This is a genomic window from Cupriavidus sp. 30B13 (assembly GCF_049059565.2).
GTDB lineage: Bacteria > Pseudomonadota > Gammaproteobacteria > Burkholderiales > Burkholderiaceae > Cupriavidus.
Genome location: NZ_CP188224.1, coordinates 3,399,910 through 3,457,580, shown reverse-complemented (window position 1 = coordinate 3,457,580; position 57,671 = coordinate 3,399,910). Strand labels below are relative to the sequence as shown.

Here is a 57,671-nt window from a genome sequence, read left to right as displayed (position 1 = left end):
ACTTCGTGGCGACGGCGGATTTCGGCAACATGACGCGCGCCGCGCAGTCCGTATTCGTGGCGCAGTCTGCTTTCAGCCAACAGATTGCCAATCTGGAGGACGAGATCGGCGTCAGGCTGTTCGACCGCGGAAAGAACGGCATGCAACTCACCTCCGCCGGCGCGTCCCTGTACAGCTATGCCAAGTCCATCCTGAAGCAGCTCCACGACGCCAAGCAGGCCGTATCCCAGGAAGTCCAGCAGCCCCATGGCCGGGTCGCCATCGGCCTGCCCGGCAGCGCGGGAAAGATCCTGGCGGCTCCGCTATTGCGGCAACTGAAGGCGTATCCCGGCATCAGGCCGCTGCTGCTGGAGCGGGTCAGCGCGGACCTCGTGAGCCTGATCGGCTCGGGGATCATCGACATCGCGCTTGCCGTGGATGCCGACCCCCAGCAGGGCGTGAAGCTGATTCCGCTTCTGGAAGAGGATCTGTACGTCATCTCCCACAAGAACGGGCCGTGGCGGAATCGCAGCGCGCTGGAGGTCGGGGAGCTTGCCCGCGCGCCGCTGATCCTGCCGGTCCCGCCAAGCACGATACGGCAGCGGATCGATTCCCTGTTCCTGGATGCGGGGATGAGATACACGCTGGTCGGCGAGGTGAGCGGCACCGACATGACCATTCACCTGGTGGAGCAGGGCCTGGGCTGGAGCGTGCTGCCGTGGTCGGCGGTCGGCGCGATCGTCGAATGCGACGGGATCTGCGCGATCCCGCTGGCGGAGCAGACCAGCAAGCGCCGCCTCGCGCTGGCGTATTCGGAGAGCATCCCGCTATCCATTGCCGCCGAGAAGGCGCTCGAGCTGTTGCTGCACACCATCGGCGATCTCGTCGGCGCCGGCCAATGGCATGGCGTGCGCAAGATCGGGCCGGACGGCGCGGGGCTGGCGGAGACACCGCAGTGAGCGGGATGAAATCCGGCCGGAAAGGACGGGCCTGAGCGGACGGGCCTGAGCGGGTCCGGCCAGATGCGGCCGTGCCCGCCATCACCAGAAGAAGAACCATCGGCGACGCGCAACGCGCCGCCCGGGACCAGGTCCCGGGCGGCGAGCCGGTGCACGCCCGTCGCGGGGCGAGCAGACAAAGGGAAGGTCAATCATGAAGCGGATAGGTACCAATGGCGCGCTTTCCAGATTTCGCGTCCTCGATCTGAGCCAGGTACGGGCCGGTCCGACCTGCGTCAAGCAACTGGCCGATTTCGGCGCCGACGTCATCAAGGTCGAACCGCCGGACAGCGTCGATCGCCAGGAGCTGTACGTCGGGGAGCGGGACGGCGCCGACATGATCAATCTGCACCGCAACAAGCGGTCGATCACGCTGGACCTGAAGTCCCCGGCGTGCCATGCCATCCTGATGGATCTCGTGGCGCAGGCCGACGTCGTCGTGGAGAACTTCCGCCCGGAAGTGAAAGCACGGCTCGGACTGGACTACGACAGCCTGTCCCGGCGCAATCCGCGCATCATCCTGGTCAGCATCTCGGGCTTCGGCCAGGACGGTCCCTATATGAAGCGGCCCGGATTCGACCAGATACTGCAGGGAATGTGCGGCCTGATGAGCGCCACCGGGTTTGCCGACGGGCAACCTGTGCGCGCCGGGGCCGCCGTCATCGACATGGTGACCGGCCTTTATGCCGCGTTGGGCGCCATGACGGCGCTGCTCGAACGCCAGACCAGCGGCCGCGGCCAATGGGTGCAATGCTCGCTGCTGCATTCCGGGATTGCGCTGATGGATTTTCAGGCAGCGCGCTGCGCGCTCGAAGGGGAGATCCCAGAACGCGTCGGCAACGACCACCCTACCAGCATGCCGACCTCGGCCTATCCGACCTCGAATGGCCATATCAACGTCGGCGCCGGCGGCGACAAGCAATGGCAGGCGTTGTGCCGCGCCATAGGGCAGGCCGGCCTGGCTCACGACGCGCGCTTCCGCAGCAATGCGGACCGCATTGCGAATCGGGCCGAACTGAACGCGATCCTGCTGGAGGCCTTCTCCGGCGAAACCACCGAGACGTGGATGGACCGGCTGCTGCAGGCCGATGTCCCCGCGGGGCCGATCTATCGCATGGACCAGACCCTGCGCGATCCGCAGGTCGTCCATCAGCAGATCATCAAGACGGTGCCGCACCCCCGGCGGACGGTCGTCAGCCTGATCGACCAGGCAATACGCCTGTCGCGGACCCCCGCGCAATTGCACGGCACGCTCGAGGACAAGGGCGGCAGCAATGAGGACGTCCTGCGCGAACTGGGATATCGCCACGACGCCGTGCATGACGGCCTGAATGCCATGCGCGGTCATCCATGACGCCCGTGCCGCGCGGAGGCTGAGCGCTTCGCCACGGCCGGGCGCCCCTGCGTTCCGGGCATCCGCTTACTCACCGTTGCGCCGGCAGGTCTTCGAAGGCCTGCCCGGCTGCGCGCGCGCTCACGAAAGACAGGCGAGGCATGGCCGCGGGGCCGCAAGAAAACAAGGAGACAAACCATGAACCGGCCGACGCCGCAACCGGGGGCAAGGAATATCAATGGAAATCTATGACTACATCATCGTGGGCGGCGGTACGGCGGGCTGCGTTCTCGCCAACCGCCTGACCGCATGCGGGCAGTACGACGTGCTGGTGCTGGAGGCAGGCGGCGAGCCCCGCAGCATGTGGATCGACATGCCGGCGGGCTTCAGCAAGCTCCTGACCAACGAACGCTACAACTGGCGCTTCCATACCGAACCCGAGGCCAACACCCTCAACCGCGTCATTTCGGTGCCGCGGGGCAAGGGGCTTGGCGGCTCCACGCTGATCAACGGCATGATCTTCGTCCGTGGCCAGCCGGGCGACTACGACGCCTGGGCCGATGCCGGCGCGGCAGGATGGAATTATGCGCAGGTCGAACCGTACTTCCGCAGGATGGAAACCTTCGCCGGCGCGGGCGAAGGGCGCGGCCGGACCGGCCCCATGAGCGTCGTGCCGGTGCGAGAGCGGTATCCCATCACCCAGGCGTTCATCGAAGCGGGCCGCAACTGGGGACTGCCATACAACGAGGACTACAACGGCGGCACCCAGGAAGGCGTGGGTTATTACCAGGCGACCCAGCGCGCCGGCCGGCGCTGGAGCGCCTATGACGCGTACCTGAAGCCGGCCCGGCGCCGCAAGAACCTCGACATCCTGACGGGCACGCACGTGCTGGGTCTCGACATCGAAGGGCGCGAATGCCGGGGCGTCCGCTTCCAGGCCGGCGGCCAGGCACGCAAGGTCCGCGCGCGGCGCTCCGTCGTTCTCAGCGCGGGCGCGCTGCAGTCGCCGCAATTGCTGGAGCTTTCCGGCATCGGCCGCCCCGAGGTCCTGCGCGGGGCGGGCATCGAGATCCGGCATGTGCTGAACGGCGTCGGCGAAAACTACATCGATCATTTCTGCACCCGGATGAACTGGCGCCTGAAGGGCATCTCCACGCTCAACGAGATGAGCCGGGACTGGCGCCTGGGCGCGGCGCTGCTGCATTACCTCACGCGGGGAAGAGGGTTCCTGACGCTCGGAACAGGCCTGGTCAACGGCTTCGTGCGGACCCGGCCGGAACTGGCCACGCCGGACGTCCAGTATTTCTTCATGCACGCCAGCTACGCGAATGCCGCCGAGCGCATGCTCGACCGCAAGCCCGGCATGACCCTTGGCGTCAGCCAGATGCGCCCGCAATCGGTCGGGAGTATCCATGTGCGCTCTCCGGACGCCAGGGACGCCCCCGTTATCCGGCCCAATTTCCTTGCCAGCGCCGTCGACCAGGAGACCCTGGTGGCGGGCATGAGGATCGGGCGCCAGATCGTGGAGACGGAGCCCGTCCGCCAATACGTCGTCGAGGAAGCGAGCCCCGGCGGCAAGGTCCAGACGGATGCGCAATGGCTGGAATTCGCCCGCGAGAACGGCCAGACCATCTATCACCCCATTGGCACCTGCCGCATGGGCGAAGACGAAGGCGCCGTCGTGGACAGCCGCCTGCGCGTGCGCGGCATCGGCGGCCTGCGCGTCGTCGACGCGTCCGTCATGCCGTCCATGATCTCCGGCAACGTCCAGGCCGCCGTGATGATGCTGGCGGAACGCGGGGCCGATCTCATTTTGCAGGACGCGGCGCAGCCGGCTTGAGAGGCGGCCTGCGGGGCGGACGGCGAATCCGGAAACGGGCCATGTTTTTTTTGACGGAGGAACGATGACGAACCAATATTCCTACCCCGATACGCGCCTGCTGATAGACGGCGCATGGGTGGACGGCAGCAGCGGGGAGCGGCTGGACGTGACGGACCCCGGCACGGGGCTGCGCATCGGCACGGTCGCGAAGGCCACCCGCGACGATCTCGACCGCGCGCTGCAGGCCGCTCTGCGCGGCTTTCGCGCGTGGCGCGCGCACACTCCTTTCGAGCGGTCGCAACTGATGCGGCGCGCCGCCGCCATATTGCGCGAGCGCAGCGAGACGATCGCCCCCGTGCTGACGCTGGAACAGGGCAAGCCCCTGGCCGAGGCGCTCATCGAGGTCCGCGCGGCGGCCGACATCATCGAGTGGTTTGCCGAGGAAGGTACCCGCGTGCAAGGGCGCATCCTGCCGCAGCGCCGCGCCCAAGCCCTCACCGAGGTGTTCCGCGAGCCGGTCGGGCCTGTCACGGCCTTCACGCCCTGGAATTTCCCCATCACCCAGGTGGTTCGCAAGGCCTCGGCCGCGCTGGCCAGTGGCTGCAGCATGATCGTCAAGGCGCCCGAGGAAACGCCGGCCGCGCCGGCTGCCCTGATGCAGGCTTTCCTCGACGCCGGGCTGCCGCCTGGCGTCCTGCAGATGGTCTGCGGCGATCCGGCCGACATATCCGAGCATCTCATCGCCAGCCCGGTCATACGCAAGATCACCTTCACCGGCTCCACGGCGGTCGGCAAGCGGCTGGCCGCGCTGGCAGGCGCGCATATGAAGCGATGCACGATGGAACTCGGCGGACACGCGCCGGTCATCGTCGCCCGGGATGCCGATGTCGCCCTGGCCGCCAGCATCACGGCTGCCGCGAAGTTCCGCAACGCGGGCCAGGTCTGCATCTCGCCGACGCGCTTCCTGGTCCACCGCGACGTCGCGGCGGCATTCGCCGAGGCCTTCGTCGCCCACGGCGAGTCGCTGGTCGTGGGCCACGGCCTGGCGGCGGGGACCAGCCTCGGCCCGCTGGCCAACCCGCGCCGCCTCGCCGCCATGGAAGCGCTGGTGGGCAATGCCACGCAAGCCGGCGCCAGGCTTGCCTGCGGAGGCAGCCGCCTGGCCGGCGAAGGCAACTTCTTCGCGCCCACGGTCCTACTCGACGTGCCGCAGCATGCCGCCGTGTTCAACGAGGAGCCATTCGGCCCGCTGGCCGCCATGCGCAGCTTCGACACGCTGGAGGAAGCCATCGCCGAAGCGAACCGGCTGCCATTCGGCCTCTCGGCCTATGCCTTCACGGACTCGGCCCGCGCCGTGCGCGCGCTGAGCACGGGCCTCGAGGCGGGCATGCTCTGGGTGAACCAGGCCGCCACGCCCACGGCGGAGATTCCTTTCGGCGGTGTCAAGGATTCGGGATACGGATCGGAGGGCGGTGCCGAAGCGCTGGAAGCCTATCTCAATACCAAGTCGGTGACCGTCACCACCGCCGCCTAGCCTTTCCCAAGAAAACTCGCGAAGACGAAGACCATTCCCGCCATCTGCACATGGCCACGATGAATGACACCAGGAGACAAACGTGCGATTCCCATCTTATTTCCCGCTGTTCGCCCAGACGCTGCTGCAACGGCTGCGGCGCCTGATACCCGCGGTGCCGAAATGCGCCGGCACGGCGGTGGCGTGGGCCGCGGCGACCTCCGCTTTCGCCGCGCCGCCGAATTTTCCCAATCGCCCGGTGGAGGTCGTGGTGCCGTATTCCGCGGGCGGCGGCTACGACAATTTCGGCCGGGCGCTGGCGGCGGAGCTGCAGCGGGCATGGAACCAGCCCGTCGTCGTGCAGAACCGCCCCGGCGCTTCGGAGATCATCGGGGCGGAGTACGTCAAGAAGGCCAAACCGGATGGCTACACCCTGTTCCTGGGTTCCGAGGTGGCCCTCGTCACCAACCCCATGATCTTCAGGACGCTGCGCTATGACCCGACGACGGATTTCACGCCCGTCACATGCATGCTCGAAGGCCAGCTGGTCTACGCCACGCGAAACGGGCTGGGGCCGACGAACCTGAAGGAGTTCATCGCGCTGGCGAGGAATTCCAAGGACACCGTGACCTACGGCTCGGCCGGCGTGGGCGCCGTGGCCCACGTGGCGATGGGCTGGATGGCCCTGCAGACCGGCATCAAGCTGTCGCACGTTCCCTACAAGGGGGCCGCTCCCATCCTGCAGGACATGCTGGGCAAGATCGTCGACTCCACCGTCGTGCCGATGGGCGCGATATTCCCCTACCTGGAAACGCACAAGCTGCAGGCCATCGGCGTGACGGGCCCGTCACGGATGGCTGCGCTGCCGGACGTTCCCACGGTGACCGAGCAGGGCTATCCGTCGTTCGACCAGACGTTCTTCCTGGGCATCGTCGCGCCGGCCGGAACGCCGCTGGATATCCGCAGGAAGATCGCCACCGACATCCACGCCGTGATCTCCCGCCCCGAGTTCCAGGCGAAATACATGACGCAGTACGGCTACCTGCCTGTCGCCGGCACTCCCGAAGCCTTCGAGACGTTCCTTGCGCGAGACCGCGACAACCGCCGCAAGCGCATCGAGCCGCTGGGGATCAAGCTCGACTGAAGCGAGGGGACGGAAGCAAGGGAGCCGAAGCAAGGAGTCCGTGCCGCAGTCCGGCCCACGGACTGCGCTGCACGGCCGGCGCGTCGGGATGCCGACGACCGATAACCGATAGACCGATAAACCGATGACCGGGATAACCGGAGGAGACCGATCATGCCTTATGCGGATTCGGACGGAACCAAGATTTACTACGAGGAAACAGGGGAGGGCTACCCCATCATCTTCGTGCATGAATTCGGCGCGGACCTCCGCGCCTGGGAATACCAGGTGCGCAGCCTCTCGCGTGAATATCGCTGCATCAGGTACAACGCGCGCGGCTATCCGCCCTCCGATGTGCCGCGGGACGACGCGGCCTATGGCTACCGGCATGCGACCGACGACATCCTCGCGGTGCTGCGCGCCCTGGGCATCGCGCGCGCGCACGTGGTCGGCCTGAGCATGGGCGGCTATGCCACGCTGCACTTCGGCCTGCGGTATCCCGAGCACGCCAGTGCGCTGGTGGTGGCCGGCTGCGGGTCCGGCGCGCCCTATGCCCATCGCGAGGCGTTCAAGCACGAGTCGATCCAGTTCGCGGCCGAGCTGCTGGCCCACGGGACCGCCGGGCTGGCGAAGCAGGTCGGCAGCAGCCCCACGCGGATCCAGTTGAAGGGCAAGAGCCCGCTGGCCTGGCACGAGTTCGTCCGGCAATTCTCGGAGCATTCATCCGAGGGATCGGCCTACACGCTCCGCAACTTTCAGGCGCTGCGCCCCTCGGTCTTCGACTTCGAGCGCGAGCTGGCCGCATGCCGGATTCCGACCCTGCTGGTCGTCGGCGACGAGGACGAGCCGGCTATCGACACCAACCTGTTCCTCAAGCGCACCATGGCATCTTCCAGCCTGTGGATGGTTCCGTCGACCGGCCATGCGGTGAACCTGGAGGAACCGGAGCGCTTCAACGCCGTGGTGCACGAGTTTCTTTCCCGCGTCGACCGGGGCGTCTGGCGCGAGCGGGACCCGCGCACCCGCAGCGACGCACGCCTGGGCCTGTCGGCAGACAATGATTCTCTCTAGACGTCGCTTCGCGAAGATGCGCGCGCCGCGGCGCCGTTTCGCCCTGGCGGCGGCGCCACTGCCGCGCGGGGCCGTGGCGGGATCTGCCGGCCGGCCCGGACGGGCCACGGCCCCTAGCCCGCCATCACCTCCCCATACCGCTGCACATGGAAGTCGCTGTCCCCCAGCAGCGGGTCGATCATCGTCAGCCGCTTGAAGTAATCCCCCACCTCGAGCTCGTCCGTCATCCCCATCCCGCCATGCAGCTGTACCGCCTGCTGGCCGACGAAGCGGCCGGCTTTGGCCACCACCACCTTGGCGCCGCTGAGCATGCGGCGGCGCTGCGCGGGATCGGTTTCGTCCAGCGCCTGGGCGGCGACGTAGGCCATCGACAGCGCCAGCTCCTTCTGCACCAGCATGTCGGCCATGCGGTGCTGCAGGGCCTGGAACGCGGCGAGCGGCTTGCCGAACTGCTGGCGCGTGCGCAGGTATTCGCCGGTGATCTCGATCAGCCGTTCCATCGCGCCGGCGGCTTCGGCGCACAGCGCGGCGATGCCGTGGTCGATGCCGTGCGTGAGCGCCGCCAGGCCGTTGCCTTCGCCGCCCACCAGCGCGCCGGCGTCGACCGTGGCGTTGTGCAGCGTGAGGTCGGCGGCGCGCAGGCCGTCCATGGTGGGGTAGCCGTGCACGCTCAGTCCCGGCGTGCCCTTGGGCACCAGGAACAGCGACAGATCGTTGCTGCCGGCGATGCGCGCGCTGACCAGGAAGGCGTCGGCGGCTTCGCCGTGCCAGGCGAGGGTCTTGGTGCCGTTGAGCTGGTAGCCGTCGCCCTTGCGCTCGGCCGCCGCGCGCGCGCTTTCGGGCCGGTAGCGCGTGGTGGGTTCGAGGTAGGCGAGGGTGACGATGCGCTCGCCGCCGGCGATGGCGGGCAGCCATTCTTCCTTCTGCGCCGCGCTGCCGTAGGCGCTCAGTACGGCGGTGGAGATGACCGCGGCCGGCGTGACCGGTTCGAGCACGAGGCCGCGGCCGAGTTCGCGCTGCACTACCAGCTGGCTGGCGGCGCTTTCGCCGAAGCCGCCGTATTCGGCGGGCACGGTCAGGCCGAGCACGCCCATCTCGGCGAGCTGCGCCCACGCGGCGCGGTCCAGGCTGTTGCCGCCGCGCGCGCTGGCCCGGCGCCGCGCGAAGGTGTATTCGGTATCGATGAAGCGGCGCAGGCTGTCGGCCAGCATCTGCTGTTCTTCGCTGTAGTTGAAGTCCATGGCTGTGCTTGTTCCTTCTGTCCCGGGGCTCAGAAGCCCAGGATCATCTTGGAGATGATGTTCTTCTGCACTTCGGTGGCGCCGCCGTAGATGGAGGTCTTGCGCATGTCGAAGTAGGTGGAGGCGGCGGGCGCGGCCCAGGCCGGCGCGTGCGTCGGCAGGTCCGCCGGGGTCGCGCCGGCTTCGAGCCAGCGCGGCGAGTACGGCCACGCGCCGGGGCCGGCCACTTCCATCTGCAGCATGGCCAGGTCCTGCTGGATCTCGGAGCCGCGGATCTTGACGATGGAGGCCTCGGGGCCGGGCTGGCCGGCGGACTGCGTGGCCACGCGCAGCAGCAGCATCTCCAGCGCCATGATGTCCATCTCGATGCGGGCGATCTTGTCGCGCATGCGCACGTCGTCGATCAGCGGGCGGCCGGCGCCGTCGGTGGCCTGCGTGGCGTAGTGCTTGAGCTGGCGCAGTTCGCGGTTGCAGTGGCCGATGCCGGCAATGCCGGTGCGCTCGTGGCCGAGCAGGTACTTGGCGTAGGTCCAGCCGCGGTTCTCCTCGCCCAGCAGGTTGGCGGCCGGGACTTCCACGTCTTCGAACCAGACCTCGTTGACGTCGTGGCCGCCGTCGAGCGTGACGATCGGGCGCACCGTCACGCCGGGCGTCTTCATGTCGATCAGCAGCATGGAAATGCCTTCCTGCGCCTTGGCCTCGGTGTCGGTGCGCACCAGGCAGAAGATCCAGTCGGCGAAATGCGCCATCGTGGTCCAGGTCTTCTGGCCGTTGACGATGTAGCGGTCGCCCTGGCGCACCGCGCGCGTCTTGAGCGAGGCCAGGTCGGAGCCGGAGCCCGGCTCCGAGTAGCCCTGGCACCAGAAATCCTCCACCGTGGGGATGCGCGGCAGGAAGCGTTCCTGGTGCTCGGGGCTGGCGTACTTCATCAGCACCGGGCCGATCATGGTCAGGCCGAACGGCAGCAGGCGCGGCGCGCCGGCGCGGAAGGTCTCGATCTCGAAGATCAGGCGCTGCAGCGGGGTCCAGCCCGTGCCGCCCCATTGCCTGGGCCACGTCGGCGCGCCCCAGCCATGGGCGTGCAGCACGCGGTGCCAGCGCACGTAGTCGTCTTTTTCGATGCGCTGGTGGGCCAGCACCTTGTCGCGGATGTCCGCCGGCAGGCTGGCCTGCACGAAGGCCCTGACTTCTTCGCGGAACGACTGCTCCGCGGCGTTGAAACGCAAATCCATCTGCTTGTCCCCTCGGTTGGGAAGGCTGGCCTGCGTCGCGGCGGCGGCATGCCGGCGCCACGCGGCTGTCTCCACGGTACGGTGAAGCGATTCTATGTGCGGCGGGCGGTTCGGAGTTTCCGTAATGGCAAAGCCGCACTTTGGCTGGCATGAAGCATGGCGCGGCGCCTCCGCGTTTCCGCGCCTCCGCGCCTTCGTCAAGGGTTTCCCCTAGGGGAGCAGACGGCGCGCGCACCGTTCCCGCCATCCCGAACACGGCCTTAAACAAATCCAAATGGCGCCCCTGCGGCGCCTGACTCACACTGGCGTCATTCCATAAGAAAGATCCACGCCGAGGAGACGGGCGCATGTCACGCTGGACCCAACGATGCACGAAGCTGCTCGCGCTATGCGGCTGGCTGGTAGCCGCCGCGAGCGCGTTCGCGGCTTATCCCGACAAGCCGGTGCGGCTGGTCGTGCCCTTCCCGCCGGGCGGCGCCACCGACCTGCTGGCGCGCGAGATCAGCCACGCGCTGTCGGTGCGGCTGGGGCAGCCGGTGGTGATCGAGAACCGGCCCGGCGCGGGCGGCAATATCGCCGCGGTGTCGGTGGCGCGCGCGCCGGCCGACGGCTATACGCTGTTCTTCGGCACCTTCGGCTCGCTGGCCGTCAACAAGAGCCTGTACGACAAGCCGGGCTACGACCCGCTCAAGGATTTCGCCCCGGTGGCCTCGGTGGCTTACCTGCCCAACGTGCTGGTGGTGCATCCGTCGGTGCCCGCGCGCAACGTGGCCGAGTTGATCGCGCTGGCTAAGCGCGAGCCCGGCAAGCTGAGCTACGGCTCGTTCGGCAACGGCTCGTCCTCGCACCTCGCGGGCGAGCTGTTTACCCACATGGCGGGCGTGCGCATCGACCACGTGCCGTACAAGGGCAGCGCACCGGCCATGACCGACCTGATCGGCGGGCGCCTGACCATGATGTTCGACAGCATCTCCACCGCGCTGCCTTATGTGCGCGACGGCCGCGTGCGCGCGCTCGGCGTGACCACCGCGAAACCTTCGGACCAGTTGCCGGGCGTGCCGACGCTGGCCGCCGCGGGCGTGCCGGGCTACGAGCTGACCGCCTGGTTCGGCGTGGCCGCGCCGGCCAATACGCCGCCGGCCGTGGTCGACCGCCTCAACGCCGAGATCGTGGCCGCGCTGGCGCAGCCCGAGCTGGCCGCGCGGCTGGCGGCGCAGGGCACGGTGCCGTTTCCGTCCACGCCGGCGCAGTTCGGCGCCTATATGCGCAGCCAGTACCAGAAGTGGGACGGGCTGATCAAGTCGGCCGGCATCCACCTGGACCAGTAGGTTTCTCCGTCGCCGGCGCCTGGCGCCGGCTTCCTTTCGTCAGCGTCATCCGCATTACATCGCCCGCATCATGTCCTCCTTCCGCCCTGAGTTCATCCACGACATCCCCAAGCACTGGGCCGAGCGCTCGCCCGACGCACCGTGCCTGCACGAGAGCGGCGGCATCGTGAGCTACGGCGCGCTGTGGCGGCGCATTACCGCCGCGCGCGACTGGCTGGCGGCGCAGGGCGTGGGCCAGGGCGACCGCGTGATGGTGGTGGGCGAGAACTGCACCGAGATGGTGGCGATGCTGTTTGCCTGCAGCGCGCTGCACGCATGGCCGATCCAGGTCAACGCGCGGCTCTCGCCGCGCGAGATCGACGGCATCCGTGCGCATGCGGAACCGCTGCTGACGTTCTTCACCAGCCATGTGTCCGACGTGGCCGCCGCGCATGCGGCCCGCCTCGGCGCGCAGCCGTCGGACTGCGCCGCGCTCGACCCGAACTTCGCGGTGCTGCGCGCGGCGCACGCGCCACCGCGCGTGGATGCCGCCGAGGCGCGCGACGTCGCCACGCTGATCTATACCTCCGGCACCACCGGCGCGCCCAAGGGCGTGATGGTGCCGCATGCCGGCCTGGCGGTGTTCGCGCGCATCTCCGCCACCTCGCGCGACCTCGGCCCGGACGACATCGCCTACGGCGCGCTGCCGCTGTCGCACATCTTCGGCATCGCCACCGTGCTGATGGCCACGCTCTATGCCGGCGCCAGCCTGGTGATGCGCCCGCGCTTCGACGCGGCCGACGTGTTCGCCGCGCTGCGCGCGCCCGGCCTCACCATGCTGCAGGGCGTGCCGACCATGTTCACGCGCATCATGGCGCTGGCGCGCGAGATGACCGCGCAGACCGGCCAGGACGGCGCCGCCGCGTTCCCGCGCCTGCGCTACCTGTACACCGGCGGCGCGCCGCTGGACCCCACGCTCAAGCGCGACACCGAAGCGTGGTTCGGCCAGCCGCTGCACCACGGCTACGGCATCACCGAATACGCCGGCTCGCTGTTCATCACGCGCAAGGACGCGCCGCGCGCGGACTGCTCGGCCGGCTACATCGTCGAAGGCGTGGAGATCGCCATCACCGGCGAGCAGGGCCAGCCGATGCCGCCCGGCGAGCGCGGCCAGATCCGTGTGCGCGGCCCCGGCGTGATGCGCGGCTACTTCCGCAATGCCGGGCAGACCGCCGAGGCGCTGCTGCCCGGCGGCTGGCTCAACACCGGCGACCTGGGCTATCTCGACGCCGACGGCGCGCTGTTCATCGTCGGCCGCTCGAAGGACCTGATCATCCGTTCTGGCTTCAACGTCTATCCGATCGAAGTGGAATCCGTCATCAACGCCTTCCCCGGCGTGCGCCAGTCCGCCGTGGTGGGCCGCGCGGCCGCGGACGGCAACGAGGAAGTGGTGGCCTTCGTCGAGACGCAGCCCGGCGCCACGCTCGACGTGCCCGCGCTGCAGGCCTACCTGCGCGAAAGCCTGGCGCCGTACAAGCGTCCCGCGCAGGTGCGCGTGATCGAGACCATTCCCACCACCGCCAGCGGCAAGCTGCTCAAGCAGCCGCTGCGCGCCCTGGTGGACGGCAATGCGGTGGCGGCCTGAGCGCGCCCCGGCACAAACACGACAAGGAGGAGACACGATGAAACGATGGATGATGGCCGGCCTGCTGCTGGCCGCGGCGCACGGCGCCGCCTGGGCCGACGCTTACCCGTCGCGCCCGGTCAAGCTGATGGTGGGCTACGCGCCCGGCGGTCCGGTCGACACTGCCGCGCGCATCTATGCCGATTACCTCGGCCGCGTGCTCAGGCAGCCCGTGGTGGTGGACAACCGCGCCGGCGCCAGCGGCGCCATCGCCGCCGACCTGACCTCGAAGTCCGCGCCGGACGGCTACACGCTGTATTTCGTGGCCAGCCCGACCATGACCATGACGCCGCTGATCCAGAAGTCGGTGAACTTCAACCCGACCAAGGACTTCAGCTACATCGGCCTGATCACCGACTACACCAACGTCCTGCTCATCAACAAGGAATTCCCCGCCAAGGACGTGGGCGAACTGGTGGACTACGCCCGCAAGCATCCCGAAGGCGTCAGCTTCGGCTCGGCCGGCGTGGGCGCCTCCAACCACCTGTCGGCGGAGCTGCTGGCGCAGATGGGCGGCGTGAAGATGCTGCACGTGCCGTACAAGGGCAACTCGCCGGCGATGGCGGACGTGGTCGGCGGCAAGGTGACCTTCATGTTCGACATCACCGGCACCGCCATCGGCCACATCCAGGGCGGCAAGGTGCGCGCGCTGGCGGTCACCTCGAAGAGCCGCAACGCCGCGCTGCCGAATGTGCCGACCATGATCGAGTCCGGCCTGAAGAACTACGACGTCACCGGCTGGTACGCGCTGGTGGGCCCGCCCAGGCTGCCCGCCGAGGTGGTGGACAAGCTGGTGAAGGCGCAGAAGGCGATCGGCGACGATCCCGCCTTCCGGCAACGGATGACGCAGGGCGGCTACGACCTCAACATCACGGGGCCGAAGCCGCTGTCGGACCGCATCCAGAAGGAGCTGGCCTTGTGGGGCGGGGTGGTGAAGACGGCCAACATCCAGGTGGAGTGAGGATGCGCCGAACGTGCATCTTGCTTGAAAACAACGGCCCCGAGGGGCCGTTGTTTTCTTGGCCGCCGCAGTTTGCCATGCGGCGGTCACCCGTTGCAGCGCATCGTCAAGCCGCCGGCATGCGCTTGCGCAACAGGTAGCGCTGCACGCCGTCCAGCACCAGCACGCCGTGCTGGTTGTGCACGGTGGACTGCAGCGTGAGCACGCCCGTGGTGCGGCCGGGCGCCAGTCCGGTGACCTCCAGCGCGCAGTACAAGGTGTCCCCGGCGAACACCGGATGCAGGAAGCGGCTGCTCTGGTCGAGGAAGCCCTTGAGCGATTCTTCCACCATATGCGGGAACAGCCCGGCGCCGGCCGCGGTCTGGATCAGCACCTGGTAGCCGTGCGCCAGCATGTGCGGCATGCCATGCGCGCGGCAGTACTCGGCGTCGTAGTGCACCGGGTGGTTGTCGCCGCTGGCGAGCTGAAAGGCGGCGAACAGGGCTTCGGTCATGGTGCGCGAAGGCAGCACGAAGCGTTCGCCCACGGCGAAGTCCTCGAAATAACGCTGCTCGCACATGCGGTGGCTGCGCGGGTCGAAGGCGGCGCCGGTGGCGGCGGAGCTGGTCGATGGCTGGATGGTCATGGTTTGCGTCTGAAGTGAAAGGGATGGCGGGGAGATGCCGGTGGGCGGCGGGACCCGGCGCGGCTCAGTCCGCCTTGATGCCCAGCCGCCGCACCAGCGTCTTCTCCCGTGCGATCTGTTGCATGGCATAGCGGGTGTAGCCGGCACTGTCCAGGTACATCAGGTCCTGGTCATGCAGCTTGAGCGCGGCGAGGTGCTGCGGGTCTTCGGCGGCGCGCCTGAGCGCGGCTTCCAGGATGCGCACCACATGCGGCTCCATGTTCTTCGGCCCGGCCACGCCGTACGGCGAATTGGAGACGATGTCGTAGCCGAGTTCGCGCAGCGTGGGCGCATCGGGCCAGCGCGGCGAGCGCTGCGCGGTCCACAGGTTGAGCCAGCGCAGCTTGCCGGCGTCCACCAGCGTGCCGGCCGAACTGCCTGCCGCGCACAGTTGCACGTGGTTGCCCATCAGCGAGTTGAGGCAGTCGGCGTCGCCTTTGAACGGCACGTGGTTGACGGTCAGGTTCTCCTTGCCGGCCAGTTCCATCATGGTGAGGTGCGGCGAAGTGAACTGGCCCGGCGAGCCGTAGCTGACCATGCCGGGGCGGGCGCGCGCGGCGGCGAGGAAGTCATGCCAGCCCTGCCACGGCGAATCGGCGCGCACCACCGCGCCGAAGGTGTAGCCGGTGATGCGCGCGAGATAGGTGAAATCGGTGGCAGGATCGAACGGCGTCTTCTGGATGAAGGGCTGGCGAAATACCGAGATCGGCATGACGGCGAGCGTGTAGCCGTCGGGCCGCGCGCGCGTCAGGGCCGTCGCGCCCATGGTGCCCGCCACGCCGGGCTTGTTCTCCACCACCACACTCTGGCCCAGCGCCCGCTGCAGCGCCACGGCGAACTGGCGCGCCACCACGTCGGTGGTGCCGCCCGCCGCGTAGGGCACGATCAGCGTGAGCGGCCGCGCGGGATAGGGCGGTTCGGCCTGCGCGGACGTGGCGCAGAGCAGGGCGATGGCGCCGCGGGCGGCGAGGTGCCGGACGAACCGTCCGGCCTTTCGGGATGCATGCATAGGAAGTCTCCATTGGTTGTGGTTCCCCGCTGATCCCGATGTCGTATTGGTATGCCGTCCTGCTTCGTTTGACCGCCCGCCTGCCGCGGGTTCCCGTCAGCCCTCCACCTCGGCCCATGCCTCCATCGACTGGCCGCCGGCATCGTCGCCGGTCCACAGCACGAGCTTGCCTGGCGTGGCGGCATCGGGCGCGCCGCCCACCGTCACGGTGTCGTGGTGGAACAGCGGCGCCAGCCCGCGGAAGCCGAAGCGGCGCACGCTGGCGGCCGGCATCTCGCGCGCCAGCAGGTCGAGCGTGAGCACGGCCTGCAGCGGGCCGTGCACCACCAGCCCGGGATAGCCTTCCACGTCGCGCACGTAGTCGTGGTCGTAGTGAATGCGGTGGCCGTTGAAGGTCAGCGCCGAGAAGCGGAACAGCATGACCGGGTCGGCGCGCAGCTGGCGCCGCCAGGTTGCCTCATGCGCCAGGCGCGGGCGCGGCGGCAGCGCCTGGCCGGGCTCGGGCATGGCGCGGTAGACCAGGTCGTGCCGTTCGTTCAGCGCGGTCTCGCCGCCCACGGTCAGCACGTGTTCCACGGTGACGAACCACAGCTCGCCGCTGCGGCCGGTCTTGTACTCGACGTTGCGCACGGTGGAGGTGCGCGTGACGGTATCGCCCACGCGCAGCGGGCGCCGGAATTCCAGTTCGCCGCCGGCCCACATGCGGCGCGGCAGCGGCACCGGCGGCATGAAGCCGCCCAGCGCGGGATGGCCGTCCTGGCCGAGTTCGCGCTGCGGCGCGCGCGGCAGGAAGTAGAGCCAGTGCCACAGCGGCGGCAGCGGGCCGCGCACGAGCGCGTCGCCATCGAGGTCGAGCGTGGCGGCCAGGCCGATCACGGGTTCGGGTGAAAGGGTCTCGGTGCGGCTTTCGCTGCGGCCGATCCAGGTGCGCAGGTGTTCGAGCTGGGTCATGACGGATTCGCTGGCTGGGCTGCGGGGTGGCCGGCGAGCGCGAGCAGGCGCCGGGCTTGTTCGATGACGGGGCGGTCGACCATCTTGCCGTCGACCTGCACCGCGTGGCTGCCGCTGGCGGTGGCGGCCAGCACGCGCCGCGCCCAGTCGAGCTGCTGCGCGGTGGGCAGGAAGCCCGCGCGCACCGCGGCGAGCTGGGCAGGGTGGATGCACAGCTTGGCGGCGAAGCCGAGCGCGCGCGCGTGGGCCACGTCGTCGGCCAGCACCGCTTCGTCCTTGAGCGCGGTGGTGACGCCGTCCACGGGCGGCGGCAGGTTGCCCACGCGCGAGGCCAGCACGATGCGCGAGCGCGCCATCAGCAGCGCCTCGCGGGTGTGCGCGCAGCCCAGGTCCACGGCGAAGTCGAGCGAGCCGAAGGCCAGGCGCGACACGCCCGGCGCGGCGGCCACCGCATCGATATCGTGCAGGCCGCGCGCGCTTTCGACGATGGCCACCATGCGGCCCTGCGGGTTGACCTGGGCCAGCGCCTGGGCGATCTCGCCGAGCGCGACCGGGTCTTCCGCCTTGGGTACCAGCAGGCCGGCCAGCGGCGCGTCGGGCGGCAGCGAGCGCAGCCAGTCCATGTCGGCCGCGAAGGCGGGCGAGCTGGTGTCGTTGATGCGCACGTAGGCTTGCGCGTGCGCGCCGCGCTCGCGCAGCCACGCGGCGATGGCGCCGCGGGCGGCCGGCTTGGCGTCCGGATGCACGGCATCCTCGAGATCGAGGATCAGGGCATCGGGCGCGGCCGCGGCGGCCTTGTCGAAGCGCTCGGGCCGGTCGCCCGGCACGAACAGGTAGGTGATGGCGGTGGAAGCCGCGCAGACTGAGGACATTGGCATTTCTCGCAAAGACGGGGAATCAGCGCGCCAGGGGCAGCCAGCCGTCGACGTCCGGCTGCTTTTCCAGCGCCCACACGCGCGCGATGATGGCGCGCATCTCGGCCTCGCTGCCGCCGCGGCGGAAGGCGCCGAGCTGCACGGCCTTGGCTTCGAGCTCCGGGCGCGACAGCGTGTTGCCGGGATCGCCCTTGGGGACATCCACGCGCGCGCCCAGCGTGCGGCCGTCGGTGGTGCGGACCGTGACGCGGCCGATCCACTGGCGCGGATAGGCCGCGTTGATCTCGTCGTCGAGTTCCATCTCCACCTTGTCGCGGAAGGCCGCCACCTGCGCGTCCTGCAATGCGTGGTCCTCGAACTCGCCGAGGCCGGCATGCGCATGCAGCGCCACCAGGCCGAGCACGGTGCCCATCGAGAACTTCGCCTGATGAATGGTCTTGGGATCGGTCACCGGGCCGAGCACGTCGATCGCGCCCTGGTGCACGTGCGCGGTCACCGCGGCGATCTGGTCCGCGCGGATCTGCTCGCGCAGCATCAGCGCCTTGAGCGCGTCGGCCGCTGGGTGCGTGTGGCGGCACGAGGCGAAGAACTTGAACGAGGTTTCGGCTGTGGCCCAGCGCGTGCCCAGGCCGTCGGTCAGCGCGGCCGGGCTGGCGTCGCTCGACATGCCCGCGGCCATGCCCTGCGCGCCTTCCAGGATGCGCTTCGCGCCGGTAAAGCCCGCGCGCGCGATCCACGCCGACATCAGGCCGTCCGCCGCCGCCTTGGCCGTGTGCAGCTGCTTGGAATCCGCCGCGTCGCGCAGGAATTCCCACAGGCCGGCGGCCTGCGTGCCGGCCGAGCCCAGCGCCTGGTTGATGCCCTCCGCGTCCATGCCGTACAGCTTGGCCACCGCGGCCGCGGCGGCCAGCGTGCCGACCGTGCCGGTGGTATGGAACACGCGGTAGTGCGAGCGGCCCATGAACTCGCCGATGCGGATGCCGGCCTCGTAGCCGGCGATGGAGGCCAGCAGCACCTCGGCGCCGCTCTTGCCCTCGGCCTGCGCGGCGGCGATCACCGCGGGAAACACCACGGCGGCGGGGTGCAGCACCGAGCCGTTATGGACGTCGTCCTGTTCCACCACGTGGGAGGAGGCGCCGTTGATCAGCGCGGCGAAATAAGGCGAGGTGCGGCGGCGGTCGACCAGGACTTCGGACGGGCCCTGCTGCGGGCCCATCGCCGCGACGAATTCCTGCAGCTTGCGTACCGCGGGGGCATCCTTGCCGGCGATGGCGGAGGCGATCCAGTCCAGGAAGAGGTCTTTGGTTTTTTCTATGACTTCCTGGGGGATGTCTTCGAGTTTGAGTTTGGCGAGGAAGTCGCAGAGTTGGCGGGTAGGGTAGGTTTGGGTGTTGGGTTGTTGGGTCATTTTTCTTGCTCTGGGTTGTTTGGGCTGTTCGTTCTTGGATGGTTTTTTTGCTTCAAGGTCAGGAGTTCTTTAGGCTTAGGGTCAAAGGCCACTTCAAAGTCAACGGCTGAACGTCAACTTCAAAGTCAAAGGCTTTCGCTCCCCCGGAGCGACCTACTTTCTTTTTTCCGAAAAGAAAGTAGGCAAAGAAAGCGGACTGCCTGGCCGGCAGGGGCAGAAACGTTGGGGTTTCTGGTTGTTGGTGGTTTCGTGGTGGGGCCTGTGGTTCTGCTGGCATCCTGCCGTTACCGGTGCGATCCGCCACGATCTTGCTGACGGCAGTGGTCTCGGGGTGAGACCTATGATGGCGAGCGCACTGCTTGTTCTGCCATCTGCTGTTACCGGTTTTGGCGGTCAAGGCGTAGCATCGGCACTGGTTTCGTGGTGGGCGTAGTGGACCCAGCGCGAGTGGCAGGGGTTTCGGTGAGCGCTGAGCGCTCTCGTGTCCGGCACTGCGCTCAAACAGTGGCCACCGCGCCCACCACGAAACCAATACCGCCCCTACGACGCGCCCATCCGACCCGGTCGCGGCAGCAGCCCGAAGGGCCTGGGCCTACGCCATCATGCAGCGCCACCACGAATCGAACACCACCCGAGAGAGAGTGGCCACCAAAACCGGTACCGGCAGAAACCCAGCAGAACCACCGCCCCCACCACGAAACCACCGACAATCAGCAACCCTGTTCGGCTCTGCCCCTGCCGGCCAGGCAGCCCGCTTTCTTTGCCTACTTTCTTTTCGGGGAAAAGAAAGCAGGTCGCTCCGGGGGAGCGAAAGCCTTTGACTTTGAAGTTGACTTTGACGTTCAGCCGTTGACTGTGAAGTTAAAGCCTTTAAAACATTTAAAGCCTTTAAAGCCATTGACTTTGAAGCCAAACAGTGCAAATGACCCACTCACAAAGCCCAAGCCGCCAGGCCCACAGCCACAAGCGCACCTCCAAAACCCCAAAACTAAACCACCTTCCCTTCCCTCAACTCCCCAATCCTCCCCTCCGAATACCCCAATTCAGCAAGAATAGCCCCACTATGCGCGCCCAGCGCCGGCACATCCCCCATCACCGGCTCGACGCCGGAGAGATTGGCCGGCGGCAGCAGCGCCCCGATCATGCCGCCGGGGCTGTTCACTTCCCGCCAGCGGCCGCGCGCGGCAAGCTGCGGATGGTTCCAGACCGCCTCGATGTCGTTCATCGGCGCGTTGGCGATCTGTGCCGCGTCGAGCAGTGCTTCCACCTCGGCCACCGTCATCGGCGCGAAGCGTGCCTCGATCAGCGCGGTCAGCTCGGCGCGGTTCTTCACGCGGCCGGAGTTGGAAGAGAAGCGCTCGTCCTTGAGCAGGCCGGGCTGGTCCAGTACCTTCTCGCAGAAGGCCTGCCATTCGCGTTCGTTCTGCAGGCCGAAGATCACGCTGCCGCCGTCGCCGGTGCGGTGCACGCCGTAGGGCGCGATGGCCGGGTGCGAGGCGCCGAAGCGCGCCGGCGCCTTGCCGCCGTAGTGGCCGAAGTACAGCGCGTAGTTCATCCACTCGGTGAGCGCCTCCAGCATGGTCACCTCCACGCGCAGGCCGGCGCCCGTGCGACCGCGCTGCAGCAGCGCGGAGAGGATGCCGGTGTAGGCGTACATGCCGGCGGCGATGTCGGCGATGGAGATGCCGGCGCGCGAGGGTTCGTCGGCGCTGCCGGTGATGCCGATCAGGCCGGCGGCGGCCTGGATCAGCAGGTCGTAGGCCTTCTTGTCGCGGTAGGGGCCGGCATCGCCGTAGCCGGAGATGTCGCAGACGATCAGCTTGCCATAGCGCTGGTGCAGGGTGTCGAAGTCCAGCCCCATGCGCGCGGCGGCGCCGGGGGCGAGGTTCTGCACCAGCACGTCGGCGTCGGCCAGCAGGCGGTGCAGCACGGCCTGCGCTTCTTCGTGCTTGAGGTCGAGCGTGAGGCTTTCCTTGCCGCGGTTGAGCCAGACGAAGTGCGAGGCCTGGCCGTTGACGGTTTCGTCGTAGCCGCGCGCGAAGTCGCCCACGCCGGGGCGCTCCACCTTGATCACGCGGGCGCCGAGGTCGGCCAGCTGGCGCGTGGCGAACGGCGCGGCCACGGCGTGCTCGAGCGAGACCACGCGGATGCCGTCGAGCGGGCGGATGCCCTGGTGCGAAGCGAACATGTGCGCGGCCCTCAGAACGAACGCGGCAGCTCGAGCACGTGCTCGGCCACGTAGGACAGGATCAGGTTGGTCGAGATCGGCGCCACCTGGTACAGGCGCGTCTCGCGGAACTTGCGCTCGATGTCGTACTCGGCGGCGAAGCCGAAGCCGCCGTGCGTCTGCAGGCAGACGTTGGCCGCTTCCCACGAAGCATCGGCGGCCAGCAGCTTGGAGATGTTGGCTTCCTTGCCGCAGGCCTTGCCGGCGTCGAACAGCGCGGCGGCCTTGTAGCGCATCAGGCTGGCGGCCTCCACGTTGACGTAGGCGCGCGCGATCGGGAACTGCACGCCCTGGTTCTGGCCGATCGGGCGGTCGAACACGATGCGGTCGCGCGCGTAGTTGCTGGCGCGCTCGATGAACCAGTAGCCGTCGCCGATGCATTCCGCGGCGATCAGGATGCGCTCGGCGTTGAGGCCGTCGAGGATGTACTTGAGGCCCTTGCCTTCCTCGCCGATCAGGTTCTCGGCCGGCACTTCCAGGTTGTCGAAGAACAGCTCGTTGGTCTCGTGGTTGACCATGTTGCGGATCGGGCGCACGGTCAGCCCCTTGCCGATGGCCTCGCGCAGGTCCACCACGAACACCGACAGGCCTTCGGACTTGCGCTTGACCTGGTCCAGCGGCGTGGTGCGCGCCAGCAGCAGCATCAGGTCGGAGTGCTGCACGCGCGAGATCCACACCTTCTGGCCGTTGATGACGTAGCGGTCGCCCTTCTTCTCGGCCGTGGTCTTGAGCTTGGTGGTGTCGGTGCCGGTGGTCGGCTCGGTCACGGCCATCGACTGCATGCGCAGCTCGCCCGAGGCGATGCCGGGCAGCCAGCGCTGCTTCTGCTCGGCCGAGCCGTGGCGCAGCAGGCAGCCCATCACGTACATCTGGCCGTGGCAGGCGCCGGAGTTGCCGCCGGTGCGGTTGATTTCCTCCATGATGACCGACGCCGCGGTCAGCGGCAGGCCGGAGCCGCCGTATTCCTCCGGGATCAGCGCCGACAGCCAGCCGGCCTTGGTCAATGCCTGCACGAACTCCTCGGGGAAGGCGTTCTGCTCTTCCACGCGCTGCCAGTAGGCGGAGTCGAAGCCCGTGCATAGCGCACGCACGGCTTCGCGGATGTCGGGATACGGCTGGTCGTGCGTCTGTTCTGCGAACATGAAAAATGCCCCGTTATCGGATTTAGCTTGCGGCCATTATTCCCGAGCCCCCTTGCCGCCGTAATTCGGATTTGCGAAAGAGCGGCTTAGCGCGCCCGGAAGCGCTCCCCGGAAGCGCCTCCCGGAAGGCGGCGCGCGGCATCGGCGCGGGAGCCGGGTCAGGTGAGGCCGGCGCCACCCCTCGCGCGACGCCGGTCCCTGGCGATCCTTCGGGGCGGCTTTGCCCACCCTTAGGGAAATCCGTATTGCGCCCCGTGCCGCTTTGCCGCCACGCTTGCGGCACAAACAGAAAGCGCCGCGCGGCCGCCCCCCGGACCGGCGCGGCCAGAGACCGGGGCCGGCAGAACCGGCCGGATACCTCAACGTGACGGAGACAAAGACAATGGCAGGCTACCAGGCACACGGAAAGCGGCACGGGCCGGAAATCGCGGGCAACGCAGGGATGACGGCGGGGCGGGCGCCCTGGCGCCGGATGGCGCTCGCCGCGCTGGGCACGGCGGCGGCGCTGGCGCTGCCGTCCGGGGCGCGCGCCGCCGACGCCTACCCGGCCAAGCCGATCACGATGGTGGTGCCGTTCGCCGCGGGCGGCCCGACCGATGTGGTGGCGCGCACGCTGGCCGCGGCCATGTCGAAGAACCTGGGCCAGAGCGTGGTGGTGGAAAACCGGCTCGGCGCCGGCGGCACCGTTTCCGCCGCCTACGTGGCCAAGGCCGCGCCGGATGGCTACACCATCCTGATCCACCACAACGGCATGGCCACCGCGCCGGCGCTGTACAGCAAGCTGCCGTACAAGCCGCTGACGGATTTCAGCTTTGTCGGCCAGGTGGCGGACGTGCCGATGACCCTGCTGGGCCGCCACGACCTGCCGCCCAGGACCTTGCCCGAGCTGGTGGCCTACATCCGCCAGAACCAGGGCAAGCTCAACCTGGCCAATGCCGGCCTCGGCGCGGTGTCGCAGCTGTGCGGCATGTTGTTCCAGAAAGCCATCGGCGTGGACCTGACCGCGATTCCCTACCAGGGCACGGCGCCCGCGCTGACGGCGCTGCTGGGCGGCCAGGTCGACATTCTGTGCGACCAGACCACGCAGACGCTGCCGCATATCAAGGCCGACAAGGTCAAGCTCTACGGCGTCACCACCACGCAGCGCATCAAGGCGCTGCCCAACACCCCGACGCTGTCCGAGGGCGGGCTCAAGGGCTTCGAGGTGAAGGTGTGGCACGGCGTCTACGCCCCGCGCGGCACGCCGCCGGCGGTGATCGACCGGCTCAACGCGGCGATGCGCGCCGGCCTCAAGGACCCGGCCGTGGCCGCTCGCCTGGCCGAGCTGGGCGCGGAGATCGTGCCCGAGGACAAGCAGACCCCGGAGGGCCTGCGCACCTGGCTGCAGTCGGAGATCGAGAAGTGGTCGCCCATCATCAAGGCGGCCGGCGTGCAGGCGGACTGAGCCGCGGGGGAAGGGCTCGCCGCGCCGCCGCGAGCCCCGCCCTCACCAGTTCATGCGAAAGCCCACCACGCCCTGCACGCCGGCGTGGCTCTTCTCCCCGCCCTCCAGCGGGAACAGGCCGTCGACATTGCCGAACACGCTGGCCTGCTTGCCGATCTTCGCGGTGATGCCCAGGCCGAGCTGGCCCCAGTGCCCGCCCGCGCGGGTCTGGATCTGGTCGACGCCGCCGTAGTCCACGGTGTTCCTGGCGCCCGACAGCGTGGACCACAGGTTTGCCCGCGCATAGGGCTGCAGCAGCTTGTCGCCCTGCCTGCCGGTGAACTGGAGCCGCGCGCCGAGCCGCGCCAGCACGCTGTTGCTGGTGCCGAGGCCGACGGTGGAGAAGGCGTCCGCCGCATTGTTGAGCTTGATGCGCTGGTAGATCAGCTGTGCCTGGGGCTCCAGGCTCCAGCCGGGCCGCGGCTGGAGCGGATAGCCGCCTTCGAGCGAGGCCACCACGCCGTGGCCGTCCACGCCGATCGCGGTGCGGCTGGTGGAGGCGGTGCCGCTGTAGGACGTGAGCTGCAGGACCGCGTCGCCGTACCAGCCGGCCGCGCCGTAGTGGGTCCAGTACGCGCCGGCGCTGGCGCCGTCGACCTTGAGGCGGCCGGTGCGCTCGCGCACGTAGGCGGTGGATCCGGCGTTGGTGACGGTGCCGTCCACGCCGCCGCTGGCGTGCGCCACGCCGATGTACAGGCCGGCATGGTCGCGCCGGCCGTCGCCGCGCTGGTCGTGATAGAGGTCGGCGCCGACCTGGAAGCCGGCGATGGTGGCCGAAGTCGCCGGGTTGCCGAGGCCGCCGTAGCGGTCTTTGTAGGCGCTGCCGAACAGCCGGCCCCAGTGGCCGTTGCGGACCTTGCCGGCGGCGGTGCCGTCCGCGCGCAGGTTTTCCTGTTCGCCCACGCGCTCGTGCAGCGTGCCCAGCGTGAGCTGGCCGACGCGCGCCGCGGTCGGCATGGCCGCGCCGTAGACCGACAGTTCGGGCCCCAGGATGGCGTGCGGCGGCGGCTTGGCTTCGCCGGGCGGTGTGCTGCCGGACTCGTCGGGCTGCTCGATGCCGCCGAACTCGAAGGTGCTGCGCAGGTACCAGTTCTCGGCCTGCGCGCTCTCGCCCCGCGGGCCGCCGCGGAACAGCCGGTAGTCGTAGGCGCCGGCGCGCACGTCGCGCGCGAGGTGGAAAGCGCCCGCGTCGGTGGCGCCGCCGCGGACCGCCTCGACCAGCAGGATGCCGTCGGCGGTCTGCGCGCCCTGGCCGCCCGCGTTGTTGACGAGCACGGCGGTGCTGCCGCTGGCGCGGCCGGCATCGATCACGAGCCTGTCGGCGGGGGAATCGTCGCCGCCCAGCGCGGCGTTCATGACCAGGGTGCCGCTGCCGCCGCCGGTGCCGCCGGCATAGCTGCCGGCGGTCAGCGTCTTGAAGCCGCCGGCCGGAGCGAAGGCGACGGTACCCGCGCTGGCGATGCCCGCCACCGCCGAGTCGCCCGTCACCTGCCAGGCGCTGCTGCCGTCCACGGTGACCTGCCCCGCGCCGCTGGCGGCGCCGGCGAACAGCGAACCGGTGCTCAGGCTGAGGTTGGCCACGGCCGGCGCGGCGCCGGTGCCGGTGACGCGGATGTCGCCGGCCAGCGCCGAGCGCTCCAGGTTCAGGTTCAGCGTGCCACTGTCCACACGCACGCCGCCCGCGCCGCTCAGGTAGGTATTGTTGCGCGCGTTGACGTCGATGGTGCCGGCGGCGATGGTATCGACGACATTGCCGCCCGCATCGGTCAGCACCGTGTCGCCGACATGCATGAGCATGGCGCCGTCCACCCTGCTGTGGCTCAGGTCGAACCCGGCCGAGCCGCCGACGGCGGCCAGGGCGATGCCGCCGGGGGCCTCGACCGTGCTGCCGGCGACGTCGATCGCGCTGCGCATGCCCGGCGCCGTCGCCAGGCTGATCAGGCCGCCGCCGAGCTCGCTGCGCACCGTGGCGTTGGCCAGCGCCACGCGCGGCGCGTTGGCGGCAAACAGGCCATAGCCGCCTTGCCCCCGCACCTGCACGGCAACGCCGCTGGCGCTGACCTGCGCGGCGTTGCTGGCGTAGATGCCGTGGCTGCCGTTGCCGGTCGCGAGCAGCCGGGTGCCGTCCAGGGCGAGGCGGGTGCCGGGCACGCCGCGGCCGTTGGCCAGCACCGCGGCGACGCCGTTGCCCTGCGCGGTGACGTCGCCACCGGTGATCGCCATCTCCGCGCCTTGCAGCACGACCGCGCCGTAGCCGTCGCCCTTGGCGAGCACGCTCACGCCGTTGGCCTCGACCACCGCATGCGCGCCCGCGACACCGGTGTTGTCGGCCGCATAGAGGCCGTGCGCGCTCTGCCCTTCGGTGGTGACGCTGCCGCCGTCCATGCGGATGAGGCCGCCGTAGCCGACGACGCCGGCGGCATTGAGGCCGAAGGTGTGGACCGTGGTGCCGGTCAGGGTCGTGGTGGCCAGGGCGGTGGTCTGCCAGACGCCGGCGCCATAGTCGCCCCGGGTGACGATGCCGGCCTGCTTCAGGTTCACCACCGCGTGGCCATCGACCTGCACGCCGTAGCCGGACCGCGCATCCCGCGCGATCTCGATCCGCGCGCCCTCGATGTCGACGCTGGCGGGCCCGGACGAGGGATTCCTCGCCACCATGATGCCGATGGCATTGTTGCCGCCGGCGGCGATCGAGCCGCCTTTCATGGCCAGGCCCGCACCTTCGCCGACCAGCATGGCCGGCATGCTGCTGGCGGACTGGCCGACCTTGACGTCGTCGAGCGTGATGCGCGATCCGCTGCCCATGCTGCGCACGGCGTTGGCATGGCGGCCACCGTCGATGGTGCTGCCGGTCACGTGGATCGTGGCGCCGTTCTGCGCCGACAGGGCGATGCCGCCCGCCGCGATCGCGCCGCCCGTCATGACGGCCTGCGAGCCCGCGCCGTCCGCATGGATGCCGTGCGCCGTGCCGCCTGCCGTGGTGATCGTGGTATCGGCCAGGATGGCCTTGCCGCCGCCCGAGATGCCGACGCCGTGGGCGCCGTAGCCGGTGGTGGAGATGGCGCTGTCCGCGAGCGTGGCCAGCGAGCCGGCGCCGTCGACGGTCACCCCCGCATAGGCGGTGCTGAACCGGCTCTGCTCCAGCGACAGGCTGGCGCCGCCGGCCACGCTCGCGCCGATGCCGGCGGCGGTCTTCAGTTCGCTGCCGGCCATGCTGACCTGCGTGCCCGCGCCGCTTGCCTCGATGCCGGTGGCGTCGCGGCCGCCGGTCGCGATGTTGCTGTGGTCGAGCGTCAGGCTGGCCCCGTCGGCCACGCGCGCGCCGGGACTGGCCCGGCCGGTGGTGGTGATGCCGCTCTTGCCGGTGTTGGCGCCGGACTGCTCGTACATGCGGACGACATCGCCAGGGCCTTGCAGGTCGAGGCCGGGAGTATTGTCCGAATCGCCGACGATCTGCAGGTCTGCCAGGTCCGCGGCCTGCACGCCGCCCATGCACAGCGAGGCGGCGGCGATCGCCAGGGCGCGGCGCAGCGCGCGGCCGGCCCGCGCGGGCTTGCCCTTCGAGCGGGCATATTCGGGAACCGGCACCCACGTGCCGACGGATTCACTCCAGATAATGCGATAGGCGGTATTCATTGGCTGTTGCTGGTCCCGTTCGTGGATGGTCGGCACCAACGTAAAGCAATCGCCTGCGCGCCCGGCAGCGGTGAATTCTCAATGGAGGTGGTGAATTTTCTTAAAACTGATTTAAATTAAATTGAAAACAAATTTGTTTGGTACGAATACGAAATAAATAATTCAAATAAATCCAGTCAGATGGACGGAGGCGGGTTTTGGTGGGGAGGTTTCTGGCGGGGCGGCGCCACCGGCGTAGTAACATGCGCTCTCCAACATCGCTTCCGGAGTCACCCGTGTTCGAACGCGCCAGGCAGGATTTCGCCGGTCTCGCCACCCGCGCCGAATTTCATTCGCTGCGGCTGGTCCGCGAGAGCAGCGAGCATTGCGCGATGCGGCGCGGCGTGGCCGAGCCACCCTCGCTCACGCAGGAGGCGGGCGCGATGATCACGGTGCGGCTGGACGGCGTGGAGGCCTATGCCGCCACCAGCGACACCAGCGCGGCCGGCCTGCAGCGCGCGCTCGACACCGCCGGGGAACTGGCCGGCCGCATCGCCGCGCATGGCCTGGTGGACATGCGGGGGCTGCCGCCGCAGCAGGGCCGGTCCCGCTATGCGTCGCCCGGCGCGCAGGATGCCTTTCCCGGCCTGGCCGAGCGCTTCGCGCTGCTGGCCGAGGTCAGCGCCGGCGTGCCCGCGGACGCGCGCATCGTCAGCCACACCGCCTACCTGTCGCACCTGTTCCACGAACAGCTCTATCTCAACAGCGCGGGCGCCGAGCAATGGCAGGCGCAGCGCTTCGTCTATCCGGGCCTGAGCGTGACGGCGTTCGACGGCGGCGACAGCCAGACGCGCACCTTCGGCGGCTTCGGCAGCGGCCAGCAGGGCGGCTTCGAGGTGGTTGCGCGGCTGGGCTTTGCCGACGCCGCGCCGCGCGTGGCGGACGAAGCCCTGCAGTTGCTGCTGGCGCCTAACACGCCCGGCGGCCTCACCGACCTGCTGCTGATGCCGGACCAGATGATGCTGCAGATCCACGAATCCGTCGGCCATCCGCTGGAACTGGACCGCATCCTCGGCGACGAGCGCAACTACGCCGGCACCAGCTTCATCACGCTGGAAGACTTCGGCCACTACCAGTACGGCTCGCCGCTGCTGAACATCACGTTCGATCCCGGGATCCCGCAGGAGCTGGGCAGCTACGGCCACGACGACGACGGCCAGCCGGCCAGCAAGGCGTTTCTGATCCGCGCCGGCATCCTGCAGCGCCCGCTCGGCGGCGCGCTCTCGCAGTTCCGCAGCGGATTGCCGGGCGTGGCCAACAGCCGCGCCAGCAGCTGGAACCGCGCGCCCATCGACCGCATGGCCAACCTCAACCTGGAGCCGGGCGACCGCACGCTGGCGCAGCTGGTGGGCGGCATCGAGCGCGGCGTGCTGATGTCCACCAACCGCTCGTGGTCCATCGACGACGCGCGCAACAAGTTCCAGTTCGGCTGCGAATGGGGGCGCCTGATCGAGGACGGCGAGCTCAAGGGCGTGGTCAAGAATCCCAACTACCGCGGGGTCTCGGCCAATTTCTGGCGCAGCCTGGCGGCGGTGGGCGACGCCGGCACCTTCGAGGTCCACGGCACGCCGTACTGCGGCAAGGGCGAGCCCAACCAGATCGTGCGCGTGGGGCATGCCTCGCCGGCGTGCGTGTTCCGTCAGGTGGAAGTGTTCGGGGGAGCCGCGTGATGGCCGATGCGGAATCGTTGTTCGCGGCGCTGGCCGACGACGTGCGCGCCGCGCTGGCGCCGGGCGAGGCGTTCACGCTGTGGTACAGCGCGGAGTCCTCGGAATTCATCCGCTTCAACCGGGCAAGGGTGCGCCAGGCCGGGCGCGTGGCACAGGCCACCGCGCGCCTGCAGCTGATCCGCGACGAGCGCCACGCCAGGAGCCAGATCGCCCTGTCCGGCGACCCCGCCACCGACCGCGCGCGCCTGGCCGAAGGGCTGGACCGGCTGCGCGGCGCGGTCGCCCAGTTGCGGCCCGATCCCTACCTGACGCTGGAGCGCGAACCCTGGCAGCGCCGCTTCGCCGACGATAGCGCGCCGCCCGACACCAGCCACGTGCTGGCCCGCATCGACGAGGCCGCGCGCGGGCTCGACCTGGTCGGCATCTATGCCGCCGGCCCGCTGTACCGCGGTTTCGCCAGCAGCTTTGGCGCCTTCGGCTGGCATGCCGCGCAGGCCTTCCATTTCGACTGGAGCCTGTTCCACGCCAACGGCCAGGCGGTCAAGGCCGACTATGCCGGCGACCGGTGGGACGACGGCGAGTTCGCCAGCCGCTTTGCCGCCGCGCGCGCGCAACTGGAACACCTCGGCAAGCCGGCGCGCACGCTCGCTCCGGGCGATTACCGCGCCTATCTCGCGCCGGCCGCGCTGGAGGAAGTGGTGGGCATGCTGGGCTGGGGCGGTTTTTCCGCTCGCTCGCTGGCGCAGAAGGAAAGCCCGCTGCAGCGCCTCTATGACGGCAGCGCGAGGCTGAGCGGCCTGATCGACATGGATGAGCGCGCCAGCGGCGTGCTGGCGCCGGCTTTCGGCCCCGAGGGCATTCCGCGCAGCGACACGGCGCTGGTGCGCGCCGGCCGGCCCGCGGCGCGCCTGGTCTATCCGCGCAGCGCCCGCGAGTATGGCCTCGAGACCAATTGCGCCGACAGCGGCGAGGCACCGCACGCGCTCGCGCTGGGCGCCGGCACGCTGGCGCAGGACGACGTGCTGGCGGCGCTCGGCACCGGGCTCTACATCGGCAACCTCTGGTATCTCAACTGGTCCGATGCGCCGGCCGCGCGCATGACGGGCATGACCCGCTTCGCCACCTTCTGGGTCGAGGACGGCCGCATCCGGGCGCCGCTGGGCACGATGCGCTTCGACGACAGCCTCTACAGCTTCCTCGGCGAACACCTGGAAGCGCTCACGAGCGAACGCCAGCTGCGCGTGTCGAGCAGCACCTACGGCGAGCGCCAGACGGATTCGAGCCTGCTGCCGGGGGCGCTGGCGGGCCGGCTGAAGCTCACGCTCTAGGCTGCCCGCGCCGGTGCCTCACACCGGCTCCTGCGCCGCATCCTTCAGATACTGCACCAGCGTCTCCGCGAACTGCGGCAGCTCGCGCCCGGGGCGGCGCACCAGGCGCAGGTCGCGCTTGGCCCATTCGTCTTCGAGCGGAATGAAGCGCAGCACCTTGCGGCTGGCATAGCGGCGCGCGCAGCTGTTGGGCACGATGGCGATGCCCGCGCCGGCTTCCACCATGCGGCACACCGCGTCGAAGCTGCCGAGCTGGATGCGCAGGCTGATGCGCTTGCCCATGCCGCTGGCGATGCGGTCCAGGAACGACTGGATCGCGCTGAACTGGTTGAGCCCGACGAAGCGGCAGGTGTCGAGCAGGTCGGCGAAATGCAGCCGCGTGAACTGCGGCAGCGGGTGGTTGACCGGCGCGATCACGATCAGCTCGTCGCTGCACAGCTGCATCACTTCCAGGTCGTTGGTGGCCACTTCGCCGGCCACGATGCCGAGGTCGGCCGCGCCCGCGCCGATGGAAGAGACGATGGCCTGCGAAAGCTGCTCTTCCAGCTCGATGTCCACGTCCGGGTTTTCCGAGAGGAAGCGCGACAGCGCCGTGGCCAGGAAGGAGTTGGTGGCGGTGGTGTTGGCCAGCAGCCGCACGCGGCCCTTGACGCCCTTGGCGTAGGGGCGCAGGTCGGCGTGCAGGCATTCGAGCTCGCGGAACACCTCGCGCGCGTGGCTGAGCAGCGCGTCGCCGGCCGGCGTCAGGCGCACGCCCTTGACCTGGCGGATCAGCAACTGGGTCTGGAAGGCTTCCTCGAGCTGCTTGATGCGCGTGCTGGCGGCGGGCAGCGACAGGAAGCTGCGCTCGGCCGCGCGGGTCAGGTTCTCCGTCTCGCCGACGTTGAGGAAGAGGCGCAGGTCGGTCAGGTCGTAATGCATGTGTTTTGCTGGGCCAAAGGCCTCTTTTGTGAATCGTGAATAGCCATGTCTCCGCCGCCAATTTATCGTATTCGGCGTGGCAATAGAACCAAAAAGGCCGGATCGCCCGCATTGCGCGGGCGGTTACCGGATAGTCCGGCGCGCCGCCGCCGGGCTCACAGGAGGAAGACACATGACAGAACGGCGCGGCAGCGCTCGCATGCTGGCGGCTGTGGCCGCCGCGCTCGGCCTCGCGGCGGGCCTGATGGATACCGCGCAGGCGGCCTGGCCCGACAAGCCGGTGCGCCTGATCGTGCCCGCGGCGGCGGGCGGCACCACCGACATCGCCTCGCGCCTGGTCGGCAAGCGGCTGGGCGAAGTGCTGGGCCAGCCGGTGGTGGTGGACAACCGCGCCGGCGGCGCCGGCATCATCGGCGCGCAGGCGCTGCGCCAGGCCGCGCCCGACGGCTACACGCTGATGATGGGCAATATCGGCCCCAATGCCATCAACTACGGCCTGTACAAGCAACTTCCCTACCGTGCCGAGGACTTCGCGCCGGTCACGCTGGTGGTGTCGGTACCCAACGTGCTGGTGGTCAATCCCAAGGTGCCGGCGAAGTCGGTGGCCGAGCTGGTGGCGCTGGCCAAGGCCGAGCCGGGCAAGCTGTCCTTCGCCTCGTCGGGCACCGGGCAGTCGGTGCATCTGTCCGGCGAGTTGTTCAAGAAGCGCACCGGCATCGACATCATCCACGTGCCCTACAAGGGCGCCGCGCCCGCCGTGGCCGACCTCGTGGCCGGCCAGGTGACCATGATGGTGGACAACCTGCCCAGTTCGATGGCGCAGATCCAGGCCGGCAAGCTGCGCGCGCTGGCGGTGACCAGCGCCGCGCGCGTGCCCGAGCTGCCCGACGTGCCGACCATGAAGGAAGCGGGGCTGGACGATTTCCAGGTCACCGCGTGGTTCGGCCTGGTGGCGCCGGCCGGCACGCCGCCCGCGCTGGTGTCGCGCCTGCAGAAGGCGGTGGCGGCCATCCTTGCCGAGCCGGAGGTCAAGGCGCGCCTGGCCGAGCTCGGCGGCATGCCGGGCGGCGATACGCCCGAGCACTTCGCCGCTTTCATCAATGCCGAGCGCGTGCGCTGGGCCAGGGTGGTCAAGGATACGGGCATCCCGCTGCAGTGATGTCACGACAAGCCGCAACGGCACCGAGGAGACAAGGCATGGAAGCATCGCGCGCATTCCCCCGCCGGACCTGGCTGACGGCAGCCGCCGCGGCGCTGGCCGCCGGCCTGCTGTGCGCCGGCGTGCCGGCGCTGGCCGACACCTGGCCGGCCAGGCCGATCCAGCTGCTTATCCCGTATCCGCCGGGCGGCAGCGCCGACCTGCTGGCGCGCCCGGTGGCGGCGAAGCTCCAGGAGCGGCTGGGCCAGCCGGTGGTGCTCGACTACCGGCCCGGCGCGGGCGGCACGATCGCGTCGCAGCAACTGGCGCGCGCCAAGCCGGACGGCTACACGCTGATCGTGGTGCTGGCCGCGCACGCCATCAACGCCAGCCTCTATCCCCGGCTGCCATACGACACGCGCAAGGATTTCGCGCCGGTGTCGCTGGTGGCCAACCTGCCGCTGATCCTGGCCGGCAGTTCGTCGTTGAAGGCGAGGACGGTGCCCGAGCTGATCGCCCAGGCCAAGGCCGAACCCGGCAAGCTGACCTTCGGCTCGGCCGGCAACGGCAACACCGGCCACCTGTCGGGCGAGCTGTTCGACAGCCTGGCCGGCGTCAAGATGACCCACGTGCCGTACAAGGGCAGTTCCCAGGTCGTCAACGCCATGCTGGCCGGCGAGGTGCAGCTGACCTTCGACAGCATCTCCACCACCATGCCGCACGTGCGCAGCGGCCGCCTGCATGCTCTGGCCGTGACCAGCGGCAAGCGTGCCACACTGGCGCCCGAGGTGCCCACGCTGGCCGAGTCCGGCGTGCCCGGCTTCGACATCAACGGCTGGTACGCGGTGCTGGCGCCGGCCGGCACGCCGCCGGCCATCGTCGACCGGCTCAGCAAGGAAATCGCCGCGGTGCTGGCGCAGCCCGAGCTGCGCGCCAATCTCGCCGCCAACGGCTACGAGCCGGTCGGCTCCACGCCGGCCGCGCTGGGCGCGCACATCGATGCCGAGATCGCGCGCTGGGGCAAGGTGGTCAAGGACTCCGGCGCGCGGCTCGAATGAGTGCCGCGCCGCCGTCTCTATTTGAACGAACTAGTGAACACGCAGACAGGAGCAGATGACATGAGTGGATTGATGGCAGGCAAGGTAGCGCTGGTGACCGGCGCGGGCGGCGGCATCGGGCGCGGCGTCGCGCTGGAGCTGGCCAAGGCGGGCGCGAAGGTGGTGGTCAACGACATCGGCGTGTCGCTCACGGGCGAGGGCGGCGACGCCGGCCCCGCGCAGCGCGTGGTCGACGAGATCCGCGCCGCCGGCGGCACCGCGGTGGCCAACACCGACAGCGTGTCGAGCTGGCAGGGCGCCAACGCCATCGTGCAATGCGCGCTGGACAACTTCGGCCGCATCGACGCCGTGGTCAACAACGCCGGCAACCTGCGCGACCGCATGTTCTTCAAGATGAACGAAGAGGAGTGGCGCTCGGTGATCGACGTGCACCTCAACGGCACCTTCTTCGTCAGCCGCGCGGCCGCCAACCACTTCAAGGACCAGGAAAGCGGCGCCTACGTGCACATGACCTCCACCTCGGGGCTGATCGGCAACCTGGGCCAGGCCAACTACTCGGCCGCCAAGCTCGGCATCGCCGCGCTGTCGAAGTCCATCGCGCTGGACATGGCGCGCTTCAACGTGCGCTCGAACTGCATCGCGCCGTTCGCGTGGAGCCGCATGACCAGCTCGATTCCGTCGGAGACGCCCGAGGAAAAGGCGCGCGTGGCCAAGCTGCAGAAGATGGAAGCCAACAAGGTGGCGCCGATGGCGGCCTTCCTCGCCAGCGACGCCGCGCACGAAGTCAACGCGCAGATCTTCGCCGTGCGCGCCAACGAGATCATGCTGATGAGCCAGCCGCGCCCGGTGCGCTCGGTGCACATGAGCGAAGGCTGGACCCCGGAATCGATCGCCGAGATCGCGATTCCCGCCATGCGCGGCAGCTTCTTCAAGCTCGAGCGCTCGCCCGACGTGATCAACTGGGACCCGATCTGACACCATGCCGCTCGACTACAACCGCATCAAGCACTGGGACTTCCCCGAGGTCGTGCAGACCTACGGCGAGAAGGACTCCATCCTGTACGCGCTCGGCCTCGGGCTGGGCGAGCAGCCCGGCGACCCGCGCCAGTTGCGCTACGTCTACGAGGCGCAGCTCAAGGCTTTTCCCACGCAGGCCGTGGTGCTGGCCTACCCAGGCTTCTGGATGCAGGACCCCAGGAGCGGCATCGACTGGGTGCGCATCGTGCACGGCGAGCAGCGCCTGCGGCTGCACCGCCCGCTGCCGGCGGCCGGCACCGTGCGCGCACGCGCGCGCATCAGCCATGTGATCGACAAGGGCGCCGACAAGGGCGCGCTGGTGATCATCGAGCGCACGCTGGTCGACGACGCCAGCGGCGCGGAGCTGGCCACCGTCACGCACACCACGTTCTGCCGCGCCGACGGCGGCTTCGGCCAGGGCGACGCCCCGCCCGAGGCGCTGCCGGCCGCGCCGGCGCGCGCGCCGGACGCGGTGCGCAGCCTCGCCATCCTGCCGCAGGCGGCGCTGCTGTACCGCCTCAACGCCGATCCCAACCCGCTGCACGCCGACCCCGAAGTGGCCCGCGCCGCCGGCTTCGACAAGCCCATCCTGCACGGCCTGTGCACCTACGGCGTGGCCGCGCGCGCGCTGGTGGACACCTTCGCCGACGGTGACGGCGACCGCCTGCTCGAACTCGACGTGCGCTTCTCGCGCCCGGTCTTCCCCGGCGAAACGCTGGAAGTGCGCATGTGGCGCGACGGCGAGCGCGATGGCGCGCAGCGCGTGCTGTTCGACGCCCGCATCCCCGCGCGCGACGTCACCGTGCTCAGCAACGGCCTGGCGGAGTTCCGCGCATGAGCGCCCCGATGAAAAGCGCGCTCGACGGCGTGCGCGTGCTCGACCTGTCCCGCATCCTGGCCGGCCCCTGGTGCGCGCAGAACCTGGCCGACCTCGGCGCCGAGGTCATCAAGGTCGAGCGCCCCGGCGTGGGCGACGACACCCGCTCGTGGGGCCCGCCCTGGCTGCCCGGTGGCGACGGCAAGCCCTCGCGCGACGCCACCTACTACGCCGGCGCCAACCGCGGCAAGCGCTCGGTCACGCTCGACATCGCCAGCGCCGAAGGGCAGGCCATCGTGCGCGAGCTGGCGGCCAGGTCGCAGATCGTGCTGGAGAACTACAAGGTCGGCGACCTCAAGCGCTACGGCCTCGACTACGACAGCCTCAAGGCCATCAACCCCGCGCTGGTCTACTGCTCCATCACCGGCTACGGCCAGGAAGGGCCGAGCGCGCACAAGCCCGGCTACGACTTCATCTTCCAGGGCATCGGCGGGCTGATGAGCATCACCGGCGAGCGCGACGACCTGCCCGGCGGCGGCCCGCAGAAAGTCGGCGTGGCGGTGGTCGACATGCTCACCGGCATGTACGCCACCGTCGCCGTGCTGGCCGCGCTGCGCCACGCCGAGCGCACCGGCGAAGGCCAGCGCATCGACATGGCCCTGCTCGACGCCGTGGTCGCGGTCGGCGCCACGCCGATCATCGCCCAGCGCGTCACCGGCAAGGTGCCGGGCCGCTTCGGCAACGCCCACGCCAACATGGTGCCCTACCACGTGTTCGCCACCGCCGACGGCTACATGATCGTGGCCGCCGGCAACGACGGCCAGTGGCAGGCCTACTGCCGCGGCGTGGAACGCCCTGACCTCGCGCAGGACGAACGCTTCGTCACCGGCTCGGGCCGCATCGTCAACCGCGAGGTGCTGGTGCCGCTGCTCGAAGCCCACATGCGCACCCGCACCACCGCGCACTGGGTCGAAGCGCTGGAGCGCGAAGGCATTCCGTGCGGGCCCATCAACGATTACGCCCAGGTGCTGGAAGACCCGCAGGTGCGGCACCGCGAGTTGCAGGTCGATCTTGTGCGTAGTGATGGTGGTGTGTGTCCTACGGTGAAGAGCCCGTTGCGGCTGTCGGCTACGCCGGTGCGTTATGACGCGGCGCCGCCGCGGCTGGGTGAGCATACAGATAGTGTGTTGGGGGATATCTTGGGGATGTCGGCGGAGCGGATTGGGGAGTTGCGGGGGAAGGGGGTGGTTTGAGGGGGATCGCGCGTCGGTACTAGCCGCGCGATCTTGCCGCCGATTTGCTCCCCTCTCCCGCTTGCGGGAGAGGGGACGGGGGAGAGGGCCGGCGCCAGCGAATGCCCCCGCGCTGGAAAAACCGGCGGCTTTGTTTCCGGCCTCTAGCTGGCCACTACCGTTGGCCCCGCTCGATGCGGCTCCTAGTCAAACCGCCCCTCTCCCCGTGAGGAGGAGGACACCTTGCTGGGCTAACTTGGGCGGCATGAGTGCATCCTGGCAGCTTCGTTCATTGTTGCCCAAGTTGTTGCTTTCGGATCGGTCGGGGAAGAAGGGGCCAGCCATCGGGCAGGCTCTTGCCCCGCCTTCAGATCATTCCCTGCATCCGATTCGCAGCACTATCCAGTTGCCGTTTCAGAGGCGCCAGCAGGGAATGGACACCGAGACTGTCCACGCACGCGATGTCATCCCCTTCCAGAAGTCGCAGCACTGCACCCAAGCCAGCGCTGACGCGCAACAAGGTATCGCAGCCATCCGCTGTCGCGCCGTGGATGCTGCCACGGAGTTCGTCGAGTTGGTAAGCGAGTTCCTGCACCCGGAGCTTGTCGGGGGTGTCGGCGGGAAAGGTGAGTTCGATCAGTTCGGCAATCAGGGGCGATTGGCGGGAAACAGCCAAGACATGCGTTGCAGGATTAATGGTTGATTGCTCTGAATAAGCAGTGGTGTTCGGCATTTCAGGCTCCTTTCATTCCATCGAAAGGCCCGCCGCTCATTTCCACGTGAGGGTGGCGGGCCCGCAGCGAGGGTGGAAATACCGGGGAATGAAAGCAACCGGCCAGCCCGAAGGCTGCCTCGCCCGGCCCGCCTCGGGATTGTAGGCGCGCGCGAACGTATTGGACACAAAAAATCCACAAATGTGGCTGTCCATCTTTCATTTCTCCGGGTTTCCACGCCCGGTCACCGTTGTGGGGTGACGGATGAATTCTGGGGGAGCAGGCGAGCAGATGTCAATCAGCATGCCGAGCCGAATACCTTGGGCGTGGCAATTCGGCAGCAGGGATCCCAAAGGGGAGTCGTACCTGTGACTGGCCATGCGGGTAAGAGGAGGCTCGGTAGTCGAAAATTCTGAAAATTCCGGAAAAAACTTTGGAGCATTCTGACAAAAGGCCGCCGGTTCGTGTGCTGTACAGGGTGCGGTGAGGAGAGGGCATGGCAATCAATCCCTTCCCCACGGGGTGCGAATGAGAACCCCGTCCAGGTTGTAGTCGGCGCTTAGGCTCGCGGATCTGCCGAATACGTACGTGCCCCATACACCCGCGCTCCGGTCCACCGCGCCCACCACGAAACCAGGAGGGTGCTATGTCGTGGCCGCCCAAGCCGGTAACGGCAGATGGCCGGACAAGCAGTGCACCCGCCATCATAGGTCTGACCCCGAAACCAATACCACCAGCAAGACCGTGGTGAGTGGAACCGGTAACGGCAGGATGCCAGCAGAACCACAGTCCCCACCACGAAACCACCAACAACCAGAAATCCCAACGTTTCTGCCCCTGCCGGCCAGGCAGTCCGTTTTCTTTGCTGTGGTGGTCAAGTAATCGTGGACACTTTTCTGGCCACTTCCACCTTTAAATTCTCGTACTCGGCTGGCGGCATGTTCATCGCGGCCGAGTGCAATCTCTGTTGGTTGTAGAAGAACAGCACGTAGTTCGTGATGTCCGCCTGTGCCTCCGCGCGGTCGCAGTAGATCCGGTCGCGGATGCGCTCGCCCTTCAGGCTGCAGAAGAAACGCTCGACGACCGCGTTGTCCCAGCAGTTGCCCGCCCGACTCATGCTCGGTGTGATCCCTTCCTCGCGCAACAATTCCTGGAACGCATGGCTGGCATACGGGCTGCCCTGATCCGAGTGAAACATCAGGCCCTCGGCCGGCTGCCGGCTCGACAGCGCGATTCTCAGTGCCCTCACCACTAGCCGCGTGTCGGCCGAATTCGAGTAAGCCCAACCCACCACCCGCCGCGAGAATAGGTCCATCACCACGGCCAGGTACAGCCAGCCTTGCTGCGTCCAGATGAAGGTCACATCTCCAGCCCACACCCGGTTCGGTTGCGCGACGGCAAACTGCCGGTTCAATCGGTTCGGCGCTATGGCCGAGGACTTCCCGCCCTTCGAGTAATAATGCTTGCGAGCCTTCCGGACCGCGACCTGGGCTTCCCGCATCAATCCTCTGGCTCGATGGCGTCCGACAGCATGGCCTCGTCTGCGCAGCTCCTGCGACATGCGGCGGCTGCCGTAGCTTTGCCCACTCGTCTCATGAATCGCCTGGACCTGACCCATCAGCGCCTCACGTTGGGCACGCGGCTTGGCTTGCCGGGCCTTCCACGCGTAGTAGGTGCTGCGCGGCATGCCCAGGGTCTCGCACACCACCGCCACCGGCCAGACCTTCTCCGCCTGTTCGATCACTTCGTATTGCGATCGAGTTCCTTGACGAAGAAGGCCGTGGACTTTTTTAGGATGTCACGCTCCCGCTCCAGCCGGGCCACTTGCCGCTCCAGATCCCGGATGCGGCGCTGGTCGGGCGTCAAGCTCGTCGGGTCACTTGTGGTCGGTACCGGCTTCGCCTGGCGATTGCCAATCCAGCGACGAAGCGCTGTCTCACCAATGTCCAGTGCCTTGGCGGCATTGGTCACTGAATACCCCTGCTCTAGCACCAAGTTCACTGCGTCGGCCTTGAACTCGTCGGAGAAATCTCTGCGTCCCATCATCACCTCTCTAGTTGACCGGAAGTCTACCTTTTGAAGTGTCCAGGATCATTAGACCACCACAGTCGCTCCGGGGGAGCGAAAGCCTTTGACTTTGAAGTTAAGATTTTGATTTTAATATTTGACTTTTTTAATTAAAAAATCCTAATTACGAATACACACAGCGACACCGCAACTCCTATCCACTAAATGACGAGCTACGCCGCAAACCCCATCATCTGCCGCTGCCGATACTCCCCCGGCGCCACGCCAGTCCATTTCTTGAACGCCCGGTGAAACGTACTCTGCTCCGAAAACCCCACCCTTAACGCCACCTGCTGCAACGGCAGGTCGGTGTGTTCCAGAAAACCGATGGCGGCGTCGCGCCGCAGGCTGTCCTTGATGCTCTGGTAGCCGCGGCCTTCGTCGCGCAGGCGGCGGCGCAGGGTTTGCGGGGTCAGGCGCAGGGTTTCGGCCATCTGTTCGAGCGAGGGCAGTTCGCCGTCGAGGTGGCAGCGCAGATGGCGGCGGATGCGCTCGGCCAGGCAGGAGTCGTCGCGGTAGCGGGTCAGCAGGTTGCGCGGGGTGTCGTGCAGGAAGGCTTGCAGGCTGGCGGCGTCCTGCACCACCGGCAGGCGCAGCCAGCCGGCGTCGAAATGCAGCGCGGTATGCGGCTGGCCGTAGCGGACCTGGGTATTGAAGACGCGTTCGGTGTCGGTGCGCCGCGCCGGCGGGCTGCCCGCTTCCGGCGCGGCGGCCGCGAGGTCGACGGCGGCGAGCGGGATGCGCTGGGCCACCAGCCAGTTGGCTACGCCGTAGGCCTGGAAGGCGAAGGTGGATTCGGCGTAGAGGCGGCACGGCGTGGCGGCCGCGCGCGGCAGCAGCAGCAGGGTGGCGCGGCCGTCGTGCTGTTGCAGGCGCGGCACGAAGTCGTGCAGGTGGAGCCGGTATTGCTGGAGCCCGACGCGCAGCGCGTCTTCCAGCGTGGCGCAGTGGATCAGCGCGCGGCAGGCCTGGGCGAACACGCCGGGCGCCAGCGGCCGGTTCAGCAGCCCCCAGAACTCGTCGCGCGTGACGCGGCGCATCGATCGCATCAGCGCGGCGAACTGGTCTTCGCTCACGCGCGCGCTGGGTGACTGCAGCAGGGCGGCGGGAATGCCGGCGCGGCGCAGCAGCGCGTCGATGTCGCAGCCGAGGCGGCGCGCGCCCAGCATGATCTGCTCGACCTGGAGCACGGAGATGGTGTGGCGGGGCGGCAGGCCGGCGTGCGGCGCCGCCCGCAGCGGGCGGGAAGCGGCCGGAAGCGATGGCGGCGAAGGCGTGCCCGCGCCGGAAGCGGCGATATGCATGGTCTCCTCGTCCTCGTCCTCGTTGCCGCTGCCCTGGCTGCCGGATGCTGCGGCGCGGCACGGGGCGCGCGGGCCGGCGGGCCGGCGGGTCTGGCGGGATGGCGATGCCGGGTCTGCGCCGGCCATGGCACCAGTTAGCCCGATGCGATGGCGCGGCACAATCCGGATTTACCAAAGGCAGGCTTTTCCCTGAGCGATTCGGCCAATGATTTTGGGCCGAATGGTCATTGTCCACGCAGCGCAGCATCGCGCAATCTCGTTGCCTGGGCATTGGGGCCCGGATGAGGGGGCGGGATGGGGGAAGGCAGGATGCAGGCAGATCGTCGCAGGACCTTGTCGTGGCTGGGCGCGGCGTCGCTGGCCGCCGGCGGCATTGGCCGGTTCGGCCCGGCCCGGGCGCAGGGCGCGGCCGCCAACTGGCCGAGCCGGCCGGTGCGGCTGGTGGTGCCTTACCCGGCCGGCGGCGCCACCGACGTGCTGGCGCGCGCCATCGCCGAGTCGCTGGGCAAGACGTGGGGCAAGCCCATCGTGGTGGAGAACCGCCCCGGCGCCAGCGGCATGATCGGCGCCGACGCGGTGGCCAAGGCCGAGCCCGACGGCCACACTGCGCTGCTGACCATCACCACGCTGGTCCAGGCGCCGAGCCTGTACGCCAGGGCGCCGTTCGATCCGGTGCGCGATTTCGCCCCGGTGTCGCAGCTCGGCACCACCAGCCTGGTGTTGGCGGTGCACAACTCGGTGCCGGCCGCCACGCTGGCCGAATTCATCGCGCTGGTGAAGTCCAGGCCACGGCAGTTCAACTACGGCTCGTTCGGCACCGGTTCGAGCGGCCATCTCTACGGTGAGATCTTCAACGACGCGGCCGGGCTCGACATGACCCACGTGTCCTACAAGGGCGAGGCGCCTGAGCTGAACGACCTGCTCGGCGCGCAGGTGCCGGCCGCCATCATTTCGGTGATGGGCGCGCGCCCGCATGTGGCCAGCGGCCGGCTGCGCGCGCTGGCGGTGACCGGCCCGGCGCGCGCGCCGCAACTGGCCGACGTGCCGACCTTCCGCGAGTGCGGCGTGGCGGGCATGGACTCGATGGGCTGGTTCGGCCTGCTGCTGCCCGCGGCCGCGCCGCGCCCGGTGGTGGAGAAGTTCTCCGCCGACGTCAACCGCGCGCTGGCCGCGCCGGCCGTGCGCGGACGCATGAACGACATGGGCGTGGTGCTCTCGGGCAGCACGCCGGACGCCTTCGCCGACACCATGCGCAGCGACTACGCGCGCTGGGGCAAGGTGATCCGCACCCGCAACATCCGCCTCGACTGATGCCGCGCCGGCGGTGCCCGGCGCTTTCCCCATACCTGTATCGCCATGATGCAAGCTGCTTCTTTCCCTTCTCTCCCCTCTTTCCCTTCCGCCTCCGTTCCTCCCTGCCGCTCGCCGTTCTGGCCGCCCGGCATGCCGGCGCAGATCCAGGTGCCGCGCACCAGCCTGGCCTGCAACGTGGAGGTCGCCGCGCGGCGCTACCCGGACAAGACCGCCATCCAGTTTTTCGGCAACGCCATCAGCTACGCCAGCCTGCAGGCGCAGGTCGAGCGCATGGCGGGCTATTTGCAGCGGGCGTGCGGCGTGGCGCCGGGCGACCGCGTGCTGCTGTTCAGCCAGAACTGCCCGCAGTTCATCGTGGCCTACTACGCCATCCTGCGCGCCGGGGCGGTGGTGGTGCCGGCCAACCCGATGTGGCTGACCGCGGAGCTGGCGCACGTGGTGGAGGACAGCGGCGCGGTGGCGGCCTTCGTCGCCGCCGAGCTGTATGCGCGCATCGCGCCGCTGCACGGCGCGCGGTTGCCGCACGTGATCGCGCACCAGTACGGCGACATGCTTGCCGCCGCCGACCGCAGCGGCGCCGCCGTGCCGGCGTGGCTGCACGAGCGCGCGCCGCTGCCCGCCGGCGCGCCGGCCGGCGCCACGCTCGCCCTGTGGATGCAGGCCGACGCCGCCGGCCACAGCCCGGGCCCGGACGAGGCCGGCTACGACACCCTGTGCATGCTGGCCTATACCTCCGGCACCACCGGCCATCCGAAGGGCTGCATGCATACGCATGGTTCGCTGATGAGCGCGGCGGTGGGCTCGCAGCGGTGGCGCGGCGCCCTGCCGGACAGCGTGACCTTGTCGGTGGCGCCGATGTTCCACCTGCTCGGCATGCAGAACGGCATCCACGCGCCGCTTTACCTGGGCGCCACCATCGTGCTGCTGCCGCGCTGGGACCGCGCGCTGGCAGCAGACCTGATCGAGCGCTACCAGGTCACCACCTGGGGCGCGCCGCCGGCCATGCTGGTGGACTTCTTCGCCCAGCCCGGCATCGCCGGGCGCGACCTGTCCAGCCTGGCTTATCTCGGCGGCGGCGGCGCGGCCATGCCGGACGCGGTGGCGTCCATGCTGCAGGAGCGCTTCGGCCTGCCTTACGTGGAAGCCTATGGCCTGACCGAGAGCGCGGCCTTCCTGTTGTCCAATCCGCGCCACCGGCCCAAGCGCGAGTGCCTGGGCATCGCCACCTTCGGCGTGGACGCGCGCGTGATCGACCCGCTCACGCTGGCCGAGCTGCCGCGGGGCGAGCTGGGCGAGATCGTCACGCACGGCGCGCAGATCATGCTGGGTTACTGGCGCAACCCCGGGGCCAATGCCGAGGCGTTCATCGAGATCGACGGCAAGCGCTTCCTGCGCACCGGCGACCTGGGCTTCATGGACGAGGAAGGTTATTTCTTCATGCGCGACCGCCTGAAACGCATGATCAACGCGTCCGGCTTCAAGGTCTGGCCCGCGGAAGTGGAAAACCTGCTCTACGGCCATCCGGCCATCCATGAGGCCTGCGTGATCGCCGCGCGCGACGCGCGCCGCGGCGAGACCGTCAAGGCGGTGGTGGCGCTCAAGCCCGCCGCGCGCGGCACGCCCGAGGCCAGCGCCGAGCAGATCATGGCGTGGTGCCGCGAGCGGCTGGCGGCCTACAAGGTGCCGCGCATCGTCTGCTTCGTCGACGCCCTGCCCAAATCCGCCACGGGGAAGATCCAGTGGCGGGCGCTGCAGGAAAAGGAGCAGGAGCAGCCGCAGGAGAAGCTGCAAGCGCAGCACGGCGACCCCGCCTGAGGAGGGGCCGAAGGGCGGCACCGGGACATCACGACAGCAAAAAAAAAGCGAACTGGGGGAGACAACGATGAAGACAACGCGGCGGACCTGGCTGGGCCAGGCGGCGGCACTCGGCGGCGGCGCGCTGCTGGGCGGCTGGCAATGGCCGGCACGGGCGCAGGGCAACTACCCGGCCAAGCCCATCCGCATGGTGGTGCCGTACCCGGCCGGCGGCGGCACCGACACCGTGGGGCGCATGATCGGCCAGCGCCTGGCCGAGGCGTGGGGCCAGCCCGTGGTGGTGGACAACAAGCCCGGCGCCAGCGGCATGCTCGGCAACGACATCGTCGCCAAGGCGGCGCCGGACGGCTACTCCGTGCTGCTCGGCATCACCGCCATGATCCAGTCGCCGAGCCTGTACAAGCGGATTCCTTACGACGTCGCGCGCGATTTCCAGCCGGTGTCGCTGCTGGCGCGCTCGTCCGACCTGTTCGTGGTGCCCAACCGGGTGCCGGCCGCCACGCTCGCCGAGTTCGTGGCGCTGGCCAAGGCCAGCCCCGGCAAGCTCAGCTATGGCTCCTACGGCAACGGCACGTCCTCGCACCTGCATGGCGAACTGCTCAAGATGCAATCCGGGCTGGACCTGGCGCACATCCCGTACAAGGGTGCCGCGCCGCTGATGGGCGACGTGCTGGGCGGCCAGGTGGACTCGGCCTTCGTCGATGTGACGTCCGCGAACAGCTATTTAAATAGCGGCAAGTTCAAGATCCTCGCCATCACCGGCACGCAGCGCTACAAGTCGATTCCCGCGGTGCCCACCTTTGCCGAGGCGGGCTTCGCCGGCTTCGAGCCGAGCGGCTGGTTCGCCGTGTTCGTGCCGGCCCGGACGCCGCGCGAGGTGGTGGCCAGGATGTCGGCCGAGGTCGGTCGCATCGTGCGCCTGCCGGAGATCTCCCAGAAGCTGGCGGGGATGGGCTTGCAGCCGGTGGGGTCGTCGGCCGAGGAACTGGCCGCGGTGATCGCGACCGACACGCCCAAGTGGGCCCGCATCGTCCAGGACGCGCATATCCAACTCGACTGAGCGCCGGCGCGCCCGCCAAAGAGCATCAATCGATACATCGCACCACTTTTTTGATAGAGGCAGTTCCTGGCTGCCTTGCTGACCAACCGCGCGGCTGCGGTGTTGCGGCGCAGCACCCGCGGCTCCCCCTGACGAATTTCCCGGAGAACACCAAGATGAAGAGCACCGACAAGAACATGGCGATGGCGGCCCGCAAGGTGCCCTGGATGAACGAGGAACTGACCCTGTTCCAGGACACCGTGCGCCGCTTCGTCGAGCGCGAGCTGGCGCCGAACGAAGCGCGCTGGGCCGCGCGCGGCCATATCGACCGCGAGGTCTGGAACCGCGCCGGCGAAGTCGGCCTGCTGTGCGCGAGCATTCCGGAGGAATACGGCGGCGGCGGCGGGAACTTCGCGCACGAGGCGGTGATCTGTAACGAAATGGCGCGCGCCATCTCCACCAGCCTGGGCAATGGCGTGCACAGTGGCATCGTGGCCCATTATTTGCTCAACTACGGTACCGAGGCACAGAAGCGCAAATGGCTGCCGCAGATGGCTTCCGGCGCCATGGTTGGCGCCATCGCCATGTCGGAGCCCGGCGCGGGGTCCGATCTCAAGTCGGTACGCACCCGGGCGGTGCGTGAAAAGAACCAGAACGGAGACGTCTATCGCATCAACGGTGCAAAGACTTTCATTACGAACGGTTACCACGCCGACCTGGTCTGCGTGGTGGCCAAGACCGATCCCGAGGCCGGCACGCGCGGGGTCTCGCTCATCATGGTCGAGACCCGCGATCTGCCCGGCTTCCGGCGCGGCCGCATCCTGGAAAAAATCGGGCAGAAGGGGCAGGACACCGCCGAGCTGTTTTTCGACGACGTGTGCGTGCCGGCGGAAAACCTGCTCGGCACCGAGGAGGGACAAGGCTTCTATCAGTTGATGCAGCAGTTGCCGCAGGAACGCATGATCATCGCGCTGGGCGCGGTGGCGAGCATGCAGCGCGCCATCGAGCTCACCACGGATTACGTGCGCGAGCGGCAGGTGTTCGGCAAACCGCTGATCGATATGCAGAATACGCGTTTCAAGCTCGCCGAGTGCAAGACCGAGGCAACCATTGCCGCGACCTTCGTCGACGACTGCATGATGCGCCTGCTGGCGGGCGAGCTCGATGCCCCCACGGCTGCCATGGCGAAGTGGTGGTGCGCGCAGAAGAATTGCGAAATCATCGACGAATGCCTGCAGCTGCATGGTGGCTACGGCTACATGCTCGAGTACCCGATCGCGCGGATGTACGCCAACGCACGCGTGGGCAAGATCTACGGCGGCTCCAACGAGATCATGAAGGAGCTGGTGGCGCGCACGCTGTGACGCGACGCCGCGCGCGGCGTCGCGAGGCGTGTGCGGCAGCCTCTCATGCGGATGCCGTAGGGCATTGGCGGTAGTGCCGGGCGCAATGCCGCGCGGGGCGTGCGTTGCGCGGCGGCGAGCGTGCTAGCGGTTACAAAACCATCTATGCACGCTGAGCGGGAAAGGTGTAATGTGTGTCACAAGACATGGTCCAAATGCCCGTCGCGAGTGGGGGCTGGAGCAGCAGTACGGAGACCGCGCCTGACGTTGCGCCGCCGTTGCGCAGTTGCAAAGTCAGACGAGAAGTTGGTCAACCGGCTCTTAGCCTTCGCCGTTATTTGACTATGATGAAGTAAAGGCCTCGCAACATGGCCAGCACCGCCAAGCCGGGGTGGCGGAGTAGCAGACGCTGGCGCGGGATCTTTGGATGCAGCAGATGTGCCTTCTGCCTCGGACGGGAATCTGACGGGAGTGAGGTATGGACATTTTCGGCCACTACGCCACACGCTTCGAAGCTCGCAAGGAAGAGGAATACAGCATCCAGGAGTACCTGGATATCTGCAAGAAGGATCCCTCCGCCTACGCGACCGCCGCCGAGCGCATGCTCGCCGCCATCGGTCAGCCCGAACTGGTGGACACCCACCACGATCCACGGCTGTCCCGCCTGTTCTTCAACAAGGTCATCAGGATCTATCCGGCCTTCCGCGAGTTCTACGGCATGGAGGACACGATTGAGCAGATCGTCTCGTTCTTCAAGCATGCCGCGCAGGGACTCGAGGAACGCAAGCAGATCCTCTATCTGCTCGGGCCTCCGGGCGGCGGCAAGTCCTCGCTGGCGGAGAAACTCAAGGTGTTGATGGAGCAGATTCCCATCTACGCCCTGAAGGGCTCGCCCATCCATGAATCTCCGCTCGGGCTGTTCTCGCCCGAGGAAGACGGCAAGATTCTGGAAGAGGACTACGGCATCCCGCTGCGCTACATCAACACCATCGCCTCGCCGTGGGCGGTCAAGCGCCTGCACGAGTTCAACGGCGACATCACGCGCTTTCGCGTGGTGAAGCTGCGCCCCTCGGTGCTGTCGCAGATCGCCATCTCCAAGACGGAGCCGGGCGACGAGAACAACCAGGACATCTCCTCGCTGGTCGGCAAGGTGGATATCCGCAAGCTGGAGGATTTCCCGCAGGACGACCCGGATGCCTACTCGTATTCCGGCGGGCTGTGCCTGGCCAACCGCGGCCTGCTCGAGTTCGTCGAAATGTTCAAGGCGCCGATCAAGGTCCTGCACCCGCTGCTCACCGCCACGCAGGAAGGCAACTACAAGGGTACCGAGGGCTTCGGCGCGATTCCCTTCGACGGCGTCATCCTGGCGCACTCGAACGAGGCCGAGTGGCAGACCTTCAAGGCCGACAAGAACAACGAGGCTTTCCTCGACCGCATCTACATCGTCAAGGTGCCGTACTGCCTGCGCGTGTCGGACGAGGTGAAGATCTACGACAAGCTGCTGCGCAGCAGCTCGCTGTCGGCCGCGCCGTGCGCGCCGAACACCTTGAAGATGATGGGGCAGTTCGCCGTGCTCACGCGCATCAAGGAGCCGGAGAATTCGAACATCTTCTCCAAGATGCGGGTATATGACGGCGAGAGCCTCAAGGACGTCGACCCGAAGGCCAAGTCGTACCAGGAATACCGCGACTACGCCGGCATCGACGAAGGCATGAACGGCCTGTCCACGCGCTTTGCCTTCAAGGTGCTGTCCAAGGTCTTCAACTTCGACAACACCGAGGTGGCGGCCAATCCGGTGCACCTGCTCTACGTGCTCGAACAGCAGATCGAGCGCGAGCAGTTCCCGCCGGAACAGGAAGCCAAGCTGCTGTCGTACATCAAGGAGTACCTGACCACGCCGTTCGTGGAGTTCATCGGCAAGGAGATCCAGACCGCTTACCTGGAGTCGTACTCCGAATACGGACAGAACATCTTCGACCGCTACGTGGTGTTTGCCGACCTGTGGATACAGGACCAGGAATATCGCGACCCGAATACCGGCGAGATTCTCGACCGCAACGCGCTGAACGACGAACTCGAGAAAGTGGAGAAGCCCGCGGGGATATCCAACCCCAAGGACTTCCGCAACGAGATCGTCAACTTCGTGCTGCGCGCGCGGGCCAACAACGCGGGCAAGAACCCCGCGTGGACCAGCTACGAGAAGCTGCGCATGGTGATCGAGAAGCGCATGTTCTCCACCACCGAAGACTTGCTGCCCGTGATCTCGTTCAACGCCAAGTCCTCCCGCGAGGACCAGGACAAGCACGCGAACTTCGTCAACCGCATGGTTGAGAAGGGATACACGGCGAAGCAGGTCCGCCTACTTGTGGAGTGGTACTTGCGCGTCAGAAAATCATCGTAACGGCGCCTGGACGAGGCCTCTCCAAGAGGGCAAGCATATGGCCACGGTCATTGATCGGCGCGAGAACGGCGGCAATAAAAGTGCCGTCAACCAGCAACGCTTCATCAAGCGCTACCGCGAACAGATACGCCAGGCGGTAGCGAAGGCGGTGTCCGGCCGGAAGATCATGGACATCGAGCAGAGCGGGCAGGTGTCCATTCCGGTCAAGGACATCTCCGAGCCAGCCTTCCACCACGGCCAGGGCGGCCGGCGGGAGTGGATCCACCCGGGCAACAAGAAGTTCGTGCGCGGGGACAGCTTCGACCGCCAGCAGCAAGGGGCGGGCGGAGGCGGCTCGAAGGCCAGCGACTCGGGCGAGGGCGAGGACGATTTCGTCTTCACCCTGTCGCGCGAGGATTTCCTCAATTTCTTCTTCGAGGACATGGCGCTGCCGGACATGGCCAAGCGCCACCTTGCCAAGATCGCCGAGGTCCGCAAGGTGCGCGCCGGCTTTTCCATCGACGGCACGCCTTCCAACCTTTCCATCCTGCGCACCATGCGCAGCTCGCTCGGGCGCCGCATCGCGCTGTCCAGCCCTTACCAGAAGAAGCTCGACGTGCTCGAGCGGGAGTACGGCGAGGTCCTGGAACAGGACGGTCCGTACTCGGCGCGCGCGCTCGAGATGATGAAGGAGATGCGCCACCTGCGTGCCTGCGTGGAGCGCGTGCCTTTCATCGAAAAGCTCGACCTGCGCTACAACAATCGCGTGCTGAAGAAGCGCCCGCAGGCGCAGGCGGTGATGTTCTGCCTGATGGACGTCTCCGGCTCGATGGACGAGAGCCGCAAGGATCTCGCCAAGCGCTTCTTCATGCTCTTGTACCTGTTCCTCAAGCGCAATTACGAGCGCATCGACGTGGTATTCATCCGCCATCACACGGTGGCGAAGGAAGTCAACGAGGAGGACTTCTTCCATTCGCGCGAGTCCGGTGGTACGGTTGTGTCCAGCGCGCTCAAGCTGATGGTCGAGGTGATCCACGACCGCTATCCGGCCAGCCAGTGGAACATCTACGTGGCGCAGGCATCCGACGGCGACAACTGGGCGGGCGATTCGGAGTTGTGCGGGCGCCTGCTGCGCGAGTCCATCCTGCCGCTGGTGCAGTACTACGCCTATGTGGAGGTGGCCTCCGAGGAGCCGCAGAATCTCTGGGAAGAGTATCTGATGGTAAGGGACCGGCATGAGAACTTCGCCATGCAGCGCATCATCGGCGCGGAGGAAATCTATCCCGTGCTGCATGACCTGTTCCAGAAGAAGGCGGCCTGGCCGGGCAGCCGCTGAACCCGCGGGTTCGGCCGCATCCGGCTGCCGCTGCCAGTTGCCCGCGCAACGCATTGGCTTTGCTCTCCCGAGGAGGCGGGGAGCGCGCGATGCGGGGCCGGCGAGACCGACTGGCAGGTATTCGTCGCAGGTATTCGTCGCAGGTATTCGTTTCACCCGCCACGGGGGCGTAAATGGCTTATCTCTCCACCGGCTCGGAATGGACCTTCGAGCTGATCAATCGCTATGACCGCGAAATCGCCCGCATCGCCGGCGACTTCGGCCTCGACACCTATCCCAACCAGATCGAGATCATCACCGCGGAGCAGATGCTCGATGCCTATGCCTCGTCGGGGCTGCCGGTGGGCTACAGCCACTGGTCCTACGGCAAGCATTTCCTTGCGTCGGAGCGCAGCTACCAGCGCGGCCACATGGGGCTGGCCTACGAGATCGTCATCAACTCGAACCCCTGCATCGCCTACCTGATGGAAGAGAACACCATGCCCATGCAGGCGCTGACCATCGCGCACGCCTGCTACGGCCACAACTCTTTCTTCAAGGGCAACTACCTGTTCCGCACGTGGACCAACGCGGACGCCATCATCGACTACCTGCTGTTCGCCAAGAACTACGTGGCCGAATGCGAGCAGCGCTACGGCGAGCAGGAAGTGGAACTGCTGCTGGACTCTTGCCACGCGCTGCAGAACTACGGCGTGGACCGCTACAAGCGGCCCAAGAAACTCTCCATCGCCGAGGAGCAGGCGCGCCAGACCGAGCGCGAGAATTACCTGCAGACCCAGGTCAACGACCTGTGGCGCACGCTGCCCAAGCACCGCTCCCACGCGCTCGAGGACGACGAAGGGTTCGAGCGCGAATCGGCCTTTCCCCCGGAGCCGCAGGAAAACCTGCTGTACTTCATCGAGAAGAACGCGCCCAAGCTCGCGCCGTGGCAGCGCGAGATCGTGCGCATCGTGCGCAAGATCGCGCAGTACTTCTATCCGCAGCGCCAGACCAAGGTCATGAACGAAGGCTGGGCCACGTTCTGGCACTACACCATCCTGCACCAGCTCTACGAGGAAGGCCTGGTCAACGACGCCTTCATGATGGAGCTGCTGCAGGCGCACACCAACGTGATCTACCAGCCGCCGTACAACAGCCCGTACTACAGCGGCCTCAATCCATACACGGTCGGCTTCCTGATGTTCCAGGACCTGCGCCGCATGTGCGAGAACCCGACCGAGGAAGACTACCGCTGGGCGCCCGAATTCGCGGGCAGCGACTGGCGCAAGACGCTCGACTTCGCCATGCGCAACTTCAAGGACGAGAGCTTCCTGCTGCAGTTCCTGTCGCCGCGCGTGATCCGCGAGCTCAAGCTGTTCTCGGTGCTCGACGACGACCGCGAAGGCAAGCTGCGCGTGACCGCCATCCACGACGACGAGGGCTACCGCAATATCCGGCAACTGCTGGCCAACCAGTACGACCTGTCGAACATGGAGCCCAACATCCAGATCACCAACGTGGATGTCGGCGGCGACCGCTCGCTGACCTTGCGGCACCTGCAGAGCGACCGCCGCCCGCTGGCGCAGAACTTCGACGAGGTGATCCGCCACGTCACGCGCCTGTGGGGTTTCACGGTGCGGCTGGAGGTGGCCTACGAAGACGGCCGGCGCGAATCCAAATTCGAGTGCAAGCCGGAGCGCCGGCACCGCAAGGCGGCCTGAGAAGTCGTGCCTGGCCGGGACCGCTTCGCTTCGCTTTGAAACCACTTCCAAGGCGGGCCGAGATGGCGGGCGGCGCTCAGAACCGGTAATTGACCGACAGGTCGGCCGAGAACGTGGTGGGCCGCTGCACGACCGGGCTGTCGGCGGCGGCGCCCACCAGTTGCGAGATGCTCGCGTCGGCGGTGATGAACCAGTGCTTGTGCAGGAACCACATCGCGCTCAGGCCCGCGCCGTAGGACTTGATGCCGGCGCCGACATGGTGCTGGGCGAAGCCCGAGCGCGCCGACTGCGCGGCGCTCACGCCGAACCACGTATCCATGTAGCGCGAATCCGCAAAGCTCACGCTGGGCCCGGCGAACCAGTAGAAGTGCTCCGAGCTGCCCGGCAGCGGCAGGTAGGCCCCGAGGTCGCCGATCCAGCCCTCGGAGCCGCCCAAGGCGCGCCGGACATTGGCGCGGATCACCAGCGGGAATTCCTTCGACACGACGTAGTCGACGAACAGCTTGGCCTCCGGCGCGAAGTTGATGTTGCCCATGCCGTGCAGGTGGGCGTGGTCGTCGGCCTCGCGCCGCCCCAGGTTGTAGCTGATGGCCAGGCCGGCGCGCAGGTGCGGCGTGCTGACGGCGTTGACGCCGATGCCTTCGCCGGTGGACGCGAAGAACAGGTCGCGGTAGCGCACGTCGATGGTGCCGCCGCCCAGCACGTAGTAGCTGGAAGCGCCGTCATAGCGCGGACGGTAGATGGCCGCCGCGCCGAGGCGCACCGCCCATTCCGGCGTCTCTGGCTCGAACATCTTCTCCAGCGGAATCCCGGCCGAGTACTGCCACTCGGGCGCGGGCGAAGGCGTCTGCGCCCGCGCGCCCGTCGCCAGGACGGCCAGCGCCAGCAGCAGCAGGATGCGCGGCCATGCCGCGGCGCGGGCGGGCGTTGCTCGAAGTGTCGACACATCAGCCTCCGTATCCCGGTCAACGGGAGACACCGAATCTGTGGATGGATCGGAACAGCGGCGCCGGCCCCAGACGGCAGTCAATACGGTAGTGAATACGCTAATAATATGCCGGCAAGCTATCCTTTCATCGTCCGGAGTTCCGCATAATCTCCTCGAATCCCACGCGCGTGTAGGAGAAAAACTGATTCGCGCGCCCGGGACCGCACATCCGGTCCGCACAGCCGGGCCGCACAGGGCCGGCGGTCCGCGCATGGACTGGCACGCGCCGCTACCGCCGCTACGCCGCTACCGCCGCTACGCCGCTACCGCCGCTACTGCCGCTACGCCGCTTCCCCGCCCCAGCGCCGCGCCAGCGCCACCGCGCCGTCGGCGGCTTCGGCGCATGCCGCCTCGCCCACCACGCGCCCCCAGTAGGTTTCCGAGCCATCCGCCAGCCGCCAGGCATGCAGGCGGCGCGTATAGAGCTGCAGGTCGTATTCCGCGGTGATGCCGATGGCGCCGTGCACCGCGTGCGCGATGGCGGCCACCGGCGTGACCGCCTCGCTGGCGTTGAGCTTGCCGATGGCGGCGCGCAGCGGGTCAGGCTGCCAGGCGTTGAAGCGGCCGCCGCCCGCGCAGGCCAGCTGCGCGGCCATGCGCGCGGCGGTGACATGCTCGGCCATCACGCTGATCTGGTGCTGGATCGCCTGGAATTTGCCGATGGCGCGGCCGAACTGCTGGCGGTCGTTGGCGTACTGCAGCGTGATCTCGAACACATGGGACATGGCGCCGGCCATCTGCGCGGCATGCACGCACGCGCCGATCTCGCGCAGGGCGCCGGCCGGCAGCGCGAACGCGCCGGGGGCATCCGCCGAGGGGCGCGCCAGGGCGACGGTCAGGTCGGCCGGCACGCCGGTGGCGCGCACCTGTGCCTGCGCGCGCGGCAACAGCACGCAGCGCGTGCCGTCCTGCACCAGGAACCACGCCGCGTGCGCGCCGCCGGCCACCAGCACGGTCTCGGCGTCGGCGCCGAAGGTGGCGAGCGCGACCGGCTCGGCCGGCACGGCCAGCCCGGCGGCATGCAGCAGGGCACGCGCGAACAGGGTCTGGCCCAGCGGCAGCGGCAGGGCATGGCGGCCCAGGGTGAACAGCACCGGCGCCAGCTCGGCCAGCGGCAGGCCGGCGCCGCCGGCCTCCTCGGGCAGCAGGCAGTCGGCAAAGCCGCTTTCCTGGAGGGCCTGCCACAGCGGCAGGGGATCGCCGCCGTGCTCCACGGCGCGCACCACGGCGGGCGTGCAGCAATCGCGCAGCAGGGTGTCGAGCGCGTCGGAATAAGCGTTGTGCATGAAGGGCTCCGTATCAGCGCAGGCCGAGGCCGCGGGCGATCATGCCGCGCAGGATCTCGCGCGTGCCGCCGCGCAGCGAGTAGGACGGCGCCACCTGGCTGACGTAAGCCAGGGTGCGGTACAGCGCGCCGTCGGCGGCCAGGTGGGCGTCGTCGCCCAGCGCGGCCTCCGCCAGCGCGGGGATGGACTGCTCGAACTCCGTGCCGAGGTCCTTGACCAGCGCGGCTTCCACCACCGGGCTCTCGCCCGCCGCCAGCCTGGCCGTGACCGCCAGCGACATGGTGCGCAGCACCGCCAGTCGCGCCGCCAGCCGGCCGATGGCGACGGTGTCGCGCCGCGCCGCCGGCGCGCGCCGCAGCGCGGCGATCCAGGCGTCAAGCAGCACCACGCTGGAGTACAGGCGCTCCGGGCCGCTGCGCTCGAAGGCCAGCTCGGCGTTGACCTGCTCCCAGCCGCTGCCTTCCTTGCCCACCAGCGCGTCGGCCGGCAGCAGCACGTCCTCGAAGCTGACCTCGGAGAAATGCGCGTCGCCCGCGAGGTCATGGATGGGGCGCACCGTCACGCCCGGCGCGGACAGGTCCACGATCACCTGCGAGAGGCCGCGCTGGCGGTCCCCGGCGCTGCCGGAGGTGCGCACCAGCGCCAGCATGTAGTGGCAGCGGTCGGCGTTGGTGGTCCAGATCTTGCGGCCGTTCAGGCGCCAGCCGCCGTCGGGCAGCGGCACCGCGCGCGTGGCCACGCTGGCCAGGTCCGAGCCGGAATTGGGCTCGCTCATGCCGATGCAGAAGAAGGCTTCGCCGCGGCAGATGCGCGGCAGGTAGAAGGCCTTCTGCGCGTCGCTGCCATAGCGCAGGATCAGCGGCCCGCTCTGGCGGTCGGCGATCCAGTGCGCCGAGACCGGCGCGCCGCAGGCCAGCAGTTCCTCCACCAGCACGAAGCGCGAGAACGGGTCGAGCCCGGCGCCGCCGTATTGCGCCGGCAGCGTGATGCCCACCCAGCCGCGCCGGGCCAGCGCGCGGCTGAAGCCGGCATCGAAGCCCATCCACGAGCGCGCCCGCTTCTCGGGCGGTGCCGGCGGCAGGTACTCGGCCAGGAAGGCCCGCACCTCGCGCCGGAAGGCGGCCGCCTCCGGGGGCAGGGCGGTGAGCTCAAACGTGTCGATCAGGGAAGTCAAAGCGAATCTCCGTGGAGGCGGCCCGGGGGCGGATCGGGCCGGCATCGGTCCCGCGTCAGTCCAGCATCAGTCCAGTGTCACGCCGGAATCCTTCACCACCTTCTGCCAGCGCTGGATCTCCTGCGCCAGGTAGCGGCCGTAGGCGTCCGCGCTGCTGCCGCGCGGCTCGGCGCCCTGCGCCGCCAGGCTGGCGCGCACGTCCGGCGCGGCCAGCGCCTTCTGCGCGGCGGCGTTGAGCTTGTGCACCACCTCGGGCGGGGTCCTGGCCGGCACCAGCATGCCCTGCCACGCGCCCACCTCGAAGCCGGGCATCACCGTCTCGGCCACGGTCGGCACGTCGGGCAGCTGCGAGCTGCGCGCCGTGCTGGTGACCGCCAGCGCCTTCATGCGCTTGTCGCGGATGAACGGCAGCGACGAATTGATGGTGTCGGTCATGAACTGCACCTGGCCGCCGGCCAGGTCGGTCAGCGCCGGCGCGCTGCCCTTGTACGGCGCGTGCACCGCCGACAGCCCGTTGGCCTGCAGGAACAGGAAGGCCGCCAGGTGGGTCACGTTGCCGTTGCCGGCCGAGCCGTAGGTCAGCTTGCCGGGGTTGGCCTTGAGGTAGCGGATGAACTCGTCGAGGCTGGACGCCGGCACCTGCGCGTTGACCTCCAGCACCAGCGGCACCATCGCCGTCATCGCCACCGGGGCGAAGTCGCGCTTCACGTCGTAGGACAGCTTCTTGTACAGCGCCGGGCTCAGCGCGATCGACGAGGTGTTGTAGAGCACCGTGTAGCCGTCCGCCGGCGACTTGGCCACCAGCTCGGCGGCAATGTTGCCGTTGGCGCCGGGCCGGTTGTCCACCAGCACCTGCTGGCCGAGCTCGTCCGACATCTTCCTGGCGATCACGCGCGACACCAGGTCGGTCGGCCCGCCCGGCGGGAACGGCACCACCAGCCTGACCGGGTGCGCGGGATAGCCGTCCGCCGGGCCGGCCGTGCTTGCCGCGGCCGCCGGCCCGGCGGCCATGCCGAGCGCCAGCAGCACGGGCATTAGCGCGGGCATCAGCGCGGGCACCAGCGCGGGCACCAGCGGCTTTGCCAGCCGCGCCAGCCGGTCGTGGCGCTTGTCGCGGGCGGTGTCTTTGTTGTCTTGTTCTTGTGGTTTCATCTGTCTCCTCCGGTGCGGCCGCTACCGCCCGGCCAACAGGCGCCTGGCGGTATAGGTCATGACGCGCTCGTTGCGCTGGTTGAATACCTCGATGGTCGAGTCCACCACCGCGCGGCCGTGGCGCGAGGTGGGGCGGATGCCGTCCACGGTGACGGTGGCCCAGATCGTGTCGCCCACCACCACCGGCTCCAGGATCTTCTGCGTGAGTTCGAGCATGGCCAGCCCGGTGCCCTGGATCATGGTCTGCAGGATGAAGCCCTCGATCAGCGTGTAGGTCAGCGCGGCCGGCACGGGGCGGCCCTGGATGGCGCTGCCCTCGTAGCCCTTCTCGATGAAGATGGCCTCCAGCATGCCGGTGACCGAGATGAAGTTGACCAGGTCGGTCTCCGTCACGGTGCGCCGGAAGGTCTGGAAGGCCTGGCCTTCCTTGATGTCCTGCCAGTAAAAGCCCTGGCCCAGGCGGGGGAGTTGGGTATGCGGCACGGCGTCTCCTGGTGAAGTCCGGCGCGCATGGCCGGCATCCCTAATGTTAGGAGTGGTTGGCGTGGAAGGCAGGCAGGGGTTGTCCGGGCGCGCCGGCGGGGCGTACGCGGCGTGGGGGCGGACCACGTTGTTCACGTTGTTCACGTCCCGGCGCCCGGCGCGCAGTAAGCCGCGCCGGCCTGCGCGAGTTCGTCGATCTGCGCGTCGCTCAGGCCCGCTTCGGCCAGCAGGCCGCGCGTATGCTGGCCCAGGCGCGGCGGCATGGCCGGCCGCGCGCGCTCGCCGTCGAAGCGCACCGGCGCGCCGGCAAAGCGCAGCGTGCCCATGGCCGGGTCGTCCAGCAGGTCGAAGAAGCCGGTGGCCCGCAGGTGCGGGTCGTCGACGAGGTCGGCCAGCCCGTTGACGCGCGCGACCGGGATCTGCAGGTCTTCGCACAGTGCCAGCCACGCGGCGGTGGTGCGCGCGCGCACGATCTCGCCGGTCAGCTCGTAGAGCGTCTCGATGTGCCGCGTGCGCGCGGCGATGCCGGCAAAGCGCGCGTCCGCCGCCAGCTCCGGGCGGCCGGCGGCGTGGAAGAAGTCGCGCCAGTGGGCATCCGTGTACGGCATCATGCAGACGTGGCCGTCGGCGGTCTGGTAGGGCCGGCGCAGCGGCGCCAGCACGCGCGGATAGCCGGTCGGGCCGCGCGGCGGCTCGAA

At 68.6% G+C, this 57,671-nt stretch carries 44 protein-coding genes (2 of these 44 only partly in view); 24 read left to right on the top strand and 20 right to left on the bottom strand.

Going from position 1 to position 57,671, the window contains the following annotated elements; genetic code table 11:
• From ACKI2N_RS34410 to ACKI2N_RS34385, 6 genes are all read left to right on the top strand, one after another.
• On the top strand, positions 1 to 938 hold the 3' portion of the coding sequence (locus ACKI2N_RS34410; RefSeq protein ID WP_420995720.1) for a LysR family transcriptional regulator. Its footprint begins 22 nt before the window's first position; only the last 938 of its 960 coding nucleotides appear in the window; its start codon lies off the left edge, out of view; the stop codon is at positions 936 to 938.
• Positions 939 to 1,131: 193 nt separating this feature from the next.
• Positions 1,132 to 2,331, top strand: a complete 1,200-nt coding sequence (locus ACKI2N_RS34405) for a CaiB/BaiF CoA transferase family protein (protein WP_420995719.1) — start codon at positions 1,132 to 1,134, stop codon at positions 2,329 to 2,331.
• A gap of 217 nt (positions 2,332 to 2,548) precedes the next feature.
• Positions 2,549 to 4,150 (top strand): GMC family oxidoreductase, encoded by a 1,602-nt coding sequence (locus ACKI2N_RS34400; RefSeq protein ID WP_420995718.1) that lies wholly within the window; start codon positions 2,549 to 2,551, stop codon positions 4,148 to 4,150.
• A gap of 64 nt (positions 4,151 to 4,214) precedes the next feature.
• Positions 4,215 to 5,666, top strand: coding sequence for an NAD-dependent succinate-semialdehyde dehydrogenase (locus ACKI2N_RS34395; protein ID WP_420995717.1), 1,452 nt, complete (start codon positions 4,215 to 4,217; stop codon positions 5,664 to 5,666).
• Positions 5,667 to 5,748: 82 nt separating this feature from the next.
• Positions 5,749 to 6,789 (top strand): Bug family tripartite tricarboxylate transporter substrate binding protein, encoded by a 1,041-nt coding sequence (locus tag ACKI2N_RS34390; protein ID WP_420995716.1) that lies wholly within the window; start codon positions 5,749 to 5,751, stop codon positions 6,787 to 6,789.
• 153 nt (positions 6,790 to 6,942) lie between these two features.
• Positions 6,943 to 7,839, top strand: a complete 897-nt coding sequence (locus ACKI2N_RS34385) for an alpha/beta fold hydrolase (RefSeq protein WP_420995715.1) — start codon at positions 6,943 to 6,945, stop codon at positions 7,837 to 7,839.
• Between the two features lie 113 nt (positions 7,840 to 7,952).
• Here the strand turns inward: ACKI2N_RS34385 and ACKI2N_RS34380 are convergent, their stop codons facing one another.
• Positions 7,953 to 9,080, bottom strand: coding sequence for an acyl-CoA dehydrogenase family protein (locus ACKI2N_RS34380; protein WP_420995714.1), 1,128 nt, complete (start codon positions 9,078 to 9,080; stop codon positions 7,953 to 7,955).
• Positions 9,081 to 9,109: 29 nt separating this feature from the next.
• Positions 9,110 to 10,312: an acyl-CoA dehydrogenase family protein gene (locus tag ACKI2N_RS34375; RefSeq protein ID WP_420995713.1), complete on the bottom strand. Its 1,203-nt coding sequence runs from the start codon at positions 10,310 to 10,312 to the stop codon at positions 9,110 to 9,112.
• Between the two features lie 347 nt (positions 10,313 to 10,659).
• Between ACKI2N_RS34375 and ACKI2N_RS34370 the strand changes: the two genes are divergently transcribed.
• The 3 genes from ACKI2N_RS34370 (at position 10,660) to ACKI2N_RS34360 (ending at position 14,264) form a co-directional block, all read left to right on the top strand.
• Positions 10,660 to 11,640, top strand: a complete 981-nt coding sequence (locus tag ACKI2N_RS34370; RefSeq protein WP_420995712.1) for a Bug family tripartite tricarboxylate transporter substrate binding protein — start codon at positions 10,660 to 10,662, stop codon at positions 11,638 to 11,640.
• 70 nt (positions 11,641 to 11,710) lie between these two features.
• Positions 11,711 to 13,264: a class I adenylate-forming enzyme family protein gene (locus tag ACKI2N_RS34365; RefSeq protein ID WP_420995711.1), complete on the top strand. Its 1,554-nt coding sequence runs from the start codon at positions 11,711 to 11,713 to the stop codon at positions 13,262 to 13,264.
• Between the two features lie 37 nt (positions 13,265 to 13,301).
• A complete protein-coding gene (locus tag ACKI2N_RS34360; RefSeq protein WP_420995710.1) occupies positions 13,302 to 14,264 on the top strand; it encodes a Bug family tripartite tricarboxylate transporter substrate binding protein in 963 nt (320 codons plus the stop codon).
• A 106-nt stretch (positions 14,265 to 14,370) separates the two neighbouring features.
• On the opposite strand, the gene ACKI2N_RS34355 is transcribed toward ACKI2N_RS34360, so the two are convergent.
• The 7 genes from ACKI2N_RS34355 to ACKI2N_RS34325 all read right to left on the bottom strand — a co-directional run bounded on the left by ACKI2N_RS34355 (position 14,371) and on the right by ACKI2N_RS34325 (position 22,540).
• On the bottom strand, positions 14,371 to 14,889 hold the full coding sequence (locus tag ACKI2N_RS34355) for a MaoC family dehydratase (protein WP_420995709.1): 519 nt from the start codon (positions 14,887 to 14,889) through the stop codon (positions 14,371 to 14,373).
• A 64-nt stretch (positions 14,890 to 14,953) separates the two neighbouring features.
• On the bottom strand, positions 14,954 to 15,937 hold the full coding sequence (locus ACKI2N_RS34350) for a Bug family tripartite tricarboxylate transporter substrate binding protein (protein WP_420995708.1): 984 nt from the start codon (positions 15,935 to 15,937) through the stop codon (positions 14,954 to 14,956).
• A 96-nt stretch (positions 15,938 to 16,033) separates the two neighbouring features.
• Entirely contained in the window at positions 16,034 to 16,888 is an 855-nt protein-coding gene (locus tag ACKI2N_RS34345) for an FAS1-like dehydratase domain-containing protein (RefSeq protein ID WP_420995707.1), read from the bottom strand.
• Entirely contained in the window at positions 16,885 to 17,760 is an 876-nt protein-coding gene (locus tag ACKI2N_RS34340; RefSeq protein ID WP_420995706.1) for an HpcH/HpaI aldolase/citrate lyase family protein, read from the bottom strand. Before ACKI2N_RS34340 ends, ACKI2N_RS34345 begins: the two co-directional genes overlap by 4 nt.
• 25 nt (positions 17,761 to 17,785) lie before the next feature.
• Positions 17,786 to 19,171 (bottom strand): MmgE/PrpD family protein, encoded by a 1,386-nt coding sequence (locus tag ACKI2N_RS34335; protein WP_420995705.1) that lies wholly within the window; start codon positions 19,169 to 19,171, stop codon positions 17,786 to 17,788.
• A 988-nt stretch (positions 19,172 to 20,159) separates the two neighbouring features.
• Entirely contained in the window at positions 20,160 to 21,359 is a 1,200-nt protein-coding gene (locus ACKI2N_RS34330; protein WP_420995704.1) for a CaiB/BaiF CoA transferase family protein, read from the bottom strand.
• An 11-nt stretch (positions 21,360 to 21,370) separates the two neighbouring features.
• Positions 21,371 to 22,540: an acyl-CoA dehydrogenase family protein gene (locus ACKI2N_RS34325; protein ID WP_020206536.1), complete on the bottom strand. Its 1,170-nt coding sequence runs from the start codon at positions 22,538 to 22,540 to the stop codon at positions 21,371 to 21,373.
• A gap of 442 nt (positions 22,541 to 22,982) precedes the next feature.
• On the opposite strand from ACKI2N_RS34325, the gene ACKI2N_RS34320 reads away from it, so the two are divergent.
• Positions 22,983 to 23,984 (top strand): tripartite tricarboxylate transporter substrate-binding protein, encoded by a 1,002-nt coding sequence (locus ACKI2N_RS34320; protein WP_420995816.1) that lies wholly within the window; start codon positions 22,983 to 22,985, stop codon positions 23,982 to 23,984.
• A 42-nt stretch (positions 23,985 to 24,026) separates the two neighbouring features.
• On the opposite strand, the gene ACKI2N_RS34315 is transcribed toward ACKI2N_RS34320, so the two are convergent.
• On the bottom strand, positions 24,027 to 27,659 hold the full coding sequence (locus ACKI2N_RS34315) for an autotransporter outer membrane beta-barrel domain-containing protein (protein WP_420995703.1): 3,633 nt from the start codon (positions 27,657 to 27,659) through the stop codon (positions 24,027 to 24,029).
• 275 nt (positions 27,660 to 27,934) lie between these two features.
• Between ACKI2N_RS34315 and ACKI2N_RS34310 the strand changes: the two genes are divergently transcribed.
• Complete coding sequence (locus ACKI2N_RS34310) at positions 27,935 to 29,368, top strand: TldD/PmbA family protein (RefSeq protein ID WP_420995702.1); 1,434 nt, start codon at positions 27,935 to 27,937, stop codon at positions 29,366 to 29,368.
• A complete protein-coding gene (locus tag ACKI2N_RS34305) occupies positions 29,368 to 30,696 on the top strand; it encodes a metallopeptidase TldD-related protein (protein WP_420995701.1) in 1,329 nt (442 codons plus the stop codon). Before ACKI2N_RS34310 ends, ACKI2N_RS34305 begins: the two co-directional genes overlap by 1 nt.
• Positions 30,697 to 30,714: 18 nt before the next feature.
• Here the strand turns inward: ACKI2N_RS34305 and ACKI2N_RS34300 are convergent, their stop codons facing one another.
• A complete protein-coding gene (locus tag ACKI2N_RS34300; protein ID WP_420995700.1) occupies positions 30,715 to 31,617 on the bottom strand; it encodes a LysR family transcriptional regulator in 903 nt (300 codons plus the stop codon).
• A 172-nt stretch (positions 31,618 to 31,789) separates the two neighbouring features.
• On the opposite strand from ACKI2N_RS34300, the gene ACKI2N_RS34295 reads away from it, so the two are divergent.
• The 5 genes from ACKI2N_RS34295 to ACKI2N_RS34275 are packed head-to-tail and all read left to right on the top strand — an operon-like array spanning position 31,790 to position 36,900.
• Positions 31,790 to 32,776 carry a Bug family tripartite tricarboxylate transporter substrate binding protein gene (locus ACKI2N_RS34295; protein ID WP_420995699.1) on the top strand — a complete coding sequence of 329 codons (987 nt, stop codon included), beginning with the start codon at positions 31,790 to 31,792 and terminating at the stop codon, positions 32,774 to 32,776.
• 38 nt (positions 32,777 to 32,814) lie between these two features.
• Positions 32,815 to 33,813, top strand: coding sequence for a tripartite tricarboxylate transporter substrate binding protein (locus ACKI2N_RS34290; protein WP_420995698.1), 999 nt, complete (start codon positions 32,815 to 32,817; stop codon positions 33,811 to 33,813).
• Positions 33,814 to 33,873: 60 nt separating this feature from the next.
• On the top strand, positions 33,874 to 34,788 hold the full coding sequence (locus tag ACKI2N_RS34285) for an SDR family NAD(P)-dependent oxidoreductase (protein WP_420995697.1): 915 nt from the start codon (positions 33,874 to 33,876) through the stop codon (positions 34,786 to 34,788).
• A 4-nt stretch (positions 34,789 to 34,792) separates the two neighbouring features.
• Positions 34,793 to 35,668, top strand: coding sequence for a MaoC/PaaZ C-terminal domain-containing protein (locus tag ACKI2N_RS34280; RefSeq protein ID WP_420995696.1), 876 nt, complete (start codon positions 34,793 to 34,795; stop codon positions 35,666 to 35,668).
• Positions 35,665 to 36,900: a CaiB/BaiF CoA transferase family protein gene (locus tag ACKI2N_RS34275; protein ID WP_420995695.1), complete on the top strand. Its 1,236-nt coding sequence runs from the start codon at positions 35,665 to 35,667 to the stop codon at positions 36,898 to 36,900. The genes ACKI2N_RS34280 and ACKI2N_RS34275 overlap by 4 nt, the downstream gene beginning before the upstream one ends.
• Positions 36,901 to 37,246: 346 nt before the next feature.
• On the opposite strand, the gene ACKI2N_RS34270 is transcribed toward ACKI2N_RS34275, so the two are convergent.
• The 3 genes from ACKI2N_RS34270 to ACKI2N_RS34260 form a co-directional block, all read right to left on the bottom strand.
• Positions 37,247 to 37,612, bottom strand: coding sequence for a DUF1484 family protein (locus ACKI2N_RS34270; RefSeq protein ID WP_420995694.1), 366 nt, complete (start codon positions 37,610 to 37,612; stop codon positions 37,247 to 37,249).
• A gap of 854 nt (positions 37,613 to 38,466) precedes the next feature.
• Positions 38,467 to 39,635, bottom strand: a protein-coding gene (locus ACKI2N_RS34265; protein ID WP_420998560.1) for an IS3 family transposase whose coding sequence is annotated in 2 segments (ribosomal slippage) — positions 38,467 to 39,377 and positions 39,377 to 39,635 — 1,170 coding nt in all. Because the reading frame shifts where the segments join, the coding sequence is not laid out codon by codon here.
• A gap of 197 nt (positions 39,636 to 39,832) precedes the next feature.
• Entirely contained in the window at positions 39,833 to 40,963 is a 1,131-nt protein-coding gene (locus ACKI2N_RS34260; RefSeq protein ID WP_420997895.1) for an AraC family transcriptional regulator, read from the bottom strand.
• 309 nt (positions 40,964 to 41,272) lie between these two features.
• On the opposite strand from ACKI2N_RS34260, the gene ACKI2N_RS34255 reads away from it, so the two are divergent.
• The 7 genes from ACKI2N_RS34255 (at position 41,273) to ACKI2N_RS34225 (ending at position 51,890) form a co-directional block, all read left to right on the top strand.
• On the top strand, positions 41,273 to 42,274 hold the full coding sequence (locus tag ACKI2N_RS34255) for a Bug family tripartite tricarboxylate transporter substrate binding protein (RefSeq protein ID WP_420997841.1): 1,002 nt from the start codon (positions 41,273 to 41,275) through the stop codon (positions 42,272 to 42,274).
• Between the two features lie 132 nt (positions 42,275 to 42,406).
• A complete protein-coding gene (locus tag ACKI2N_RS34250) occupies positions 42,407 to 44,092 on the top strand; it encodes a long-chain fatty acid--CoA ligase (RefSeq protein ID WP_426990919.1) in 1,686 nt (561 codons plus the stop codon).
• A gap of 67 nt (positions 44,093 to 44,159) precedes the next feature.
• Complete coding sequence (locus ACKI2N_RS34245) at positions 44,160 to 45,152, top strand: tripartite tricarboxylate transporter substrate binding protein (protein ID WP_420997842.1); 993 nt, start codon at positions 44,160 to 44,162, stop codon at positions 45,150 to 45,152.
• Positions 45,153 to 45,334: 182 nt separating this feature from the next.
• Positions 45,335 to 46,495: an acyl-CoA dehydrogenase family protein gene (locus ACKI2N_RS34240; RefSeq protein WP_420997897.1), complete on the top strand. Its 1,161-nt coding sequence runs from the start codon at positions 45,335 to 45,337 to the stop codon at positions 46,493 to 46,495.
• A gap of 457 nt (positions 46,496 to 46,952) precedes the next feature.
• Positions 46,953 to 48,875 (top strand): PrkA family serine protein kinase, encoded by a 1,923-nt coding sequence (locus ACKI2N_RS34235; protein WP_420997843.1) that lies wholly within the window; start codon positions 46,953 to 46,955, stop codon positions 48,873 to 48,875.
• 37 nt (positions 48,876 to 48,912) lie between these two features.
• On the top strand, positions 48,913 to 50,190 hold the full coding sequence (locus ACKI2N_RS34230) for a YeaH/YhbH family protein (RefSeq protein WP_420997844.1): 1,278 nt from the start codon (positions 48,913 to 48,915) through the stop codon (positions 50,188 to 50,190).
• A 173-nt stretch (positions 50,191 to 50,363) separates the two neighbouring features.
• Positions 50,364 to 51,890, top strand: a complete 1,527-nt coding sequence (locus tag ACKI2N_RS34225) for a SpoVR family protein (RefSeq protein ID WP_420997845.1) — start codon at positions 50,364 to 50,366, stop codon at positions 51,888 to 51,890.
• Positions 51,891 to 51,966: 76 nt separating this feature from the next.
• Here ACKI2N_RS34225 and ACKI2N_RS34220 read toward each other — a convergent pair whose 3' ends face one another.
• From ACKI2N_RS34220 to ACKI2N_RS34195, 6 genes are all read right to left on the bottom strand, one after another.
• Entirely contained in the window at positions 51,967 to 52,836 is an 870-nt protein-coding gene (locus ACKI2N_RS34220; protein WP_420997846.1) for a MipA/OmpV family protein, read from the bottom strand.
• A 323-nt stretch (positions 52,837 to 53,159) separates the two neighbouring features.
• Positions 53,160 to 54,164: an acyl-CoA dehydrogenase family protein gene (locus ACKI2N_RS34215; protein ID WP_420997847.1), complete on the bottom strand. Its 1,005-nt coding sequence runs from the start codon at positions 54,162 to 54,164 to the stop codon at positions 53,160 to 53,162.
• 13 nt (positions 54,165 to 54,177) lie between these two features.
• A complete protein-coding gene (locus ACKI2N_RS34210; protein ID WP_420997848.1) occupies positions 54,178 to 55,338 on the bottom strand; it encodes an acyl-CoA dehydrogenase family protein in 1,161 nt (386 codons plus the stop codon).
• A 66-nt stretch (positions 55,339 to 55,404) separates the two neighbouring features.
• A complete protein-coding gene (locus ACKI2N_RS34205) occupies positions 55,405 to 56,385 on the bottom strand; it encodes a tripartite tricarboxylate transporter substrate binding protein (RefSeq protein WP_420997898.1) in 981 nt (326 codons plus the stop codon).
• A gap of 126 nt (positions 56,386 to 56,511) precedes the next feature.
• The gene (locus ACKI2N_RS34200) at positions 56,512 to 56,973 is read right to left on the bottom strand and encodes a MaoC family dehydratase (protein WP_420997849.1); all 462 of its coding nucleotides are present in this window, start codon (positions 56,971 to 56,973) and stop codon (positions 56,512 to 56,514) included.
• Positions 56,974 to 57,113: 140 nt separating this feature from the next.
• On the bottom strand, positions 57,114 to 57,671 hold the end of the coding sequence (locus tag ACKI2N_RS34195) for a CaiB/BaiF CoA transferase family protein (protein WP_420997850.1). It continues 648 nt past the right edge of the window; the window shows 558 of its 1,206 coding nt (coding positions 649–1,206); its start codon lies off the right edge, out of view; its stop codon occupies positions 57,114 to 57,116.

Coding starts and splice junctions, on each gene's coding strand:
- ACKI2N_RS34345 (WP_420995707.1), bottom strand. CDS start 16,888: ATGACCCAGCTCGAACACCTGCGCACCTGGATCGGCCGCAGCGAAAGC.
- ACKI2N_RS34385 (WP_420995715.1), top strand. CDS start 6,943: ATGCCTTATGCGGATTCGGACGGAACCAAGATTTACTACGAGGAAACA.
- ACKI2N_RS34395 (WP_420995717.1), top strand. CDS start 4,215: ATGACGAACCAATATTCCTACCCCGATACGCGCCTGCTGATAGACGGC.
- ACKI2N_RS34370 (WP_420995712.1), top strand. CDS start 10,660: ATGTCACGCTGGACCCAACGATGCACGAAGCTGCTCGCGCTATGCGGC.
- ACKI2N_RS34325 (WP_020206536.1), bottom strand. CDS start 22,540: ATGTTCGCAGAACAGACGCACGACCAGCCGTATCCCGACATCCGCGAA.
- ACKI2N_RS34335 (WP_420995705.1), bottom strand. CDS start 19,171: ATGACCCAACAACCCAACACCCAAACCTACCCTACCCGCCAACTCTGC.
- ACKI2N_RS34295 (WP_420995699.1), top strand. CDS start 31,790: ATGACAGAACGGCGCGGCAGCGCTCGCATGCTGGCGGCTGTGGCCGCC.
- ACKI2N_RS34240 (WP_420997897.1), top strand. CDS start 45,335: ATGGCGGCCCGCAAGGTGCCCTGGATGAACGAGGAACTGACCCTGTTC.
- ACKI2N_RS34285 (WP_420995697.1), top strand. CDS start 33,874: ATGAGTGGATTGATGGCAGGCAAGGTAGCGCTGGTGACCGGCGCGGGC.
- ACKI2N_RS34360 (WP_420995710.1), top strand. CDS start 13,302: ATGAAACGATGGATGATGGCCGGCCTGCTGCTGGCCGCGGCGCACGGC.
- ACKI2N_RS34380 (WP_420995714.1), bottom strand. CDS start 9,080: ATGGACTTCAACTACAGCGAAGAACAGCAGATGCTGGCCGACAGCCTG.
- ACKI2N_RS34245 (WP_420997842.1), top strand. CDS start 44,160: ATGAAGACAACGCGGCGGACCTGGCTGGGCCAGGCGGCGGCACTCGGC.
- ACKI2N_RS34270 (WP_420995694.1), bottom strand. CDS start 37,612: ATGCCGAACACCACTGCTTATTCAGAGCAATCAACCATTAATCCTGCA.
- ACKI2N_RS34315 (WP_420995703.1), bottom strand. CDS start 27,659: ATGAATACCGCCTATCGCATTATCTGGAGTGAATCCGTCGGCACGTGG.
- ACKI2N_RS34400 (WP_420995718.1), top strand. CDS start 2,549: ATGGAAATCTATGACTACATCATCGTGGGCGGCGGTACGGCGGGCTGC.
- ACKI2N_RS34255 (WP_420997841.1), top strand. CDS start 41,273: ATGCAGGCAGATCGTCGCAGGACCTTGTCGTGGCTGGGCGCGGCGTCG.
- ACKI2N_RS34235 (WP_420997843.1), top strand. CDS start 46,953: ATGGACATTTTCGGCCACTACGCCACACGCTTCGAAGCTCGCAAGGAA.
- ACKI2N_RS34350 (WP_420995708.1), bottom strand. CDS start 15,937: ATGCATGCATCCCGAAAGGCCGGACGGTTCGTCCGGCACCTCGCCGCC.
- ACKI2N_RS34405 (WP_420995719.1), top strand. CDS start 1,132: ATGAAGCGGATAGGTACCAATGGCGCGCTTTCCAGATTTCGCGTCCTC.
- ACKI2N_RS34305 (WP_420995701.1), top strand. CDS start 29,368: ATGGCCGATGCGGAATCGTTGTTCGCGGCGCTGGCCGACGACGTGCGC.
- ACKI2N_RS34320 (WP_420995816.1), top strand. CDS start 22,983: ATGACGGCGGGGCGGGCGCCCTGGCGCCGGATGGCGCTCGCCGCGCTG.
- ACKI2N_RS34365 (WP_420995711.1), top strand. CDS start 11,711: ATGTCCTCCTTCCGCCCTGAGTTCATCCACGACATCCCCAAGCACTGG.
- ACKI2N_RS34300 (WP_420995700.1), bottom strand. CDS start 31,617: ATGCATTACGACCTGACCGACCTGCGCCTCTTCCTCAACGTCGGCGAG.
- ACKI2N_RS34250 (WP_426990919.1), top strand. CDS start 42,407: ATGCCGGCGCAGATCCAGGTGCCGCGCACCAGCCTGGCCTGCAACGTG.
- ACKI2N_RS34280 (WP_420995696.1), top strand. CDS start 34,793: ATGCCGCTCGACTACAACCGCATCAAGCACTGGGACTTCCCCGAGGTC.
- ACKI2N_RS34340 (WP_420995706.1), bottom strand. CDS start 17,760: ATGTCCTCAGTCTGCGCGGCTTCCACCGCCATCACCTACCTGTTCGTG.
- ACKI2N_RS34330 (WP_420995704.1), bottom strand. CDS start 21,359: ATGTTCGCTTCGCACCAGGGCATCCGCCCGCTCGACGGCATCCGCGTG.
- ACKI2N_RS34225 (WP_420997845.1), top strand. CDS start 50,364: ATGGCTTATCTCTCCACCGGCTCGGAATGGACCTTCGAGCTGATCAAT.
- ACKI2N_RS34355 (WP_420995709.1), bottom strand. CDS start 14,889: ATGACCATCCAGCCATCGACCAGCTCCGCCGCCACCGGCGCCGCCTTC.
- ACKI2N_RS34230 (WP_420997844.1), top strand. CDS start 48,913: ATGGCCACGGTCATTGATCGGCGCGAGAACGGCGGCAATAAAAGTGCC.
- ACKI2N_RS34205 (WP_420997898.1), bottom strand. CDS start 56,385: ATGCCCGCGCTAATGCCCGTGCTGCTGGCGCTCGGCATGGCCGCCGGG.
- ACKI2N_RS34215 (WP_420997847.1), bottom strand. CDS start 54,164: ATGCACAACGCTTATTCCGACGCGCTCGACACCCTGCTGCGCGATTGC.
- ACKI2N_RS34275 (WP_420995695.1), top strand. CDS start 35,665: ATGAGCGCCCCGATGAAAAGCGCGCTCGACGGCGTGCGCGTGCTCGAC.
- ACKI2N_RS34375 (WP_420995713.1), bottom strand. CDS start 10,312: ATGGATTTGCGTTTCAACGCCGCGGAGCAGTCGTTCCGCGAAGAAGTC.
- ACKI2N_RS34260 (WP_420997895.1), bottom strand. CDS start 40,963: ATGCATATCGCCGCTTCCGGCGCGGGCACGCCTTCGCCGCCATCGCTT.
- ACKI2N_RS34290 (WP_420995698.1), top strand. CDS start 32,815: ATGGAAGCATCGCGCGCATTCCCCCGCCGGACCTGGCTGACGGCAGCC.